Genomic DNA, 43517 nt, shown 5'->3' with positions numbered 1-43517 from the left:
TTTCTTCAGCGCGCCGCAGCTTAAGCGCGATCCGTTAGACAGCTTGCGCCGGAGTGCCCTCACATGCGACCCTTCGGTATTCAATCAACGTCACATTGGACGGGTGCTGCGATCATCGTGTAATGTTCGCGGACGAAGACTTGCATCGTCACGCGGTCGAGAACCTCGACCAGGCCGATGCCCTCCTCTTTGGCCGGGTGACTTACGAAATGATGGAGGCCGCGTTTCGGCCGCCGGCGCGGACTGGAGCGAGGCCTGATTGGATGGAACGCTTCGCCCGGACGATCGACGCGGCAAAGAAGTACGTGGTGTCGAGCACCTTGGACCGGGTCGATTGGAACGCAGAGCTCGTGCGCGGGGATCTGGGGAAGGCCGTTCAGCAGCTCAAGCGGGCGCCGGGCAAGGGACTGTTCACGGGCGGCGTGAAGCTCCCTATGGCGTTGGCGGAGCTGGGATTGATCGATGAGTACGAGTTCGTGGTGCACCCCACGCTGGCAGGCCGAGGCCCGACGTTGTTCGCGGGGCTGTCGAAGCGCGTCGACTTGAAGCTCGTGAGCCGGCTGGAGTTCCGCTCGGGGGCGGTGGCGATGCGCTATGCGCCGAGAAGGTAGCCGTCCGTCGAGGCGGCTCAGAACGCGCGCCGCAGCTTGGTCGGGGCGTTAAGCCGGCCCAAGGAGCCCCATGAAGGCCGCACTCATTGATCGCTACGGAAGCAATGACGCCGTACGCGTGGCGGATATTGAAATCCCAGCCTTGGGCGCCACGGACTTGCTGGTTCGAGTGCACGCCGCAAGCGTGAATCCGGTGGACATCAAGACGCGTGATGGGAAGCTGAAGACGCTGTTGAAATACCGTTTTCCGCTGGTGCTGGGCAATGATCTCTCGGGCGTGGTTGTCGACGTAGGCTCACGGGTGACGCGCTTCAGGAAGGGTGACGCGGTCTATGCGCGCGTCGACACGCACCGCGTCGGAACGTTCGCGGAATTTGCGGCAGTCCGCGATGGCGCCGCCGCCCTCAAGCCCGCCAACGTGACGTTTGAAGAAGCCGCCTCCCTTCCGCTGGTTGCGCTGACGGCGTGGCAGGCATTGGTGGAGATCGGAAGGCTTGGCGCCGGCCGGCGCGTGTTGATTCACGCCGGCAGCGGTGGCGTTGGAAGCGTGGCCATCCAGTTGGCCCGTCATCTGGGCACAACCGTTTTTACCACCGTGGGGAAACGCAATGTGGAGCTGGTGAAGCGTCTGGGCGCGAGCGTCGCCATCGACTATCGCAGCGAACGTTTTGAAGACGTGGCCAAGGATTGTGACGTGGTGCTGGACAGCGCGGGTGGTGACACACTGCTGAAGTGCTTCGAGTGCGTGAAGCCTGGCGGTGTGGTGGTCAGCATCAACAGCAGCACCCCGTCTCCGGCGTTTGCACGAAGCTGGGGGCTCAATCCCATCATCGTTCTCGCGATCAGGGTGCTGTCCCGCAAACCCTTGGCTGCAGCGCGGCAGCACAAGGCCCGTTATGAGTGGTTCTTCGTGCATGCCGATGGAGACCAGCTGAAAGAAATCGCGGGGCTGGTGGAGAGCGGTGCCATCACTCCGTTGGTGGACAAGGTCTTTCGTCTCGCTGAGGTGCGTGATGCGCTCGCCTACTCCGAGTCCGGCCGGGCGACGGGAAAAGTGGTCATCAAAGTTGTGTAAGCGTTCCACGCCGCGGCTGCTCACCCTGGCTCAACCTGGCGCTCGTTGCCGTCTCGACGATCCTCGTGGCTATCGTCACCGAGGAGGGCTTCTTCAGAGGCCGGCTCATGGCCTCGCTGGAACGGGCCGGCCAGACACAGAGCGGAATATTGGTTTGGAGCAGCATGGCGTTCTCGATGTGGCACCTGTCGGCGGTTTCGCTCAACACGGGCTGACCCGCCGCAGGGGCCCGGTGTAGAGTCATGCGCACCGTCCACGTCGCCTTCCTGTGCGGGATCAACGTCGGCGGCAAGCACACCCTGCCGATGACCGCCCTGGCCGCCCTGTTCACCGAGTCGGGGTGCGCCGACGTGCGCACCTGGATCCAGAGCGGCAACGTCCTGTTCACCGCCGCGACGCCGCTCGCCCGCCGCGTCCCCGCCCTGATCGCAGCGGGCATCTCGAAGCGCTTCGGCTTCGAGGCGCCGGTCGTGACGCGGACGGCCCCCTAGCTCGACGCGGTCGCGAGGAGCAACCCGTTCCTGCGCAACGGTGCGGACCCGAGGACCTTGCACGTCGTCTTCCTGGCGGAGCGTCCCGGCCGTTCGCGGGCGGCACTTCTGGATCCCGATCGCTCGCGGCCGGATCGATTCGTCCTGCGCGGCGGCGAGATCTATCTCTTGTGCCCGAACGGACTGGCGCGTAGCAGGCTGACGGCGCAGTATTTCGACTCGACGCTCAAGACCACGAGCACCTTCCGCAACTGGAACACCCTCCTGAAAACGCTCGAGCTGGCCCGCCTGCCGGCGCGGTCCGGGTGAATCTCTCTCAGTCCTCCGTTTCGATCTGGCCGCGGATCTCACCGCCCGTGTGCTTGGTGGAGTGGACGTTGGCATAGGTCACGTTCTTGTCGATGGCGCGCAGCAGCTCGGCAAACTCGCCCGTCGTCAGCCCCTGCCCCGACGGCCCGACGATGTCGGCGCCGGTCACGGTGCGGCTCACGCTCCCCGCCCGCGGTCCTGGACAGAGAGGCGTCCCCTCCGGCCCGTTCCCCAGGTTCGAGCAGAGGAAGACGGCGATGCCGCCGTTCACCCCCCGCTGTCCCAGGTGGATGTGCGACTGCTGGACGTCCCCCTCGAGATCTTCGTACGAGAGGGTGTAGCTGAGGGCGGTCCCGTCCTCCGAGATCGTGGCGCGGAAGCTCCCCCGGCCCGTCGAGGAGACGGAGGGGGGCTCTTCGAACCCTTTCAAGGTAGCTTTCAGGGTCCGGGCATTGTCGTCCGCCGACACCAGCGCACCGACCGTCCCCACAACCAGCAGACCCGCAAGCAGCCGTACGATTCCCACACGCGTCATGTGCCGCCTCCTTTCCGCTCGGATGAGCGATGAAATGGTGTCCGCCGCCAGCTTGAATCCCCTCCCCGCCCCGGATCGGTGACGAAAGTCACCTTGTCGCGACCGGGACGCGGACGATGTATCCTGCGCGATGGTTCCGGAGGCCGAAGATGAACATCACGATTCAGGAAGCGGGGGTCGAGGAGGCCGAGCTCGTCTTCGAGTGGGTCCTGCGCCTGCTGCGCGAGCTCGGCGACGAGGCGGACGATCTCGGGGCGCTCGACCGGGCGCGGGTCACCCGCGCGTGGCGCGATGCCGGCCCGCGAGCCGTCACGCTCGTCGCCCGGACCGGCGAGGGGGAGATCGCCGGGATCTCCACCGTCGTCGAGTCCTTCGCCATCTACGCCAACGGAGCGTACGGCGTGATCAACGAGATGTACGTGGCGCCGCCGTATCGATCGAAGGGCGTCGGCGGCCGGCTGATCGCCTCCGTGAAAGAGCTGGCCAGGCGACGCGGCTGGGGCCGGATCGACGTGACCGCGCCCGAGTCCCCCGCCTGGGATCGGACCCGCCGGTTCTACGAGTCCCAGGGGTTCGTCTTCACCGGCCCGAAGCTGAAGTTCGTGCTCGACCGCGTGTAACATGAAGAACCTCCACCACGGCCCCAGGTTCGAGTGCCGCTCGGATCCCCATCCGATCGCCGGAGGACTGCGTCTCGTCCTGATCGCCGCAGCGCTGTTTCCGTTTGCCGCGCGACCCGGCCCCGCATCAGCCGCCGCCTGCACGCCGGATTTCAAGGAGGCCGACAGCCTCATGCAGTCGATGGTCTCGGCCACCCCGCTGCCAGGGGCCGGACTCTGGCTCTTTGACGCGGGCGGCGTCACGATTCATCAGCGGATGTTCGGCAACTACACCCCCGATTCTCTGCTTCTGGTCGCCTCTTCGACCAAATGGTTTTCGGCGGCGGTGATCATGGGCCTCGTGGACGACGGCACCCTTCGGCTCGATGACAAGGTCAGCGTCTATCTCCCCTACTTCACCGGGGCCAAGGCCGACATGACCCTGCGCCAGTTGTTTTCGCACACCTCAGGCCTCGACAACCGGACCGACGCCCCCTGCGTGAACGATTCCACGACGACGCTCGATCTCTGCGCACAGCAGATCGCCCAGACCGTCGCGATGATCGGCCCCCCGGGCAGCTTCTTCTGTTATGGCAACAACTCGATCCAGGTGGGCGGACGGATGGCGGAGGTGGCGAGCGGGAAAAGCTGGAGCCAGCTCTTCACTGACAAGATCCGCACGCCGCTTGGACTCACTTCGACGTTCTATTTCGGCGGACAGAACCCGCCCATCGCAGGCGGGCTGATCACCACGATGAATGAGTATGGGAAATTCCTGCGCATGATCCTGGACGACGGGATGTATGGCGCCACCCGCGTCCTGTCCTCCGCGGCGATCGCGGAGATGCAGAGGGACCAGACAGCGCAGGCGGCCTTCTTCTGCTCGCCGGCGCCCCCGTACGTCCGTTACGGGATCGGCGAATGGCGTGATGTCCACTACGGGATGCCGGACGGCAGCCAGATTTCCTGCCCGGGCAAGTTCGGCTTCTATCCCTGGATCGACAAGAAGCGTGAGGTCGCCGGCATCTTCGAGATTTATGACTCCGCGGGGGCGGCGGCCGACAACCTGCTCATCGTCGCCTACCAGGTGCAGCAGGTCATCCGCGACCGGCTCGATGCCGCGGCCGGCGCGGACAGCGACGGCGACGGAATCCCGGACTGCCTCGACGACTGCCCGGCGGTGATCAACCCCTCGCAAGCGGACAGCGACGGCGACGGGATCGGCGACGCCTGCGACTGCGCGCCGGCGGACGGCCGCGCCTGGGGAGTCCCCGACGAGCCCGATATGCTGATCTTCTCCCCCGGCGGACAGTACGCGGAGTGGCAGCTGCCGCCCCACCCCGGCAGCTACGTCCTCGACGACCGTTACGATCTCATCCGGTCGGCCAGCGCTTCGGATTTCACGTCCGGCGCCTCCTGTGCGGGGAGCAACATCGCGCCGCAGATCGACCTGATCTACAGTCTCGATCTGGCCGCGCCCTCCGGCCCCGGCCAATGTCTCTTCTATCTCGTCCGGGCGGAGAACACCTGCGGCTCCGGCCCCGCCGGCCACCGCAGCGACGGCGGGATCGTCCCGGCGCGAAGCTGCCCTTAGCTGCAAAAACATCCGGGGTGGCGATGCCGCCGTGACTTCGATCGCAAGGCGCCGGCGGCCGGCTGAAGTTCGTGCTCGACTAGCGGCGGGACCGTCGCTCCATCCGCCAGTATTCCAGCGCACCGACCAGGGCCATCCAGAAGAGGATCCCGCCTCTCCACCACCACGAGTGGACCTGGGCCAGCAGGAAAGGATGAACCCGAAGAACGCCGCGATCAACGACACCACGATCGCGCCCGTCCAGAGGAGCAGGCGCATCGACGGCACTTCCGCGTCCACTATTTCGTCGAATTCCATCCAGACGAACATCAACCCTCCGGCCGCCAGGCCCGCGAAGCGCAGGGTCAGGTAGTGGCGCGCCCCTCGGGCGCCCCGCTCCTGCAGCCAGGAATCGCAGTGGGCGGCCAGTCGCGGGTCGGACGTCATGCGACGGATCGCCCCGACCTGGAGAATCGAACACGCGGTCAGATCCAGCATCTCAGACCGTCCGCTCGGACCGTCCGGATTTCGCCTGGGGGTGCGGGGTGAGGCGTGAGGTTACTCGGGCTTCATCCCCAGCTTGGTGATCATGTCCTTCTGTTTCTCGGTCCAGCCGTTGACGGCGGGATCACCGTGTTGCGCCAGGAGCTGCTTCTCGTCGTACATCTTCTTGGTGGTGTGGAAGTACTTGATGTTGGACTGGTGGCCGGAGGCGTCCCACTCGCGGGCCAGCTCCTTGTCGTGGTACTTGAACACGACGTTGTCCGCGTAGCTGATCGTGTTGCCCCATTCGTCCATCGCGGGGACCGTGTGCGCGGGCTTGCCGGATTGGTCCCGTTTCAGGACGGCCTTCTCTTCGAGGATGCCCGGGATATTCACCGTGTATTCCGTCTTGTCGGCCGATTCCTTGAACTCGATCGAGACGATCTTGGCAGGCCCGACCGTCGCGGGGAAGCCCTCGGAGAACATGAACTGGAGCATCTGCGAATAGGCCTCGCGCTGCTCCGGCGTCGTGCTCTTGTCGAAGTAGACCGTCGCGTAGGTCTTGGAATGGTCGGGATTGATCAGATCGCCCACAGCGACCGCTTTCAGGCCATCCAGCTTCACCTTCCCGACGTGCCCTCGTTTGATGTAGGCGAAGTCGGCGGCATTGCACTGATGGTGAGTGGGATGGGCGTTCGATCTGCAGGGGCAGGCATAAGCGGGACACTCACACATCGTGAACCCGATGCCCTCGACCTCGAAATCAGGAACCGCGGGCGCGGCCGCCTTCGCCTTGTCCGCCGCGGTCGCGAGGGTTGCCGAAAGGACGAGGACTCCGAACACTTTTCCTGTGGACATGGCCGCTTCTCCCCCCCAAGTGGTTTCGTTCGAGGATTCTAGAGAAAACGCTGGGCGGGGTCAACGCGCGCGGTTCTGCCTCCTGGCCGAGTGTCAACCACGATAAAAAATCTTTCACTTTTCGCTTGCAATCTGATTTGATGTACTCCATACTTACACTATGCATTTCGCCGCTGCTTCGCGCGCATTGCATGGTTCCTGCTACCCGCCTTTCGAGCTGCCACGCGCCGGTCTCGCGCGCACCCAGCCGGCGAGAGTCGCCGTCCTCCAGCGCTTCGCTTGCAGGGAGGATGCGCCGGCCTATGGCGCCCCGACCGGTCGCGACCATGCCGGTGACGACGCGGCCTGTGGCGACCCGTCCGCTGACACCCCGTCCCCCACAGGCGCGAGCGCCTACGCGATCGAGCGGTCGCTACGCCAGGCGGACGCCCTGGCTCTGTCCCTGCGGGCCGGGCTCGACCGCATCGCGATCCCGCTGGCCCGTGCGGCGGCCGCGTTCGTGCAGCGGCACGCCTGGTCCGATTTCGGATTCGCCCGGCTGGAGGATCACGCCCGCGAGCGCTTCGGCCGCTCGGGGCGGTGGCAGAAGGACTTCGCCTCGCTGGGCCGCGCGCTCCAGTCTCTCCCTGCCCTGGCCGACGCCCTGACCGGAGACGATGGTGGCCGCCCCGTTGGGCGCGTCGCAGCGCTTCTCGTCGCCCGGATCGCCTCGGCCGATTCGCTGGCCGCCTGGGTGGCGCAGGCGCGGAGCGTTCCGATCCGCGCGCTGCGCGAATCGGTCCGTGCGGCGCGCATGGCCCGCTCGGAGTGGCCGCCGGACTTTGACCACTCCTCCGGCGATGCGGAGCAGCGGTCCGCGGACGATCCACACTCCCCTTCGGACGATCTGAAGGCGCCCTCGGACAATCCAGCGAGCCCGCTTGATGCTGACCCAGACGATCTCTCCGACCGCTCCCTCGTCAGCATCCCGGTCCCGTCCCCCCTCCTGGCTGCGTTCGACGAGGTCGTCGATCTCTACCGCTGCGTCGAGGGACGCGAAGCGAGCGTGACCTCCTTCGTCGAGGCGCTGGTGGGAGAGGCCTGTTCCGCCGGCCTCCCCCCCGACGCCGACAGCCGCCCGATGAAGGTGTCCCCCGATCCGGCGGTGGTGGAGACCGCGCTGGCGCGCTCGACGGACAACTGGAGCCACCTCCCCGCGACGTCGCCCGCTTCGTGGTCCCTGGCGCTGGCCGGAGCCAGCCTGGCGCGCCTGCGCGACGTCGAGAGCGTCGCGGGGACCGGCGGCGCGGCCGAGCTCGACGGCCAGATCCGCGCCCTCCTGGCTCTCGAGGAGGACCTTGACGGCCGCCTGGCGAAGGTGCTCGCCGACATGGCCGAGCGCGGCGCCTGGTCGCGCCTCCGCTTCGCCGGCATCGGGCACTACGCCGAAGAGCGCCTCGGCGTCTCCCGCACCTCCGCCGAGGACCGCGTCCGCGCCGCCCGCTCCCTCCGGCAGTTCCCCCACCTGCGCGCCGCCTTCGAAGCCGGTCGAATCGGCTTCGAGGCCACTCTTCTCATATTGAGGATCCTCGGCCGCGGCCGTGTCTCCCCCGATATCGAGCGCGCCTGGGTCGCCCGCGCCGAAGAGGCCACCGTGAAGCGCCTCCGGGATGAAGCCCGGGCGCTCGCGCGCACGCGCTCCGTCCGTGCCGCCGGCGAGCCCACCCACCCGATGCCGCTGGACGACGCCGCGTGGCACGCGTCGCTGCGCCGCGAGCCGGGGACCGCCCGCGGGCGCGTCCAGTATTTCGGGATGGCCTCCGCCGAGCGCCCCGGCCCGGACGTTTTCCTCCGCCTCCGCCTGCCGCACGATCTCGCCGCTGACTTCCTCGGTGTCGTCGAGGCAGCCCGGCAGCGCCTGACGGCTCTGGCCGACTCGGTCCCCTGGGACGAGCCCTGGCCCGATCCCCACGCCGCGCCGTCCGTGCTCTCAGCCCGGACGTTTTCCGTCCGCTCCCGCCGCCTGCCGGCCTGGGTCGGCCTCCTGGCGCTTCTGGAAGACTTCGTCCTCACCTGGGACCCGCCGTACCGCGTCGCCCGCGCCTCGACCGGCGCCCGCGCGGGCGCCCCGAAGCGCCGCGGCGACCCGGTCTATTCCCGCGCTGGTTGGCGCTGCAGCGCCCCCGGCTGCACCTCGCGGAAGAACCTGGACGATCATCACGTCCTTTATCGCTCCCGGCGTGGCGGCAACGGGCTCGACAATCGCGTCTGCGCGTGCCGCTTCCACCACTACCTGGGAGAGCACGGGGAGCTGGCGACCTGCCGCGGCAAGGCGCCGCTTGGCATCCTGTGGAGGCTCTGGAAGAAGGATCTCGGAGTCTGGTACCGCAACGAGCGGCGGGTCGTCGCGCCAACAGGTGGATCGGCGGACGGATCGCCATCCCACGAGATACGACCCGATGCTACGACTGCCCCTTCGCGTCCTTGACGGCCTTGGTCAGGGCGGGGACGATCTCGAACAGGTCGCCGACCACTCCGACGCTCGCGACGCCGAAGATCGGGGCGTCGGGGTCCTTGTTGATGGCGATGATGTAGCCGGCCCCCTTCATCCCGACGATGTGCTGGATGGCCCCCGAGATGCCGCAGGCGATGTAGAGCTTCGGATTGACGGTGACGCCGGAGCTGCCGACCTGGTGCTCGTGCGGCAGCCAGCCCATGTCGGTGACCGGGCGCGAGGCGCCGACCTGGCCGCCGAGGGCGGCGGCGAGCTCCTTGATGACGCCGAACTTCTCGGGGGCGCCGACGCCGCGGCCGCCGGAGACGATCACCTGTGCCTGCGTCAGGTCGACGCCGCCGGCCTCGCTCTTCTTGATGCCGGCGAAGCGGGCGCGCAGCCCGGCGGCGTCCACTCCGGCGGAGATGGTGCGCACGGTCCCCTGGGTCGTCCCCGTGAACGCGGCGACGGCCCCTTTCTGCACCGTGGCCATCCTCGGCTTCGCGTCTCCGAGATCCAGGACCTGGATGAACTTGCCGTTGAACGCCTTGCGCGTGAACAGAGGCCGGCCCCCCTCGAAGGCGACCTGGGAGCATTCCGTGGCGATCGGCACGCCGATGCCGGCCGCGGCGAGCGGCGCGCAGTCCCAGCCGTTCGGGGTGTGGCTGGCGAGGACGATGTCCGGCGACTCCACCTTGATCACCGACTCGAGGATGCGGCCGTAGCCGTCGCCGGTGTAATCCTTGACGGCCTCCCCTTCGGCGTAGATGACCTCGGCCGCGCCGCGGGCCGCCAGCCCCTTCGCCAGGTCGCCGATGCCGTGTCCGATGAGGAGCGCCTTGACGTCGGCCGGGCCGCCGCCCCCCTCCCCCGCCAGGCGGTGGGCCAGAGCGAGGAGCTCGAACGTGGTCTCGCGGACCGCGCCCCCCTCGTGCTCGGCCAGGATCAGGATCCGGCAAGCCACTCAGCCACGCCCCACGCCGGCCGTCGACCGCGCCATGTCAGATGACCCCCGTCTTCTCGCGGATGCGCTTCACGAGCTCCTGCGCGACACGATCGGCCGCGCCGGAGAGGATCTCGGCCCCCTTCCCCTTGGGAGGCGGCGCCAGGCGGACCGTCTTGAAGCGGGCCGCCGACGCGGCGATCGCGGCCGGGTCCAGCTTGAGATCGGCGAGCGTGACCGTCCTGATCTCCTTCTTCTTGGCGGCCATGATCCCCTTGAGGCTGGCGTAGCGCGGCTCGTTGATCCCGGTCTGCACGGTGATGACCGCGGGCAGGGTCAGGTCGACGACCTGCACGCGGTTGTTCTCGAGCTCCCGCTCGGCGCGCGCCGTCCCCCCGTCGACAAGCTCGAGACGCATCGCCGCCGTGGCGCATGGACGTTCGAGGAGGCGCGCCACGAACGGACCGATCATCATGTAGTTGTCGTCGTCGGCCTGCAGCCCCGCCAGGATCAGCGAGAATCCTTCGTCCTTGATGGCCGCCACGATGGCGCGGGCGATCGACAGGGGGTCGGCGGCGTTCAGAGCGTCATCCTTGATGTGGATCGCGCGGTCGGCCCCGGTGGCGAGGCAGGTGCGCAGCGCCGCCGAGGCGCGCTCCGGGCCGGCGGTCAGGGCCACGACTTCGGTGACCTTGCCCGTGTCCTTGAAGCGCAGGAGCGCTTCGAGCGCGTACCGGTCGTAATCGTTGAGCCCGAACGTGAGGTTCCCCTCGTCCACCCACGTTCCGGCGCTGTTGATCCGGAAGGGAGAGTCGGTGTTCGGGACCTGCTTGATCAGGACCAGGCTCTTCATGAGTCCATCCGCCACCCCGCAGCGCCGCGTCGGGGCGCCTATCATAAACGAATTCCGGCGCCGGCTGTCGGGAGCCGGCGCCGGAGTGATGAGGGAGGCCCGAAAGGACGTGGCGCTGCGCGTCGTCCGTGGGCGGTAGGCGGGTCAGGGTTTGGTCTCGCCCGGCAGGATCGGGCCCTCCTTTCGATCGCTTCGCGACATGCGTCTGCGGAACTTCGTGGGTGGAGGGACGTGCTCTCGCGGACCATCGTAGATGAGGCGGTAGCGTCCGTAGTGAACGCGCTCGACGAAAATCTGGCTGGCGGCCAGGTTCCCCACGCAGTGCCGCACCAGGAAGCTGTGCACGCGGGACTGCGGCCAGTCGGGGTCGGAGAGCGCCTCGGCCAGATCGCGGGCGCTGAAGGGCTCGAAGAGTTTTCCGTTCGCGATCGCTTCCCTGATCCGATCGGGCAGATCCATACCGTGGCCCTGCCTTGTCTGCGGCGAGTGTCGTATGAATCAGCGGTGGTGCGCGACGCGGCGACGATCTGCGGCGATGCGAACGACACGACGGATGTCCGGCCACTGCGGGGGGTCTCTGCGGCTGAGTCCCCGGTCCCTCTCCTCATGCGGACCGCCGGGAATATACGTCGAGAGGTATCAAGACGCAATGCTATTTTGACATTTTATGCCGAGGCCGCCTGGAACGCGGCGAGACGCGCGCTGAGAGCCGGGACGCCGTGCGTGAAGGTCGCGTGCGCGTCGATGCCGAGCAGGCGGAACTCCTCCGCCGCGGTGCGCACGATCTGGCGCTGCGCTTCGGTGGCCAGGATCGTCTCCGCGGTGCGCGGGCGCCGGCGCGACACCATGAAGAAACCGCCCGGCGCGAGCGAGCGCGCCGCCTGGCGCGCGACGATGAGCCCGGTGGTCACCTGGCGATCGAGGAACAGCGACAGGGCGCGCTGGTGATCGCGGTAGCGCGCCTCGATCTCCTCGGGACCGAGGCCGGTGAGCGACGGGTCCGCGGGGAACAGGACGAACCTCTCCGCCGCCCCCGGATCGGCGGGCACGTGGAACACCGCGTCGACGCGATCGAGCCCGGCGAACACGTCGGCCATCGCGGCGGCCGACAGCGAGTCGATGCCGCGGATCTCCAGGCGGCCGTCGGCCTCGGGAGCGACCGGCAGGTTCCACCAGGACGAGTCGGAGGCGCCGCGGGACAGGCGCCGCCCGAGCCGCGCCATCATGCCGTCGTCGCCGGCCACGATCACCCGTCGCGATCCGGACTCCAGGCACCAGGCGGCGATCGATCCGACCCGATCGATCTCCGCGGTGTCGCGCGCCGTGGTGACGATGACGACCGTGCGCCCCGGGTGGCGCGGCCCCGATCCCCGCGTGGCCGAGGCGCGCGGCGCGCGCGGCAGGGTCGAGACGGCGATCTCCTGCCCGGTCCCGGTCAACCCTCTCTGGGCGGCGAACAGGACCGCCTGCGCGACGTCCCGCGCCTGCGGCGCCTGCACCGGGATGAGGCGCTCGAACCACGCCTTCACGGCGGGGTCGGCCAGCGGGTCCGCGGCGCCGTGCCGCTTGAACTGCTCGGCGTAGTTGCGCGCCACCCACTGGAACCGCGGCCCGTCGATGAGGCTGGGCTCGATGTCGGCGACGAACAGGCCGTACGGCCTGAGGGCGTCGGCCAGGAGCGCCGCGGTCCTGCGGAGCAGGATCTTCGGAACCGTGTATGGTATGCGGAAGACGTACGGCTGGTCGGCGTAGAAGGTGCTGACGTTGACCACGCCGCCGCGAGCGCCGCGCCGGCGCATGTCGAGGATCGCCCGCACCATGCCGAGCCAGGCGCCCGCGAAGTTCACCGCGAGCGTCTGGTGCCAGCGCGCGTCGCCGTCGAGCTCGATCTCCCCCAGGGTGGCGAACGCGCCGCCGATCCCGGCATTGTTCACCCACAGGTCGATGCCGCGCCCGGCCTCGCCCGAAGCCTCGCGCGCCGCCTCGAGAATCCGGGCGCGCTCTCCCGGGAAGGCGATGTCGGCCGCCACCGCGTGGGCGCGGCCGCCGAGCGCCGTGATGGCGCGCGCCGTCAGGTCGAGATCGGCGCGCCCGCGCCCTGCCACGACGACGCGCGCGCCCTCGCGCGCCAGCCGCATGGCGATCGCCTGCCCGAGGTTGCGCCCGCCGCCTGTGACGACCGCGGTCCGGCCGGCCAGGGCGCCCTCGTCCGCGACACCGGCGTTTCGTTCGTCGGGGAAGTAGATCATTCCGGCGATGGAGGCGCGGCTGTCGGCGGCGAGGTGGAGAGCCGTCCGCGCCGCGCGGGAGGCCGAGGCGTCGCCCGCGTCGCTGCCGGGGAAGATGGCGTTCACCCGGATCGGGCTTCGGGCGCTGGCCATCTCCGTGGCGGTGGAGGTCACGACCGCCTGGAGGCCGGCGCGCAGCACGCCGACCACCGAAGCGTCGTCGGCCGCCGCGCGGGCCAGCCGCGGACCCACGAGGATGATGCTTCCCTGCGACTGGCGCGCCCCGGCCTGGAGCGTCTTCTCTTCGTCGGGCGTCCACCCCCCCTTGACCCGCTGGATGCCGGTCCTCGACGCGACGCCCCGCGGCCGCTCGAGCAGCGCCAGGAACGGGCGGAACGAGAGGAACCGCTCGTCCGCCGCCGCGGCCCCCGTCGCGCCACTCGACCGCGCGCCCGCGGCCCGTTCCTCGGCCGCGCGGCGCATGCCCCGAAGCAGCATCGCCGCCTGGGCGCAGCGCAGGATCTCCGCCGGCTCGAAGGCGAAGCGCTCCTTGAGCGCGTCCTCCTCTTCCCGGGTCAAATCGGCGAACGCTCCAGGGGACACGATGTCCCCGGTCAGGGCCACCACGACGTCCAGGCCGGGGGCCGCGCGCTCCGCGCCGGCCGGCGGGGGGACCGAGCCGTCCTGAGGCGCGTCCGCGGGAGTCGTCAGCCGGTCGAACAGGGAGGCGACCGCGGCGTCGTCGTCCGTCTTCAGATCGATGGCCTGCACCCTGCCGAGGAGGGTGCGCTGCCCGTCGGTGTACTCCAGCGGGGCCCTGCCTGCGGCCAGGCTCGACAGGATGCGCGAGGCGTCGGGCGCGGCCAGGACCACGGCCGCTCCGCACGCGGCGAAGGCGAGGACCAGGGTCGCCGCCTGCTCCTCGGACGGATGTCCGATCAGAAGGACCTGGCGCCCCTCGAGGTCGGGCAGGCGGCCGCCCAGGAACGGCGGGGCCGCCTGCGGCGGGACCTTGTAGTCCACGCCGCCCGCCAGCTCGACGACCGTGCCGTTCGCCGAGTCGCGCAGCTCCCGCGAAGCGAGCGCCAGGATCGAGCGGGCCGCGTCGTCCTGGGTCAGGAAGCGCCGGGCGGGATGCATCTCCTCCGTCTTGCGGCGGATGTCGTCCCCGCGGACGTCGCGGCCCCACAGACCGCGCTCGAGCGCCCCCAGGGGGTAGACGATCGAATCGATGCGGCCCCCTTCGACCGGCCCCAGGTTCAGGGCGATGACGCGGATGCCCTCGCGCGCCAGCTCCCAGGCGCTGACGCGCGCGTGCTCGAGCTTCCAGGCCTGCGCGCCGGTGTACGGCGTGCGGAACGGGTAGGGACGCAGGATCTGCCGGTGCGGAGACGTGAAGTAGGTGCCGATGTTCAGGATGGTCCCCTGGATCCCCCTGTCGCGCATGAGCCGCGCCGCCAGTCGCGTCGTGGTCATGGTGTGCAGGTGGACGTTGAAGGCGTAGCGGAAGCTCTTCGCCGGGATGCGCACGAGCGCGCGCACCTCCCCCGAGACGCCGGCGTTGTTGATGAGGATGTCGAGCCGGCCGAAGCGCGTCGCGACGGCGTCGAACAGGCCCGCGATCACGGCCGGATCGCTGACGTCCCCGATCGCCTCGACCACCTCGCCTCCGAGGGCCTCGATCTCGCACCGCGTCGCGCGCACGGTCTCGCCGGTGCGCCCGACGATGGCCAGCCGCGCCCCGGCGCGCGCGAAGGCCATGGCGGCGTTGTAGCCGATGCCGCCCGGGCCGGTCCCCTTGCCGGCCCCCGTGACCAGGACCACCTTGTCCCGGAACTGGTCCGGGTCGAACATCTGGAAGGACCCGGGTGGCATGGCGCCGCCTCCTTCCTGCTTCGCCTTGCCTTCGATCTCCTGGCGCCCCTCCGTCCACGGCGACACGTCCGTCACCTCCCCTCGTCGGCTGAGAGCGTTCGCGGCCGCGGCGGCGGCAGGGGGGCCGGCTCCCGGCGATCCAGGAACCTCCTGATGCCCCGCCTGCCGTGCCGCTCATCCACGACGAGGGACGCGAACAGGCGCGCTTCCCTGTCGCATCCCGCCTCGAACCCATGCCGCAATCCATGCAGGACCGCCTCGACGGCGCGCACCGCGGGCACGCCGCGACCGATGCCCGGATCGAGCGCCTGCTTCAAGAGATGCCGCAGCCGCACGTCCCCATCGAGGAGCTGGTCCGGGAGATCCACCGGACGCCGCCACGCCTGGCGCGCGCGCAGCCGCCCCTCGCGGGCCGCGGCCAGCGGACGATCCGCGCCGCGCGCGTGCTCGCCGGCCAGGGCGCAGGCGCGCTGCAGGGCGTTCCCCTCGACCACCTCCTCGAAGAGCCCGAGGGCGCGGGCCTCGTCGACGTCGTAGTGCCGGCCGTTCAGGATCATCTCCAGGGCCCCCCCGAGTCCGCGCTCGATCCCGAGACGGTCGATGAGGAGGCGCGTCAGGCGCTGCGTGCCCGCGAACCCGGGGATGATGCCGAGCTCGATCTCCGGCTGCCCGACGCGGACGCGAGACGAGCGCACCGCGATGCGGTAGTGGGCGCAGGAGAGCAGCTCGTGGCCCCCGCCGAGGGCGACGCCGTTGACGACCGCGATGACCGGTCGCGGGAACGACTCGATCGCATCGAAGATGCGCTGGGCGTCCCGGGCGATGGTGAGGGCCGCGCCGGCGTCCTGCACCTCGTCGTAGAGCTGCCGCAGGTCCTGGCCGGCCAGGAAGGCGACGCTCCCCTCTCCCGTCAGGACGACCGCGCAGACGCGGCGGTCCCCCGCCAGGCGACGGAAGGCGTCGCCGATCTGGTAGACCGCGTCGCGCGCCAGAGTCGGCGGCCTGCCGGCCTCGCCGCGCAGGGTGACGCGCGCCAGGTGCTCCGGCCGGCCCGGCAGGGCGTCGAGGCGAACGGTGACGTACTTCTCGTCGAAGAAGATCGCCCCGTTCCTCTCGTCGATCTCGCGCTCCGTCGTCAGGCCCCGGCCGGGGGCCGTCAGGTGGACGACGAAGGGACCGCCCGCCGCGTTCTCGTGCATGGCCTGAAACGCCGCCGGGGCTTCGCGTGCCTCGACCACCCGCGGCGGGCGGAGCGGCAGGAGCCCCTGGCCAATCCAGTCGATCACCTCGCGTCCCTGCTGCGGGTTTCCCATGTGGGTGCCGAGGATCTCGAAGGTCGGAAAGAGGATCCGCCGCTGGCGCATCCAGACCTGCGGGGCGTACAGGGTGTAGGCGCGGGCGCACGACTCGGCGTACACCACGGCCCCGGTGAACGGCCGCACCATGAACAGGTCGGCCGCCAGCGTGTCCTCGGATCCGCGCGCCACGACCAGGTCCGGCTGGCCGCGCGTCTCTCCGGGGGAGCGCAGCAGACGACCGACCGCGGTCGCCAGGGGCTTCAGGGTGAACGTCTCATAGTGCTCGTAGCGCTTCCGGTCGCGATCGGAGTCGGGCATCCGGTCCGGCCACTCGAACCGCGATCCGCGCCGCAGCGACTCCAGGCTGATCGTTCCGAGCAGGCGCGGGCCGACCGAGGGCTCGTGGTGGATGAAGGCGCTCTGCGCGTCGCTGTGGGTCAGGGCGACGACGCGCGCCTTCCGATCGAGCGCCGCCTGGATCGCCGCGAGACCGAGCGGGTCCTCGACCCGGGCCGCCGTCGCACGGGCGATCGGCGCGGCCGCTCCGGCGCCGTAGTGGACCAGGACCCCCATCCCCGGCCTGAGGCCGGCGCGCTCGAGCATCTCCCCCGGCGGCGTGGTCGAGACCGGACTCGAGGCGCCGCTCGGGAAATCCGGCCGGTCCTGCCCCTTGCCGAGGAACCGCAGGCAGTAGCCGCCGAAGGCGCCGAAGAAGACGAGGCGGCCGCCCGGAGCGAGCATCTGGACCAGGCGACCGAACGCGTCCCGGCCGGTGAACGATACGACGGCGTCGGCCAGCGCCCCGTCGTTGGCGGCACGGAGCGCCTCCAGCAGAGGCGTCCCGCTCCGCTCCCAGTCGCTCCAGCCGGTCGGGTCGTCCGGGACCGGTTTCCAGAGATCCTTCACCCGTGCCTCGTTGCGGTCGAGGAACCCCGAGGCCCCCGCCTCGAGAGCCTGCCGGCCGCGGGCGGGACTGCCGACGATGCCGGTGACGCGCGCCCCGAGCATCGTCCCGATGTCGACGGCGTGCGCCCCGGTGCCGCCGGTCGCCCCTTCGACCAAAAGCCTCTGGCCGGGATGCAGCTGGAGCTTGCGGGTCAGCGCGCGATAGACGGTGACCAGGTTCAGCATGAACGACGCCGCCTGCTCGAGCGTCAGCCCCTTCGGCACCGGCAGGAGCTGCGTCGCCTGCAGGCGGTCGAACGGGCGCAGGGTCCCCCCGGGCGTCTCGAACCCCTGAATCTCGAAGCCGGCGTGCATGGCGTCCTCCGAGACCTTCGGATCGAGCGCCCGGTAGGTCGCGGGGAAGGTGATCGCCAGCTGTCCGGGGGAGAACAGCCCCTGCCGCTCGACCTCCCGCCCGCACAGCACGACGCGGCAGACGGCGCCGCTGCCGAGCACGTGGTAGGGCTGACGGTGCCACTCGAACGGCGAGGTCGGGTCGGCCAGAAGCGCGTGCAGGACGTTGTGCGTCGAGCCTCCGAACAGGTTCTGGACGATGACCTCGTTCGGCTCCGGATCGCGCGGCGCCGGCTCGACGACCAGCCGGAGAGCCTCCTTCGGCTCGCCGTGCACCGGCCGGCCGTGGGCGTCGCGCACCATCGCCCAGGCCTCCTGGGCGAGCGGCAGCGGATCGACGCCGGGCCTGAAGTCGGTCCGGCCGAGGGCGTAGATCTCCCCGGGGGCTGCCTCGAACGGCCTGCAGGCGGGCGACTCGCCGCCGGCCGCGGCGTCCTGTGCCGGCGCGGGGGCCGCGACGTCGAGCCTGCCGGCCGCCGCGATGTCGTCCACGTCCAGCTCGCGCCGCCTGGCCACCGACAGGAGGACGTCGATCAGGACCCCCATCCGGTCGACGGTGGCGACGCTTCCCAGGTGCATCGTCCGTCCCTGCCGCAGGAGCGGCGGGAACAGGGCCTGGAGCGTCTCACGGTCCCCCGCGGCGAGCCCCTGTCGCAGGCGCTCGTCCCGCAGGCGACCCAGGATCGACCCCAGCAGGTCGCGGTCGAGAGCGGCGGCGTACTTCAGGAAGCGACGCAGGATCTTGCCGCTCTTGGTGGTCGGCAGACCGGGCACATAGAAGATGAAATCGCTGGACGGCGCCACGTGGCTCCCCTTGGCCTCGGACACCGCCTCGCGCAGCTGGTTGTCGAGCAGGCCCGTGGCGTGCTGTCCCGCGCGCAGCGTGACGAACAGGACCGGGTTGTCCCCTTTGATCTCCGCCGGGATGCCGATGGCGGCCACGTTGGCCACCGCCGCGTGCGCGCGCACGGCCCCTTCGATCTCCTGCGTGCCGACGCGGTGGCCGCTGACGTTCAGGACCTCGTCGTCCCGGCCGAGAAAGGTCAGGGCGCCGTCCGGCCTCGCGACCGCCGCGTCGCCGGTGTTGTGCCAGCCGGGCACGTCGGCGTGGTAGATCTCACGGAAGCGGGGATCGGCGCGCCAGTCGCCGCCTCCGCCGGGGCCGTCCGCCGGCCGGGCCCAGGTCCCGCGGGCGATGCCGGGGTTGTGGCGCACGAAGACGGTCCCCTTCTCGCCCGGCTCCGCCGGCCGCGGCGGAACCGGGTTCCCGTCGTCGTCGCGGATCACGAACACGCCGAGGTCGGCCCACGGAAGGGGGCGCGCCGAGGCGTCGGGCGACTGCGCGAACGCGGCGGGGTCGGCCCCGGTCTCCGGGCCGCCGTCCTCGGTGCGCCACCAGCAGTTCTGCATCGGGCCGATGTGCGCCTCCCACCAGGCCTGCACGGCGGCGTCGAGCGGCTCGGCGCAGGAGCAGGAGGTGTACCGCCGCTCCTCGCGCGCCGCGTCGCGGGCGAGATCGCGCACCCGATCCCGGAGTGGGTCGAGGAGATCCTCGACCGGCCGGGCTTCCGCCCGGGCGATCGCCTCCTCGAAGATCGCCGGCCAGTCGGCGGGATTCCCTTTCCAGAGGGACTGATGGGCGTCGATGACACCCCGAGACAGGCTCGCGAGGGCGACCCGCCGGCGGCTGCCGGCGTGGCCGGGCTGCAGGCCCCGACCGTGCCGTTCGATCTCGTTCCGCAGGGCGGCCAGCGTCGCGTCGCCGCTTCGGTGCCGCAGGCTCGACAGGTCGTGCGCGCGGATGTGCCCGGGGTCGTCCCCCATCGAGGCGCGGATGCCGGTCACGCCGGTTTTAAGGAAGTGGACGCGATACCGCTCGATGGCCGACCACAACCGGTCTTCGACCGGGACGAATCCCGCCAGGACGCTGGTCATGCCGTAGGTCAGGGGCCCCCAGCAGGCGAACGACTGCCCGGTGATCCAGCCCGGGTCCGCGACGGTCAGGATCCGCTGATCGCGGCCCAGGCCGAACAGGACGCGCAGCAGGAACGGCAGCCGCGCCAGGTAGCCGCCGTGCGTATGGACTACCCCCTTCGGCTTGCCGGTGCTTCCGGAGGTGAACATCACGAACAGCGGGTCCTCGGCGCCCATCGGCTCGGCCTGGGAGGAGGCGGCGCCGGCGCGCTCCAGGAATTCCTCGTAGGAGAGGTCGCGCCCGGCGACCCAGTCCGCCTCGTTCCGGGTCTCGAGACCGCGCAGGACCACGACCGTGCGGACCGCGCTCGGGACCTGTTCGAGACCGGCCGCGAACTCGCGCAGGGCCGACTGAAGTCGGGACGGAAGGGCCTCCTCCTCCGCGAGGATCTCCCCCGACTCGATCGCCGCCTGCCGATCGAGACGGGCCGCCGCCCGGTCGAGACGTTCGATGAACCTCGGGGCCGCCGCGTCGCCCGCACCGCCGGAGAGGAGCAGGGCCTCGAGATCCGCGCCGGCCTTCGCGGCGTCGATCGCCGCCGGCAGGGCGTCGCCTGCCGGTTCGCCCTCGCCATGCCTCGGGCCGGCAGCGGACGCCTGGCGCGCCAGGAGCTCCCGGGCCAGGAGGGCGCGCGCCTTGCTCTTCTCGACCGTGATCGTGTCGGCCAGGACCTCGCGGAACCGGGCCAGGACGGCGCCGTCCGGATCGGCGCCATGGCGCGCCAGGGCCGCGCCGGCCAGCGCGGCCGCCCGATCGACCGGCACGAAATCCCGCAGGGCCGGATCGACGTAGTCGCGCTTGTACTGGACGACCTCCCCCTTGCGGAAGGCGCCGTCGACGGTGACGAGGACGCGTGCCCCCATCAGGTGCAGCCGGTCGCTCAGCTCCTGACGGGCGAAGCCGGCGAAGACCGGGTGGTAGACCGCGCCGATGCGCGCCGCCGCGAGCTGCACGGCGTAGGTCTCGATGGTGTTCGGCATGTAGAGGACGAGGCTGTCCCCCTTGCGCAGGCCGAGGGCCCGCAGGGCGGCGGCGCAGCGCTGCACCTCGCGCAGAAGCCCGCCGTAGCTGATCGTCCGCTGCTCGAGTGGCCGGCGCTCCGAGTCGATGCGGTCCCCCTCCCAGATGAACGCGGGCTGCGCGCCGCGGCCGCGCTCCACCCAGCGATCGAGCGCCTCGGCGCTGGCGTTCAGCGTGCCGTCCCCGAACCAGCGCACGCACGGGAAGGCCGTGTCGTCATGCCCCTGCCGCGGCGGCTTCATCCAGTCGAGCTCCTGACGGGCGATCTCGATCCAGAACGCGTCGCGCGCCAGGCGGGCCGCGTGGCGCAGCAGGGCCCAGCCGGCGCGCTCCCGGAAGAGCGCCCGGTGGATCCCGAGAGGCTCTCCCGCCGACGGGAACTCCGGCTCGCGCTTCTCCCGGAACGCCCGGGCCCCCTCGGCGAAGTCGGGGTGGCGGAACAGGGCCGTGGCGAACAGGTACTCGCACGCCAGGGCGAGGCCGCGCGGCATCGACCGGAACTCGTCCGCCAGCCACGCCGCCTCGACCTCGGACCGGCCGAGCGCGTCGCGCAGGTAGCCCAGCCGCTCCCGGCCGGACGGCGAGCCTTCCGCGGCCTCGCGGGCCATCGCCTCATAGTCCAGCTGCAGGAGCAGGTCGCAGGCCCAGATGGACGCCGGGCTGCGCCGTGCGACCTGGGCCAGGGTCTCCCGCGCCCAGTCGCGCTCCAGGGTGTCGTCGGCCCCCCTGGCGGCGCGCTCCAGGGACGCCCGAACGTCGGGCGGGGCGGTTCGTTCGAAGTGACGGCGGGCGAAACGGACCCGCGCGTCGTCCGCCGTCCGGGCCGGACGCTGGGTCCAGCGGCCCTGCCGGGCCGGGACTCCGCCGGCGATGCGCGCGTGCAGGAAGACGGCACCGGCCGATCCGTTGACCCGCTTGCCGTTCTCGCCGCGGGCCGCACGGCCCAGCGATTCGAGCAGCGCGTCGATGTCCTCGGGAGCCACCAGGGCCTCGGCGAAGCCCCAGCGCAGGGCCTCTTCGCCGGTGAACGAGTCGGCGGTCCAGAAGAAGTAGCGAGCCAGGGCGGGACCGAGCCGCCGCTTCAGCTCGTACGTGGCCCCGATGTCGGGCAGGAAGCCGATGCGCGACTCCGGCATGGCGAACCGGGTCCGGGGTGTCGCGACCAGGTAGCCGCCGAACGCCAGCCCGAGCCCCCCGCCCATCGTGACGCCGTCCGCGACGACGACGAGCGGCACCGCCAGCTTCGCCAGACGCAGGTCCAGGGCGTACTCGCGCGCCAGGAAGTGGTCGGCCTGGGGCGTCCCGGCCTCGATCGAGCGCAGGAGCTCCTTGATGTCGGCGCCGGCGCAGAAATGGTCCCCTTCTCCCCTCAGGACCACCATCCGGACCGATGGGTCCCCCTCGATCCGATCGAGCTCGGCGTGCAGCGCCTCGATCATCTCCAGGGTGAGGGCGTTCCGGGCGGACGGGCGCGCGAGGGTCAGCGTGGCGACACCCTTCTCGACCCGGTGGCCGATGGCCATCAGTCCCGTCCTGTCCACCGATCCGATGCGCTGGCCTTCGAGCACGCGCCACCTCAGAAATACGCCGGGCTCGCTGACGAGCCCCGAACAAAGCCCCGCCCTGCTCCGGGGACCAAGGGGTGACGGCCCTTTATGACGCCAACTCTCTGACTGGAAGGAGTGAGGGAGAGGAGTCTGGTCCCGGAACCGGGCTCAGACTACGGATACGAAGGGTACGGAGGATCGTGCCGAACGGTGGAACAAATTCATTCGTGGCTCCCGCCCAACCAAGATGATCATCCAGATACAATCAGAGCGCGCCGCTGTCAACGAGGATCTGGAGTTTCCTTCGTCTTTTCGGGGCTTCTTCGCACAGGGTGGAACACGAACCGACCGGTCGGACGGCTGCGCATGAGCGCAGCCCTGCGGTTCGCTCGGCCCTCGGTGGATCAGCCTACCGGCGCCGTGGGTCGGCCCCCGATCCGATCGAAAGGCTGTCCTCGCCGGGGCAGCCCCCGGAGCACGACGCCGGCTCGCTCGGCAGCGGCACAGACTCGGTGCCGTAGCCGCTCGACCCGTGACCATCGCGGTACTGGACGAGATAGAAGAAGGCCTTGCCGCGATCAGGCGTCGCGACGGCGACGCTGCCGGTCGACCCGGAGATCTCCGCCCACGAGGTCGCCGTCGTCAGCCGCGCCAGGACGCGCACCGCGCCGAGCGTGATCCGTCCGCCGTCCACCTCGAGGCTCCCGACGTCTCCCGAGATCAGGTCGTACCCCAGCGCCCCTGCCACCGCGTTCCAGTAGAGGCGGGCCGTCTCCTGAGTCGCGGCCGGCTCGACGCCGACCTGCAGCGGCTCGGGCCCCTCCCCCAGGTCGTGCGGCACCCTGACGATCGCCAGCGCCGATCTCGAGTTCCCCGCGGCATCCGTGGCCGTGAAGGTGATGTCGTAGGTCCGGCCCGATCCGCTCCCCGATCGCTCGGCGCGCAGGAGGATCTCGGCGTCCGGCGTCCCCGCCTCCGCCCCGGCGATGTCCCCCGTGGTCCTGCCGTCTCCATCCCCGGGCGCGTCGTCCGGCTCGCTCGCGGTCACCGACACGAGGCGTGCCGTGGCCGACGGGTCGCAGCGGTCGCTCACCTGCCAGGCCGGGCGCACGGAGACGAGCCGGTGGTTCGGCGGCCACAGGACGTCGATGTCGACCGCCAGCGTGAGCGTCGGCGGAAGGCTGTCGCGCACCAGGACGACCGTCTGCGCCGTGCCGACCGCCCCTTCCGAATCGGTGACCCTCAGTCCAATCGAGTGGGCCCCGAGCGCCAGGACGAGACTCAGCGTGGGGCCGGTCCCGAGCGCAATCTCGGACGGCAGGCCGGGGTCCTCGACCCATTGATAGGTGGAGATGCCCCCCGCACCAGCCGGGAGATCGGGGTCGGTCGACCCGGTGCCGTCGAGTAAGATCGTGGATCCGGCCGGCCCGTCGCACTCGACCAGGGCCGGCGCCGCAATCGCGGCCACCGGCGGAGCGTTCGGGGACGGGAACACCATGCGCGATTCCGCCTGGAACAGGAATTCCGTTTCCGCCGAAACCGGCACCGTCGTGCCGTCCGTGACAGTGACGGCAAGCCGGTAGCGGGTCCCCGGGACGAGAGTGGAGATATCGACGGCCGCGGGCAACCCCGGCCCGAAGGGGACCAGGAGGATCGGCTCGGGGTCCTCCACGGCGAAACGGACGCTGTCCTCATCGAGCTCGAGCACGGTCAGGTCGAACCCGCCCGTCGCCGCGCTCGATGTGCGAAGGCAGACCGAGAGTGGAAGCGGTAGATCGGCAATGAAGAGGATCGGGGTGAACACCCCGGGCTGGCTGCACCTCCCGAGGCCGAGGAGGAAGTCTCCGAAGCCGTCGCCGCACTGGAGAGCGGCATCCAGGTCGAAGAGGATCGGCGAGCCCACGGAGCGGAACAGGTAGCCGATGCCCCGGCCCGGAACGCCGTCCGGGAGGAATCCGGACGCGCAGGCGGCGTCGAGCCCTTGGTCCTCGATCCGGATCTCCTTCGGTGTCGCGAGGATCTCGATCCGGCCGCCCAGCGGGTCCCCCTGCGGATCCGAGACGCGCAGGTCGACCTCGAGCGTCTCGCCTCCGTCCTCGCGGACGCCCGCGAGAACGAGGGTCGGCTGGCAGGCGTCGCCGGAGCCATCCCGGTTGCCGTCCGCCTGGTCCGGATTGGCCGTGGCGGGACAGTTGTCGATTCCGCAGGTGTCGAGGGGGCGGCCGGGATCGCCGACGCCGTCGCCGTCCCGGTCGGTGCAGGCGTCGCAGAGATCCCCCAGCCCGTCGCCGTCGGCGTCCTCCTGCGCGGGATTGGCCGCGGCCGGACAGTTGTCCGGGGCGCAGAGGCTCGCCGGGAACCCCGGGTCGCCGAAGCCGTCCAGGTCGCGGTCGGTGCAGGCATCACAGGTGTCCCCCGTTCCGTCGTGGTCGGCGTCCGCCTGCGAAGGGTTGAACGCCAGCGGGCAGTCGTCGCAGGCGTCGCCCGGCCCGTCGCCATCCGAATCGGTCTGCGACGGGTTCGCCGCCTGCGGACAGTTGTCGGTCGGGCAGGTGTTCCCCGGGTATCCCGGATCGCCGGCGCCGTCGCCGTCCCGATCGACGCAGGAATCGCAGGCGTCCCCGATCCCGTCCCGATCGGAATCTTCCTGGTACGGATCGGGCACGCCCGGGCAGCCGTCGCACGCGTCCCCCACGCCGTCCTGGTCGGCGTCTTCCTGGCCGGGGTTGGGAGCCGTGGGACAATTGTCATCCCTGTCCTCCAGTCCGTCTTGATCCCGGTCGATCGGAGTGCGATTGAGCAGGACGACGATCGAGTTGCCGACCTGCGCCACGATGTCCGGCGCGCCGTCGCCGTTCAAATCGGCGGCGGCGACGTCCTCGGGCACCTCCTTGATCAGGAAGCGCGCCGCAGGAGCGAAGGTGCCGTCCCCGTGCCCCATCAGGACGGACGCATCCCCCGTCGACTCGGAGGCGACCAGGTCGAGACGGCCGTCCAGGTCGAAATCGGCGGTGGCGAGGTAGATGGGGGCGCCGGGGGTCGGCACATGCGGGGTGGTCGCGAAGCTCCCGTCCCCGAGGCCGAGGAAGATCGACACATCTCCTGGCGAGCCGCCCCCGCCGAGGCCGCCGCGATTGTTCGCGGCGAGATCGTCATGTCCGTCGGCATTGAAATCGCCCGCGACCACCTCGAACACCCCTTCGCCGGATTCCAGAACGGGACCCGGATCGAAATGGCCGTCACCGCGTCCGAGGAGGATGTAGACCTTGCCGTCGACACCGTCGACCTGGGATTCCTCGCTGGTGATCGCCAGGTCGCCCCGTCCATCGCGGTTGAAATCGGCGATCACCGACATCGTCGGGAAGGGGACGGCATTGGTCCGCACCTCGGGGAAGAACGACCCGTCCCCCCTCCCCAGGAGGACCGAGACGTCCCTCGGGAGGCGGGGCGGGAAGTTCCGTCCCTGATTCACGGTCACGATATCGGGAATGCCGTTGCCGTCCAGGTCCCCCACGGACAGCTGGCTCGGATTGAAGCCTATGGCGTAGCGCCTCTCCGGAAAGTGGCCGCCGTCCCCGCGTCCCAGCAGCAGCGAGATCTCGCTGGTGTCCCAGTTCCCGACCGCCAGATCGACCGCCCCGTCGAGATTGAAGTCCGCCGCGCGCAGGGGCGCGCGGACCGGTCCCGTCGCGATGTGGATCTCCGGGCCGAACGTCCCGTCGCCGCGGCCGTCGAGGACGGAGAGATCGCCGTACAAATCGTAGGTTGGGCTCCCGTTCGACACGATGAGGTCCTGGCGGCCGTCCCCATTGAAATCGGTCAGGGCGGTCTCCCAGTGACCCAGGGACTCGAGCGGGCGGGCGGGAACTCCGAACGTGCCGTTCCCGTTCCCTGCCAGGAGAGCCACGGCATCCGCGGAGGCCCGGCACACCACCAGGTCGGTCCGGCCATCGCCGCCGAGATCGCCCGGCGCCAGGCAGGTGGGGCCGTTCCCGGCCAGCGAGACCACCCTGAGGCCGAACGTCCCGTTGCCGTTTCCCGGGAAGAAGGAGATCCTGTCCGGCGTCCTTCCCGCGACCAGGACATCGGTGTAGAGGTCGTGATCGAAGTCGCCGATCGCCAGGTCGGTGGTCGATCCCCCCGTCGGGAGGCTGCTCTCGACGAACGTCCCGCCGCCCCGGTTCAGGAAGATCCTGGCGAAGCTCCCTCCCCCGATGGCGGCCACGTCGGGCAGCCCATCGCGGTCGAGATCCCCAACGGCCGCCAGGCGGGCGACGTCGGACGGCGCCCCGACACGCGCCTCCGCGTCGAACGAGCCGTCGCCGCGGCCCCGCAGGAGCGCCAGAGGTCCCTGGACACCGGCCCCGTCCGGCGTGCTGTTCGCGACCAGAAGGTCCTGGTGCCCGTCCGCGTCGAAATCGGCCGTCACGATCGCCAGCGGCTCGTGCCCGGCGCGATACCGCGTCTCGGCGCCGAACGTGCCGTCGCCGTGGCCGGGCAGGAACGACACCGCTCCCCCCTCCTCGGGGCACCCGGGTCCCGCCGCGTAGCACCCGTCGAGGATCGTCAGATCCGGATGTCCGTCTTCGTTGAAGTCGGCGACCGCGACCGCCCGCTGGAACAATCCCGCGGGCAGCACGACTTCCGCAGCGAACGTGCCGTCGCCGTTCCCGAGCAGCAGGGAGACCTCCGGCGGGTGGCTCCCGTCCTCCGGGTCGCTGACGATCAGAAGGTCGGGCCGCGCGTCGTGGTTGAGGTCGGCCGCCGTGAGGGACAGGGCGCCCGGCAGCGCGGGGAAGATCCGTGGCGGGCCCACGGTCCCGTCTCCCCGCCCGAGGAAGACCGTGACTCCCGCGTCGCTGAAGCTCGCCGCCGCCAGGTCGAGGTGCCCGTCCAAGTCGAAATCCGCCACCACCGCGTCCGAGGGGACCGGCACCGTCAGGACGGGGTCCGGGAAGACCGGCTGCGCTACGACGGGCATCCAGGCCCAGGCCGACAGGAGGATCCCCGTGAGCACCGGATGGCGCGAGTGCATGTTCTCCCCCCGGACGGACTGGAGCAGACAGGCGTTCGTGCGCACGACTACGGGACGTTCAGTGCAAGGTGCAGCGGGAATATACCCCGGTTCGGCGGGGGGTCAAGACCTATGAGGGGGACGCGGGATCTAGCGCGCGGCCGGCGAGAGGGACCGGTCGGGAACCGCGTCCGCGGGCTCTTCGGCCCCTTCCGGCCGCCGCCGCCCGTTCGGGCCGATCCAGCGGTACACCCACGGCAGGAGCGCATAGGCCGGCACCGCCAGCAGGAAGGTCAGGAAGAAGAACGTCGGGTAGCCCCAGATGTCGGCGACCCGGCCGCCGATGGGGGCGAGGAGGGGACGCGGAAGGGCGTACAGGGCGGTCAATAGAGCGTACTGGGTGGCGGCCTGGCGCTTGTCGCAGATGCGCATCAGGAACGACAGGAACGCGGCGGTGGCGAGCCCGCCGCCGAACGACTCGGCCATCGAGACCGCGTAGAGATACGGGCGCCCGAGGCTGAACTGGGCGACCGCCGCGTAGCCGAGGTTCGGCAGGGCCTGGCTGATGCCGAGGAACCACAGCCCGTGGAAGATGCCGAAGCGGGAGGTGAACAGGCCGCCCAGGATGGCGCCGAAGATTCCGAGGGCCATGCCGGCGTTCGTCGAGATGGTGCCGATCTCGGCCGGGGTCATGCCGCGGTCGATCCAGAACGGCTTGATCATCGGGCCGACCGCGACGAAGTCCATCCGGTAGAGCAGGACGAAGGCGAAGATGGCGACCGATCCGGGGCGGCTGAGGAACGCCAGGAATCCTTTGGCCCACTCGCGCGGGGGCTGGTGGACGACCTCGACGGTCGGCGCCATGAGCGCCGCGATCGCCATGACCACGAAGGCGAGCGCCAGACCGAGGAAGACCCAGGTCCAGCCGAGGGGGGCGACCAGGTACATGGTGACGCCGCCGCACAGGAGCACGCCGACGCGGTACACCCCGGCGCGGATGCTGTTGATCGCCCCCTCTTCCCCCTTGGCCGCGATGCCGACGGCGAAGGCGTCGATGGCGACGTCCTGCGTGGCGGAGGAAACCGTGAAGGCGATCAGGAGCATCCACAGGATGAGGTCGGGGTTCGACGGATCGAGGAGCGGCACGCTGAACATGGCGACCGCCATGGCGAGGCAGCAGATGGTGACCCAGGTGCGGCGCTCGCCGAAGCGATCCAGGAGCGGGGCCCACAGCACCTTGATCGTCCACGGCAGGGTGAGCGCGCCCATCATGCCGATCTCGCGCAGCGACACGCCGTTCTGGCGGAAGTAGACCGGCAGGACGTCGAGGACGACGCCGAACGGCATCCCCTGGGCGAAGTAGAAGACCGAGATCCACAGCAGCTTCTTGCGAAGAGTCATCCGCTCCTCACGGCCGGCCAGAAGGCGCGATTTCAATATGGTGACCGGCCGACGGAAGTCAAGGGTGCTACTAATAATGATACGGGGGCCCGGCCGGCAAGCCCAGCGTCAGGAGCGTGTCCTCAGGAGAGGTATCCCCAGGTCTGCAGGAGGTCGCCTTCACGGATCCATCGCTCGCCGATGTCGGTGCGGTAGAACATGTTGGGGATCATGATGTTCTTCACCCGGTTGTAGGCCTCGCGGCGGGCATCGTCCATCGTCGATCCCGATCCGGTGACCACGATGGCGTAGCCGGAGTTTCCGGCCAGGCGCCAGTCGCCGTCGACGAGGCGCACGTCGCCCGGGTGCAGGCCCTCGGCCATCGGCTTCTTGAACAGGACGACGGCGTCCTCCGAGAACTTGCGGAAGGCGTCGGGGTCGATGAACGGGAAGGGCGGCACGGCGATGACGACGCAGATCTGGAAGCCGCGGCTGGTGCGCAGGTTGAACGGCTCGCCGCGCGCCACGGCGGGAAGGAAATCGCCCCATTTGGACAGGACGCCCTCGATCTGCAGATTGATGGTCGGGTAGCCGAAGCGGCAGGTCAGCTCGAGCGGGTAGATGCCGCGCGAGTTCACGATGCAGTTGATGTCGATGTAGCCGGCGTAGCCGGCCGCGGCCAGGCGGTCCTTCATCTTGGCCAGCGTCTGGTTGAACAGCTGGCTGGAGCCGAACCAGAAGCCGGCGGTCCCCATCTCGCCGGTCTGCGGGCCGATCTCGTCGTTGAACATCCGCTTGTGCTCGAAGTTGATGAACACCGGCATGATGAAGTCGGTGCCGTTGAAGAAGGCGCCGACCGCCACCTCGACCCCGTTGGCGAACTTCTGCAGCTGGAACACCTTGATCTTCGAGGCCCAGCCCTTCTTGTAATGCTCGAGCATCGACAGGACGTCGAGGCCGTCCTCCTCCTGGCCGACGAACGACAGCACCTTCTCGTTCTGGGCGCGGCCGCTCGGCTTCACGACGTAGCGGCCGGGGTTCTCCTTGACGAAGGCGATGGCGTCGTCGAAGGAGGTGAATTCCCAGCGCGGCAGGGTCGTCATGCCGGACGCCTTCATCTCCTCCTGGCCGAAGTCGCGGTCCATCTCCAGCCGGTCGGTGTAGGAGTTGCCCCCGATGACCGCCTTCCCCTCCTTGCGCAGCTTCTCGACCAGGGAGCCGAACTCGCAGTCGTCGAACACGATGACGTCGGCCCAGTCCTTGTAGTCCTCCCAGCGATCGACCTTCTCGACGAACCCGTCGCCGACATCGCGGTCGGCCTTCGACATGATGTGGTACTTCACCTCGAAGCCTTCCTTCTGGATCTGCCAGGCAAGATCGTGGATGAGGGCGAACTTCGAGATGAAGAGGAAGCGGGTGGGAGGCTTCGGCGCCTCTTTGGGTGCCTCCTTCGGCGCCTCTTTCGCCTCGGGGGCCGTGACGTCCTTCGGCGTCTCGACCGCGACGGACGTCTCCGCGGTCTTCTCGCCATCGTTCTTCCGGTTGTTGTCCTTCACGCTCGCCATCTTACGCCGACCAAGTTAGCGTCCGGGAGCGATCTTGGCAAGAATTTCAGGCCGATTCGATCCGGGCGCGCAGGCGGAAGAGGCAGACGATGGCGGCGATCATGACGGCGGTGAGCGCGGCGAAGAGGAGCGCATAGCCGCCGTGCGGCATCAGGGCTCCACCGGCGAGCGGACCGAGGAAGAAGCCGAGGGAGAAGGCGTAGCTGTGGGATCCCGTGGCGTACACGCGCTCGTCCCGGTCCATGCCGCGGTTCAGGAGGGCGACGGCGGGGACGTAGATCAGGACCTCCACCAGGCCGGACAGGAAGAACACGACCCAGAGAGGGAGAGCCCCGACCATCGGCAGGAAGAGGGCGCAGAGCGCCGCGGAGTAGAGCAGCCCGCCGAGGATGAGCCGGGTGTCCCCGATGCGGTCGGCGATCTGGCCGGTCACGCGGGGCAGGATGATGCTCGGCAGGCCGGCGATGGCGAACAGGAAGCCGATGCCGATCCGCTTGACGTGGAGATCGTCCGCGAGCAGCGGCATGAACGCCTCGAAGGCGCCGTAGAAGAACGACAGGGCGAAGGTCGCCACCGCCGACCCCAGGACGGCGGGATACTTGAGAATGCGGAGGATCCCCGCGAGGCTCGTGCGCACGCCGGGGCGGCCGGTCTCGGGCAGCGCGACGAAGCCGACGAGCAGGGCCACGCCCGACAGGACGGCGTACGCCAGGAACGGAAACCGGACGCTGCCGACGCCGCCGAGAGCGGGGCCGACGACGAACCCGAGCGACCAGGATCCGGTGATCCATGCGAGCGACCGTCCCATCGAGGCGTCGGGCGTGAGGTCCGCCGCGATCGTCAGGGCCCCGACCCAGATGGCGCTGGCCCCGAGCCCCTGCGCGAAGCGCGCGACCACCAGCCAGAGGTACGTCGGCGCCACCACGAAGCCGAGCGACGCCACGGTGAGGCAGCCGAGCCCGATCAGGACGAGGACCCGGCGGCCGTAGCGGCTGGCGAGCGTGCTGAACGGGATGCCGACGAGGAGCCCGACGGCGGCATAGAGCCCGACCAGGAAGCCGATCTGCGCCTCGCCCGCGCCGGCGGTGCGCGCCAGGAACGGCAGCGTCGGCGCGACCATGCCGTAGCCGACCGCCTCGACGAACATGGTGAGGGCCAGCGCGATCGCCGACGCCGCCCCGCCGAGGACCGGGACGCCGGCCGGCGCCGCGATGGCGGGAGGAGGCGATCCCGGCTCGCTCGCCACGGGCATCCTGCCGTCCAAAGACATGGAGTCCCCCGTGAACGCTCAGGAGCCTGTCCGAGTATGGGGCCGGCTCCTGGGATGTTGTCGGATTTACGCCTGGGGCAGCTCGGCGAACGACGCGTCGAGAGCGGCGACGAGCTCGTCGATCTGGGCCTCGCTCACCGTCAGGGGGGGCGCGAGGCGCAGGACGTTCCCCCACAGCCCCCCTTTGCCGACGAGAACGCCGCGGCGGCGTGTCCCCTCGAGGACGAGGGCCGTGGACCTCGGATCGGGCGACTTGTCTCCCTTGACGAGCTCGCACGCCTGCATCAGCCCCAGCCCCCGCACGTCGCCGATGACCGGGTAGCGGCGCTGCAGCCCGCGCAGCCCCGCCTGCAGCCGCTCCCCCAGGACGCGCGCGTTGTCGGCGAGCTTCTGCTTCTGGATCACGCGCAGCGTGGCGAGGGCCGCCGCCGACGTCACCGGGTTGCCGCCAAAGGTCGAGAAGGACAGGGGCTTGAGCGACGAGGCGATCGCGTCGGTCGTGGCGGTGCAGCCGATCGGCGACCCGTTCGCCATCCCCTTGGCGAAGGTCATCACGTCCGGCACGACGCCGTAATGCTCGATGCCGAACATCGTCCCGGTCCGCCCCCAGCCGGTCTGCACCTCGTCGGCGATGAACAGGCCGCCGGCGCGGCGCACGATGTCGGCGACGATCTGGAAGTATTCCTTCGGCGGCACGATGAACCCGCCCGAGCCGATGATCACCTCGGCCAGGATCCCGGCGACCCGCCCCGAGGTGGCCGTCTGGATGACTTCCTCGACGTCCCGGGCGCAGGCGACCTCGCACGACGGGTAGGTCAGCTTCAGCGGGCAGCGGTAGCAGTACGGGGCCACGGCGTGCACGAACCCCGGCGTCGGATTGCCGGCCTGCTTCCACGGCGCCTGCCCCGACGCGGCCATCGCCATCATCGACCGGCCGGAGTAGCCGTAGCGCAGGACGATCACGTCCTGGAGGCCGGTGTGGACGCGCGCCAGGAGGACCGCCGTCTCGTCCGCCTCGGTCCCCGAGTTGGTCAGGAACACCCGGTCGAGGTCCCCCGGGAGGATCCGCGCCAGCGCCTCCGCCAGGTCGGACAGCGGCGGGTTGGCGTAGAGCGTCGACGTGTGCACCAGGGTCTGCACCTGGCGCACGATCGCGTCCGTCACCTCGGGATGGCAGTGGCCCACGCTGACCGTGAGCACGCCGCCGAAGCAGTCGAGGTATTTCCGTCCGGCGTCGTCCCAGACGTGCATCCCCTCGCCGCGCACCAGCGTCAGCGGCTGCTCGTAGTAGGTCGTGGCGCAGGGGAACAGATAGCGGCGGTGTTTCTCGGCCGCGCTCGCGGCCACCGCTCCCGCCGCGGGCTTGATCCCGGTTTCACGATCCGGCATGAGTCCCTCGTGGCGGCCATTCTATCAAAGCGGCCGCCATGCTAGCATCCCAGCCCATACTGGAGGAGGACAGTCGATGCGCGAACAGTCGAATCCCGACGGCATCATGCCTCGCCGCAAGGCGGGAGTGGTTTCTTGCACCCTGGCGCTGGCCGGCCTGCTCTCTCTGGCCGCCGCCGCGACCGGCGGGCGCGGCGCGGTGCTCGCCGAGGTGCGCGATTTCACCGATCGGTTCAACGCCGCCTACCAATCGAACGACATGAAGGCCTACTGGCCCTTCTACGCCGACGACATGACGCAGTACTGGGAGGAGGGGCGCCTCGACATCAAGGAGTACAAGGAATACTGGGCCAAGCAGCTCGCGGACGGCACCAAGATCCTCGAGGTGAAGACCGCCGACCCCGTCTTCCACATCTCCCCGGAGAACGACGCCGCCGTGGCCGCCTACCGGATCTACACGAAGATGCTGCGCCCCGACGGCACGACCACCGCCAGCTGGCACCAGGAGACCGACGTCCTCTTCAAGCGCGACGGCCGCTGGCAGGTCGTGCACCTGCACGACTCGCCGGCGCCGGTGGAGAAGTGATGCTCTTCCAGCCACTCTTCAGCGCCGAGCCCCCGGCGGCTCGCCGGAGCGCGTGCCGGAGTCAGCGCCGGCTGGCGATGGGCGGAAGTGTGAAGACGCCCGCTGCGTTCCGGTTGCGACGGCCGTTACGGATGCACGGCATTCGTTGTCGCGAGGATCCGAGGTATCGTCCCTCATTCCCTTTGTAGTCGGGGTCCGCTTCACAACCGTACTTCAAATGGTACAACGGCCGCCGACCTCACACGTGGCTCCGGGGCGCGACCCCTGACGAGGTCTAGCATCGCCGCCGGCCAATGGTCCGCGCGCCCCGCTTCGAGCCACGACTGCGGTGGCCAAGGTCATCACCTTGTGCTTCGCCGATGACTGTCATCCGCGGTCAGCCTGGCGTCACACTCACAATCAAGATCCACTTCCTCGGTGACACCGGATTCTCGGATTCTCCCCATCGTCACACTCCGGCGCGCGATGTAGCCCTCCCTGCTTAACCGGCGCCCCCAAAGGGTCTCCCAGGCGTGCCCGTCTCTTCCGACGTCAGGACCGCCCACCATTTTGAGTCCCGTCAAGCTCCTCGCCCGCCCGGCCGTACAAACCACACCCCCAATTGCCGCCACCCATCCCTCATGAGAGCTGACGGCAACGTGGCGAAAAGCCCCACCAACTCTCGGTGGACCACTACACCAGATGCCAATCGATGGTCGATCAGTCGCCCACTTCCGCAGCAGGGATAGCGGTTATTTAGGCTCCAGCTTTGATTTAGGGTCGCAAGTCAACACCTCTGGGGCGTTAACCTCCACCTCACCGGGCAAACGTAGGCGCACGAAGGGTGCCTCTAAGCTGTCACAGTTGCACGAAGCATCGCACTCCGCTGGCAATAGGCTGTACCGGAAGATCGTCTCAAATGTCGCCGGCCGGTGTTGCTCGAACTCCCAAGTCTTGACATTATCGATCGCCACCCGCGCCAACATCGGTTGTCCGTCCACAACATCTATTGATGACGCTCGTCTTCCGTCCGTCACAATGCGCAATTGAATGACCCCTTCAATATGAGCCTTTTGGGGCACTTCAGGATAGAAGGGCACTTGAGCGCTGGTGACTTGAGGCAACCGCTTCCTTTTCTCCGTCGCCAACATTGTCGATACGAGCGCCAGGACAACAAGGCTCACGGTCATGATACCTCGTGTCGATAACTCCCACCCTTGTGTTCTGTCAGTTCTCATGGCGCAATTTCCTTAAGCTTGACGTCTCCTATGTTCCCTTGCTTGTCATAAAAATAAGCTCTGCGACTGTAAGCTCCCACGACCATATTGATGATGGGTGAGGGTTGAGCGACGTCGATATCGTGTTGCGACGGGAACTGGTCGAAGTGTTCCTTGCTGTCGCCCTCTGGATGAACGTATACCATACCTTCGATGGACCTCAACTGCTTCTGTATGCTTGGATCGGCTGGAGTAAAGTCTGTCTCTGCAACGTCGGATCCTGGGGGAGAGTAGGGCCCGGGAACGCAGATGGAAACCACCACTTTCTCCGAAGCGTCTCTGCCCCACACCAAGGTCTCTTCGTGGTGCCTACCCTTCGTATCTTTTCCGGAGGGCGAATTGCTCGCTTTGACCAAGCCCGGAATGGCCTTTCTCACCTCTGGCGGCACTCGAGCCATCTGGTCCGCCAGGCTTCGTCGCGCGCCTATGGGGTCTTGGGCCCGCGCATCAACATCGAGACTCTGCAGCAGGGGGCCAGCATCACCGACGAGCAGTACATCCGCGAGCAGCGAATCCCCGAGAAGTCCATTCGCCGCGGAGTGTTCATGCGCAACCTGACGTCGGACGAGTTCCTGGCGCAGGTTCACAACAATCTCGGGGTTGTCCACTCGGAGAGAAAGAACTTCGAGAAGGCGGCCATCGAGTACGGACGGGCGCTCGACCTGGACCCGCGGCTGCCGGCGGCTTGGTACAACTACGGCAACGATCTGCTTCGAGCCGGCGAGTGCCGCCGAGCCGCCCGGTTCTTCTCGAAATCGCTCCGCCTCTACCCGACCGATGTGTGGGCGCTCAACAACCGCGGGCTGGCGTACCTCAAGCTGGGTAGGCGCAAGAGGGCGCTGCAGGACTTCCAGGAGGCACTCACGTTCGAGCCCGGGTTCGAGCAGGCGAGGAAGAATCTCGAGGGAATGCACTCACGGCGCTAGAGTTCACGGCAGCGTCGGCTTCTCGATCCCGCGCACGTCGCCGCTGAGCGACTCGAGGAAGGCGACCAGGTCGGCCCGGTCCTGGTCGGTCAGGTTCAGCGGCTTGATCTCCTTGGACAGCCACTGGTTCTTGAATCCGCCCCGGTCGTAGAACCTCACCACGTCCAGGAGCGTCGCCTCGCTGCCGTCGTGCATGTAGGGGCCGCTCTGGGTGACGTTGCGCAGCGTCGGGGTCTTGAAGGCCCCCTTGTCGAACTCCTTCTTGGTCACGCCGAAGCGGCCCCAGTCGGGATTCGGCTTCTCCATGCCGACGCCGAGGTTGTGGTACGACTCGTCGGTGAAGTTGAATCCGGCGTGGCAGGTGACGCAGTTGGCCTTCTGGGCGTCGTTGAACAGCGTCATGCCGCGCACCGCCGATTCGCTCAGCATGGACTTCTCGCCCGCCTGATAGCGATCGAACGGGGAGTTGCCGGCGAGGACCGTGCGCTCGTACGTTGCGATCGCCTGCGCGACGCGGCCCTCCGTGATGTCGGGTGTGGAGAAGGCGGCCTGGAACGCCGGAGCGTACCCGGCGAGGGCCTTGAGATTCGAGATCATCTCGGGGAGCGTGTGTCCCATCTCGATCGGGTTCTGGATCGGGCCGAGCGCCTGCGCTTCGAGGTCGGCGGCGCGGCCGTCCCAGAACTGCTCCTGGCTGAACAACCGGTTGATGACGGTCGGCGCGTTGCGCGAGCCGGCCTGGCGCCCGATGCCCAGCGACGTGGGGCGGGCGTCGGAGAATCCCCTGTCGGGGTCGTGGCAGGTGGCGCACGACACGGTTCCGTCCTTGCTCAGGCGGGCGTCGAAATAGAGCTTCCGGCCCAGGTCGATCTTGGCCTCGGAGATCGGGTTGTTCTCGGGGACGTAGGCGGCCGCGGCCTGCAGGCCGAGCGGCAGGGTCGTCGTGTACTCGCCCGAGGTGAAGCTCTCTCCCTGCGGTACGGGGGGCTTCGCGGGTTCCTTCGGAGTCCTGGAGCAGCCGATCGCCAGAAGCGCCGCCAGCGTCCCGACCTTCCACCCGAGTTTCATGCCAGGCCCTCCTTTCCGATCCCGCCGGCCTCGACGGGGCCGCGCGGCGATGAAGGGGCGGAGCATAGCACGGGCCTTCAGGCGGGGCCGACCTCGATGCGGGCGTCGTTGAAGCAGGCCCCGCCGGACACGGCGGACACGTCGTCGGGCACCAGGGCGGTGCCGACGCGTCCGTTCAGCGTGTGCCGGTTCCAGATCCCCTTCGGCAGGAAGACGACGCCCGGCCGCACGTCGGGATTGATCCGCAGGCGGACGCGCACCTCTCCCAGGGGATTGTGCGCGCGGACCGCCTGGCCGTCGGCGAGGCGGCGGGCGGCGGCGTCCTGCGGGTGCATCTCGAGCCTGACGTCCCGGTGGTTGAACTCGCCGAGCGTCGAGGAGATGGTCTTGTCGGTCGCGGGCGAGATGAGCGCCAGCGGGTAGCGCTCGCTTCCGGGATCGTCGCGGACCACGTACGGATCCTCCCCCAGGGCCGCCGGCCAGAGGTCGGCCTTCCGCCCGGGCGTTCGCGGGAAGGCGGTCTTGAACTGGATCGGCAGCGGCCCGGGAAAGTCGAACGGCAGGAAGCGATCGCGTCGCAGCGCCGCGAGCCTCTCGGCGCCGGTCGCGGCGGCCGGTTCCCCGTCGGACCCGCCGGCCTGCGTCTTGAGCGGCCCGCCGGTCTCCCTGAGCGGCCCGCCGATGGCCGCCAGCGCCTCGCGCAGGAGCGCGTCGCCGACCGGCCGCCGGCCGTCGACCCCCAGGCGATCCAGGATCAGGCCGAAGACCTCCTCGTTGGGCCTCGCCTCGCCGACCGGCTCGATGAGGGGGTCCCCCAGCATCACGCCGTAGGTGCCGTACGACGTCGACAGCTCGGTGTGCTCGAGGAAGGTCGTGGCCGGCAGCAGGATGTCGGCGTAGAGCGCGGTGTCGGTGGTCACCTGGTCGAACACCACCGTGAACAGGTCGTCGCGCAGCAGGCCCTGGCGGATGCGGTTCTGATCGGGGACCGTGACCAGCGGGTTGCAGTTGTAGACGAACAGCGCCTTGACCGGCGGGCGGGTCTCTTCCAGGAGGACGCGCCCGAGCCGGTTCATGTTGATGATGCGCGTCTTCGCCTCGGGCACGCCGGCGAGGCGATCGTCGTCGACCTGGTAGGCCGGGGAGGATGTCAGGGCGTAACCTCCGCCCGGCCGGCCGAACTTCCCCGCGATCGCAGGCAGGGCGAGAACGGCGGCGACCGCCGGCTCGCCGTTGCGATTGCGCTCGAGCCCCCAGCCGCAGCGGATCAGCGCCGGGTCTGCCGCGGCGTAGGCCTCGGCGATCGTCGCGATGTCCCGCGCCTCGACGCGCGCCACGGAGGCGGCCCGTTCGAGCGTCCAGGCGCGCGCCCGTTCGAGGAGCTTCTCCCATCCGGTCGTGTGCCTCTCCAGGAACGTCCGATCGACCGCGCCGATCCTCTCCAGGTGGCCGATCATCGCCAGGGCGACGGCGCCGTCGGTCCCCGGGAAGACCGGCAGGTGCAGGTCGACGTACTGGCCCGACATCGTCAGGCGCGGATCGATCAGGGCGACCCGGCCGCCCGCCTCGCGGGCCGCCTTCAGGTACGGCATGAGATGGATGTTGCTGTGTTTCGGGTTGGCGCCCCAGATGATGATGAAGCGGGATTTCGCGAAGTCCGTGAAGTCGACGCTCGCCATCTTGCCGTACAGGGCGTCGGAGGCGGCCGCGGTCGGCGCGGCGCACACGGTGCGCGCCAGGCGCGACGCGCCGATCGAGCGGAACAGCCGCTCGTCGGACATCCCCTGGGTCAGGAGGCCGTTCGACCCGCCGTAGAAGAACGGCAGGATCGCCTCGCCGCCGTGCTCCTTCAGGATGGCCTTGAAGGTCGAGGCGATGGCGGCCGTCGCCTCGTCCCACGAGACGCGCTCGAAGCGCCCCTCCCCTTTCGCCCCCACGCGGCGCATCGGGTAGAGCAGGCGGTCCTTGCCGTAGACGCGCTGCGGAAAGTCGCGCACCTTGGCGCAGATGAAGCCGTCGGTGAGCGGGTTGACGCGGCTGCCGGTGATCGCGGCCACGCGACCGTTCTCGAGTGTCACCTCGAGGCTGCAGCGGTCGGGGCAGTCGAGCGGGCAGACGGAATGATGGGCCGACATGCCCGAAATCTTAGCACAGCGCCCGCTTCGGGCCGGTCAGGGGCGGTCCGAGTCTTGGGACAGGCTCCTAGCGGGCGGCGGGGGCGGGCTCCTGCCGGGCGGCCGCCCCTTCGAGCCCGAGCTGCCACATGAGGAACGACCAGGTGTCGGTCGCCTCGTCGATCTGCTTGGTCAAAGGCTTGCCGATGCCGTGCCCGGCCTTGGTCTCGGTGCGCAGCAGGATCGGGCGGCCGGAGGAGGTCGACTTCTGAAGGAGCGCCGCCATCTTCCGGGCGTGCATCGGGTCCACGCGACTGTCGCTCTCGGCGGTCGTCAGAAGGACGGCCGGGTAGGCGGTCTTCTCCCTGACCCTGTGGTACGGCGAGTAGGCGTACAGGAAGCGGAACTGCGCCGCGTCCTCGGCCGACCCGTACTCCGGGACCCAGAGCTTGGCGATCTGGAAGTTGTGGTAGCGCACCATGTCGAGGAGCGGCACGGCGCACACCACGGCCCTGAACAGCTCCGGCTTCTGGGTCAGCGCGGCGCCGACCAGGAGCCCGCCGTTGCTGCCGCCATAGATTCCCAGCCGGTCCGCCCCGGTGTACTTCTTCGCGATCAACCACTGGGCCGCGGCCAGGTAGTCGTCGAAGACATTCTGCTTGCGATCGAGCATGCCGGCCCGGTGCCACTCCTCGCCGTACTCGCCGCCGCCGCGCAGGTTGGCCACCGCGTACACGCCGCCGCGCTCGAGCCACAGGACGAGGGCGCGCGAGAAGGACGGCGTCATGCTGATGTTGAAGCCGCCGTAGCCATACAGGACCACGGCGTTCCGGCCGTCCCGGCGGAGCCCCTTGCGGTGCACCAGGAACATCGAGATCTTCGTGCCGTCCTTCGACGGGTAGAAGACCTGCTCGACCTCGAAGGCCTTCAGGTCGAGATCCGCCTTCACCCCTTCCCACGGGGTCGCGGCGCCGGTCTTGAGATCGATTCGGAAGACCGACGGCGGCACGGTGAAGGAATCGAATTCGAAGAACGCCTCCTCGCCGTTGTGCTGCGCCCCCACCCCTTCGATCGATCCGAGGGTCGGCAGCGCGATGTCCTTGAGCTTCTTGCCGTCGGCCGCGCCGTGCACGGCCAGGCGCGACGAGGCGTCCTTGAGATAGAGCGCCACGATCCGTCCCGAGGCGTAGTGCGCCTCCGACAGGACCGCGTCGCTTTCCGGGATCAGGAGCCGCCAGTTCTCGCGCTGCGGCCGCTTCGGGTCGACGGCGAACAGGCGGTAGCGCGGCGCCTCCCAGTTCGTCAGGAGATAGAGCGTGCCCTCCACGACCTCCCCCTGGAAGAGGGCGTCGATCCCCTCGGCCACCGGGACGATGGGCGAGCCCTCCTGCCTCAGGTCCTTGACGTACAGGTCCGATCGCGACCAGCCCTCGAGCACCCAGAGCGTCATCCAGGCGCCGTCCGGCGAGACGTTCAGCTCGATGATCTCCTCCGGCCGCCGCGTCTCGCCGAAGACCTTGGGGTCTTTCGTCCAGTCGCTCCCGAGGCGGTGGAAGAAGACGTGGCGGTTGTAGTTCTCCTGGCCGGGCGGCACCTCGCCGGCCGCCGGATAGCGGGTGTAGTAGAAGCCGCTGTTGTCGGGTAGCCACCCCAGGGCGCAGTAGCGCGTGTTCGGGATGACGTCGCCCAGCTCCCTGCCCGTCGCCACCTCGATGATGCGCAGGGTGCTCTTCTCGTCGCCGCTCGTCGACACCCCGTAGGCCAGGAGCCTGCCGTCCTCGGTCGGGTACCACCAGTCGATCGCCGCGGTCCCGTCGGCGCTCAGCCCGTTCGGATCGAGGAGGACGCGGTCCTTTCCCTTCACGCTGTCCCGGACGTAGAGAATCGGCTGGTTCTGGCTCCCTTCGCGGCGCGTGTAGAAGTAGCGGCCGCTTCGGGGCACGGGGGAGGTCAGCGTGCCGATCGACAGGAGGCTGGTCAGGCGGTTGCGCACGGCTTCGCGTCCCGGCCGGGCGTCGAGAAACGAGCGTGTGTAGGCGTTCTGCGCCTCGACCCAGAGGCGCACCTCCTCGCCCCGGCCGTCCTCCAGCCAGCGGTACGGATCGGCGACCCGGGTCCCGTGGATTTCGTCGACGATGTCCTCGGCGCGGGTCACGGGAGCCTCAGCCTTTCCCGCGGCCCATGCGGCCGCCGGCAGAAGGGACAGCGCCACCATCGTCGTCCACAATCGGCAGACCATCCCTCCACGCTCGCGACACGGCGCGGCCTCCGCGGAATTCATCGGGTCACCTCAAAGGGAAGAGCCCGGCCCGATTTCGGCCAGGATGCCGTCCTCGATCCACGCCTGAATCGTCCTTCCGGCTCTCTCGGTGGCCTGCGCGGCGCTGCGGCCGGCCGCGAGCACCTGGCAGATCCGCCCGAGCGTTTCCCCCTGGAGGGCCAGCTCCAGGGCATGCGCCTCCTCCTCGTCGAGGCCGGCATGGTACACGACCAGGTCCTTGCGCCAGACGCGGGCCGCGGTCCTCCTGCGGACCGGGTGAGGGAGAGTGATGCGGCCTGAGGCGGCTGCGTCCGTCCCGGCCCCGGCTTCGTCCAGGGCGCGCCAGTAGCGCACGACGTCGTGATCGAAGCGCAGGAGCGCGAAGGCGGGGATGAACCGGAAGCGCGCTTCGCCGGCGCTCTCCTGCGGCAGACGCGCGAGCGCCGAGCGCGACAGCGGCGGCGCGTCGGCGGCGTCGAAGAGATCGGCGCGGGTCCATTCGAGGCGGGCCAGGTCGGCCAGGAATGGGAAGCCGGCTGCGGGTTCGTGATTCTTGATGAACTCCGGGAGCCTGCGGCCGAGGTGCCGCAGCGACGGGTGCTCGGACGGATGGCGCAGGACGTAGTCTGTCACCAGGTTATGGAAGCGCTCCGGCCCGAGGGCGGCGCGCACCTTGGGAAAATCCTCCGCCAGGCAGTCCAGCAGCCGGAAGAAATACATGTTGGCATAGATGTCGAGGCGCTCGATCGCCGGCAGGCCCTCGTCCCCCGCGAACAGGGCGTCGACCGATGCCCGGTCGATGGAGCCGCGGCCGGACGGATCGTCGATCACGGCGCGCACCCCTTCCGGCGCGGTGATCAGGGCCCAGAAGAGCTCCTGCGTCGCCTTGAGATCGAGCGGCCCGTCCGCCTTCACGCCATCCCCCGTCCCGTCTTCACGGGCTCCGGCCGAAGGGCCTCTTCCTGGATCGCCCTGGCGCGCGCCGATTCCTGCTCGAGCCGCTCGAACTCCGGGATCTTGTCGTCCCATTCGACCAGCGTCGCCACGGGGCCGAACCGGCGCACCGCGTCCCGGTACAGGTCCCACACCTCGTCGATCACCGGATGGTCGTGCGTGTCGAGCAGGAAGGTCCCCTTGTTCGAATGACCGGCGAGATGAAACTGCCGGATCGCCCCCTTCGGGACCCCCTGGAGGTAGGCGCGCGGGTCGAAGCGGTGGTTCTTCGAGCTCACATAGATGTTGTTGATGTCCAGGAGGATCCCGCAGCCGGACCGCCGGGCGACCTCCGCCAGGAACTCCCATTCGGGCATCGCCGAGTGGGCATAGGCGACGTAGCTCGAGACGTTCTCGAGAACGATCGGGCGGCCGAGCCGCTCCTGCACGCGCAGCACGCGCCCGACCACGTGATCGAGCGCCTGCACGGTGTACGGCAGGGGGAGGAGGTCGTGCGCCTGACGGCCCCCGATGCCCGTCCAGCAGAGATGGTCGGAGACCCACGCCGGCTCGAACCGCTTCGCCAGCGCGTCGAGCCTGTCCAGGTACGCCTCGTCGAGGGGATCGGCGCTGCCGATCGAGAGCGAGACGCCGTGCAGGACGATCGGATAGCGCTCGCGCACCCGCGTCAGGACGTCGAGCGGCCGGCCGCCTTCCACCATGAAGTTTTCGGAGATGGCCTCGAACCAGTCGACGCGTGTCGGGCCCTCGAGGATGCGGTCGAAATGATCGCGCCTCAGGCCGACGCCGTGACCCAGTGAATCCGGATGGCCCATGGGATGGTGGGTAGGGACCGGGGGCCCCGGGCCGTCACACGGCCCGGGAGCGCCCCCGGACTGTCTGAAACCGGCCTGCGCGGCAGGCCGGCGTCCTGAACTACCCCTTGCTCTCGGGCTTCTCTTCCTTGACGACCGTGCCGCCCTTGTCCGTGCACTCCTTCTCGCTCTTCACCTTGACCCAGCCCTTGCCCTTGCACTCGTTCTTGCCGGCGCAGGCGTGGCTGCCGTCGGCGGCACCGCACTCTCCGTGTCCCTTGCAGGAATTGGCGCCGGCGCACTTCACGCTCTTGCCGGCGTCCTTCTTCCCCTCTTCCCCTGCGAACTGGTAGCCACCCGCGAGCATGCCAACGACGGACGCGGCTACGACGAAACCCAGGGCCTTCTTGGCGTTCATTCGTCTGACCTCCATGCTGAGATGCCCACACCTCCGCCGGACCACCATGATGCGACGGGAGGGTTCGAGAGTATACACAAGGGTCCGGGGGCTGACAAACCCGCGGCACGAATCGATGCATAGTGGTGCTCAGAGTGTGGAAAGAGGTGGGAGCCGTGTGACGGCGCCGCGCGATGGGCGGCGTCAGTAAGCGCGTAAGAGTGCGTGACGCTGCTCGTTCGGCAGGGAAGGACAGACCAGCTTCCTGCGGTAGTGCTCCATCACCTCCTGACCTGCCTGGACACGAGCGGGATGCAGCCGTTCCGCCAGCACCTGTGGCCAGCCCCAGGGCCGGTTGGTGAGCCGGAGCCGCATCGCCGTGGTGCCGTCTCTGGGATGGCGCTCCGAGCGGGCCTGCACCAGGTTGCGCCACACCACGAACAGGGCGAGTCGCTCGACCAGGCCGTTGTAGCTGCGGCCGAAGGCGATGGTCTCGCGC

29 protein-coding genes and 1 pseudogene are annotated in these 43517 nt (G+C 69.5%); 9 read left to right on the top strand and 21 right to left on the bottom strand.

Features of this window, described 5'->3' with window-relative positions:
- Window positions 1-122 precede the first annotated feature (122 nt).
- From VGV60_13980 to VGV60_13970, 3 genes and pseudogenes are all read left to right on the top strand, one after another.
- On the top strand, window positions 123-611 hold the full coding sequence (locus tag VGV60_13980; GenBank protein HEV8702378.1) for a dihydrofolate reductase family protein: 489 nt from the start codon (window positions 123-125) through the stop codon (window positions 609-611).
- 70 nt (window positions 612-681) lie between these two features.
- Entirely contained in the window at window positions 682-1686 is a 1005-nt protein-coding gene (locus VGV60_13975; GenBank protein HEV8702377.1) for an NADP-dependent oxidoreductase, read from the top strand.
- Window positions 1687-1928: 242 nt separating this feature from the next.
- Window positions 1929-2486: pseudogene (locus tag VGV60_13970) on the top strand (DUF1697 domain-containing protein).
- 7 nt (window positions 2487-2493) lie between these two features.
- Here VGV60_13970 and VGV60_13965 read toward each other — a convergent pair.
- Window positions 2494-3021: a CHRD domain-containing protein gene (locus VGV60_13965; protein HEV8702376.1), complete on the bottom strand. Its 528-nt coding sequence runs from the start codon at window positions 3019-3021 to the stop codon at window positions 2494-2496.
- A gap of 149 nt (window positions 3022-3170) precedes the next feature.
- On the opposite strand from VGV60_13965, the gene VGV60_13960 reads away from it, so the two are divergent.
- From VGV60_13960 to VGV60_13950, 3 genes are all read left to right on the top strand, one after another.
- Window positions 3171-3641 carry a GNAT family N-acetyltransferase gene (locus tag VGV60_13960; GenBank protein ID HEV8702375.1) on the top strand — a complete coding sequence of 157 codons (471 nt, stop codon included), beginning with the start codon at window positions 3171-3173 and terminating at the stop codon, window positions 3639-3641.
- A 1-nt stretch (window position 3642) separates the two neighbouring features.
- The gene (locus tag VGV60_13955) at window positions 3643-5214 is read left to right on the top strand and encodes a serine hydrolase domain-containing protein (protein HEV8702374.1); all 1572 of its coding nucleotides are present in this window, start codon (window positions 3643-3645) and stop codon (window positions 5212-5214) included.
- Between the two features lie 193 nt (window positions 5215-5407).
- On the top strand, window positions 5408-5566 hold the full coding sequence (locus VGV60_13950; GenBank protein HEV8702373.1) for a hypothetical protein: 159 nt from the start codon (window positions 5408-5410) through the stop codon (window positions 5564-5566).
- A gap of 185 nt (window positions 5567-5751) precedes the next feature.
- Here VGV60_13950 and VGV60_13945 read toward each other — a convergent pair whose 3' ends face one another.
- Window positions 5752-6534 carry a DUF1326 domain-containing protein gene (locus VGV60_13945; GenBank protein HEV8702372.1) on the bottom strand — a complete coding sequence of 261 codons (783 nt, stop codon included), beginning with the start codon at window positions 6532-6534 and terminating at the stop codon, window positions 5752-5754.
- 187 nt (window positions 6535-6721) lie between these two features.
- Here VGV60_13945 and VGV60_13940 point away from each other — a divergent pair, with 187 nt between their 5' ends.
- Window positions 6722-9001 (top strand): HNH endonuclease signature motif containing protein, encoded by a 2280-nt coding sequence (locus VGV60_13940; GenBank protein HEV8702371.1) that lies wholly within the window; start codon window positions 6722-6724, stop codon window positions 8999-9001.
- Here the strand turns inward: VGV60_13940 and VGV60_13935 are convergent.
- The 10 genes from VGV60_13935 to VGV60_13890 form a co-directional block, all read right to left on the bottom strand.
- Window positions 8976-9971: an electron transfer flavoprotein subunit alpha/FixB family protein gene (locus tag VGV60_13935; GenBank protein ID HEV8702370.1), complete on the bottom strand. Its 996-nt coding sequence runs from the start codon at window positions 9969-9971 to the stop codon at window positions 8976-8978. The two genes, VGV60_13940 and VGV60_13935, sit on opposite strands and share 26 nt — an antisense overlap.
- A gap of 37 nt (window positions 9972-10008) precedes the next feature.
- Window positions 10009-10803, bottom strand: coding sequence for an electron transfer flavoprotein subunit beta/FixA family protein (locus VGV60_13930; GenBank protein ID HEV8702369.1), 795 nt, complete (start codon window positions 10801-10803; stop codon window positions 10009-10011).
- Between the two features lie 144 nt (window positions 10804-10947).
- Window positions 10948-11262, bottom strand: coding sequence for a hypothetical protein (locus tag VGV60_13925; protein ID HEV8702368.1), 315 nt, complete (start codon window positions 11260-11262; stop codon window positions 10948-10950).
- 206 nt (window positions 11263-11468) lie between these two features.
- A complete protein-coding gene (locus tag VGV60_13920) occupies window positions 11469-14972 on the bottom strand; it encodes an SDR family NAD(P)-dependent oxidoreductase (GenBank protein ID HEV8702367.1) in 3504 nt (1167 codons plus the stop codon).
- A 5-nt stretch (window positions 14973-14977) separates the two neighbouring features.
- The gene (locus tag VGV60_13915; protein ID HEV8702366.1) at window positions 14978-22066 is read right to left on the bottom strand and encodes an enoyl-CoA hydratase/isomerase family protein; all 7089 of its coding nucleotides are present in this window, start codon (window positions 22064-22066) and stop codon (window positions 14978-14980) included.
- 388 nt (window positions 22067-22454) lie between these two features.
- Window positions 22455-27080 carry an FG-GAP-like repeat-containing protein gene (locus VGV60_13910; protein HEV8702365.1) on the bottom strand — a complete coding sequence of 1542 codons (4626 nt, stop codon included), beginning with the start codon at window positions 27078-27080 and terminating at the stop codon, window positions 22455-22457.
- 129 nt (window positions 27081-27209) lie between these two features.
- A complete protein-coding gene (locus VGV60_13905) occupies window positions 27210-28460 on the bottom strand; it encodes an MFS transporter (protein ID HEV8702364.1) in 1251 nt (416 codons plus the stop codon).
- 122 nt (window positions 28461-28582) lie between these two features.
- On the bottom strand, window positions 28583-30004 hold the full coding sequence (locus VGV60_13900) for a phosphoribosylglycinamide synthetase C domain-containing protein (GenBank protein ID HEV8702363.1): 1422 nt from the start codon (window positions 30002-30004) through the stop codon (window positions 28583-28585).
- Window positions 30005-30050: 46 nt separating this feature from the next.
- On the bottom strand, window positions 30051-31256 hold the full coding sequence (locus VGV60_13895; protein ID HEV8702362.1) for an MFS transporter: 1206 nt from the start codon (window positions 31254-31256) through the stop codon (window positions 30051-30053).
- 84 nt (window positions 31257-31340) lie between these two features.
- Entirely contained in the window at window positions 31341-32663 is a 1323-nt protein-coding gene (locus VGV60_13890) for an aspartate aminotransferase family protein (protein ID HEV8702361.1), read from the bottom strand.
- A gap of 76 nt (window positions 32664-32739) precedes the next feature.
- On the opposite strand from VGV60_13890, the gene VGV60_13885 reads away from it, so the two are divergent.
- Window positions 32740-33249 carry a nuclear transport factor 2 family protein gene (locus VGV60_13885; GenBank protein HEV8702360.1) on the top strand — a complete coding sequence of 170 codons (510 nt, stop codon included), beginning with the start codon at window positions 32740-32742 and terminating at the stop codon, window positions 33247-33249.
- Window positions 33250-33980: 731 nt separating this feature from the next.
- On the opposite strand, the gene VGV60_13880 is transcribed toward VGV60_13885, so the two are convergent.
- Window positions 33981-34418, bottom strand: a complete 438-nt coding sequence (locus VGV60_13880; GenBank protein ID HEV8702359.1) for a hypothetical protein — start codon at window positions 34416-34418, stop codon at window positions 33981-33983.
- A 44-nt stretch (window positions 34419-34462) separates the two neighbouring features.
- Window positions 34463-34903 (bottom strand): hypothetical protein, encoded by a 441-nt coding sequence (locus tag VGV60_13875; GenBank protein HEV8702358.1) that lies wholly within the window; start codon window positions 34901-34903, stop codon window positions 34463-34465.
- Window positions 34904-34939: 36 nt separating this feature from the next.
- On the opposite strand from VGV60_13875, the gene VGV60_13870 reads away from it, so the two are divergent.
- On the top strand, window positions 34940-35431 hold the full coding sequence (locus VGV60_13870) for a tetratricopeptide repeat protein (GenBank protein ID HEV8702357.1): 492 nt from the start codon (window positions 34940-34942) through the stop codon (window positions 35429-35431).
- Window positions 35432-35434: 3 nt separating this feature from the next.
- Here VGV60_13870 and VGV60_13865 read toward each other — a convergent pair whose 3' ends face one another.
- The 7 genes from VGV60_13865 to VGV60_13835 all read right to left on the bottom strand — a co-directional run.
- Window positions 35435-36499, bottom strand: a complete 1065-nt coding sequence (locus VGV60_13865; GenBank protein ID HEV8702356.1) for a cytochrome c peroxidase — start codon at window positions 36497-36499, stop codon at window positions 35435-35437.
- Between the two features lie 77 nt (window positions 36500-36576).
- On the bottom strand, window positions 36577-38634 hold the full coding sequence (locus tag VGV60_13860; protein HEV8702355.1) for a molybdopterin-dependent oxidoreductase: 2058 nt from the start codon (window positions 38632-38634) through the stop codon (window positions 36577-36579).
- A gap of 67 nt (window positions 38635-38701) precedes the next feature.
- The gene (locus tag VGV60_13855) at window positions 38702-40768 is read right to left on the bottom strand and encodes a prolyl oligopeptidase family serine peptidase (protein HEV8702354.1); all 2067 of its coding nucleotides are present in this window, start codon (window positions 40766-40768) and stop codon (window positions 38702-38704) included.
- 135 nt (window positions 40769-40903) lie between these two features.
- Window positions 40904-41788, bottom strand: a complete 885-nt coding sequence (locus VGV60_13850; GenBank protein HEV8702353.1) for a DNA-binding domain-containing protein — start codon at window positions 41786-41788, stop codon at window positions 40904-40906.
- Window positions 41785-42642 carry a DUF692 domain-containing protein gene (locus VGV60_13845; protein HEV8702352.1) on the bottom strand — a complete coding sequence of 286 codons (858 nt, stop codon included), beginning with the start codon at window positions 42640-42642 and terminating at the stop codon, window positions 41785-41787. Before VGV60_13845 ends, VGV60_13850 begins: the two co-directional genes overlap by 4 nt.
- 100 nt (window positions 42643-42742) lie before the next feature.
- Complete coding sequence (locus tag VGV60_13840; protein ID HEV8702351.1) at window positions 42743-43039, bottom strand: hypothetical protein; 297 nt, start codon at window positions 43037-43039, stop codon at window positions 42743-42745.
- A 183-nt stretch (window positions 43040-43222) separates the two neighbouring features.
- Window positions 43223-43517 (bottom strand): hypothetical protein (locus VGV60_13835; GenBank protein ID HEV8702350.1); only part of this gene is annotated, 295 nt, incomplete at its 5' end.

This window comes from Candidatus Polarisedimenticolia bacterium (genome assembly GCA_036001465.1).
Taxonomy (GTDB): Bacteria; Acidobacteriota; Polarisedimenticolia; order Gp22-AA2; family Gp22-AA2; genus Gp22-AA3.
The sequence above is the reverse complement of the archived record's forward strand: the minus strand, read 5'-3'. Positions and strand labels throughout refer to the sequence as shown.

What these genes read in the sequence shown, in the direction of transcription:
- VGV60_13895 (HEV8702362.1), bottom strand. Translation starts at nt 31,256, where the DNA reads ATGCCCGTGGCGAGCGAGCCGGGATCGCCTCCTCCCGCCATCGCGGCG.
- VGV60_13960 (HEV8702375.1), top strand. Translation starts at nt 3,171, where the DNA reads ATGAACATCACGATTCAGGAAGCGGGGGTCGAGGAGGCCGAGCTCGTC.
- VGV60_13900 (HEV8702363.1), bottom strand. Translation starts at nt 30,004, where the DNA reads ATGGCGAGCGTGAAGGACAACAACCGGAAGAACGATGGCGAGAAGACC.
- VGV60_13845 (HEV8702352.1), bottom strand. Translation starts at nt 42,642, where the DNA reads ATGGGCCATCCGGATTCACTGGGTCACGGCGTCGGCCTGAGGCGCGAT.
- VGV60_13890 (HEV8702361.1), bottom strand. Translation starts at nt 32,663, where the DNA reads ATGCCGGATCGTGAAACCGGGATCAAGCCCGCGGCGGGAGCGGTGGCC.
- VGV60_13955 (HEV8702374.1), top strand. Translation starts at nt 3,643, where the DNA reads ATGAAGAACCTCCACCACGGCCCCAGGTTCGAGTGCCGCTCGGATCCC.
- VGV60_13925 (HEV8702368.1), bottom strand. Translation starts at nt 11,262, where the DNA reads ATGGATCTGCCCGATCGGATCAGGGAAGCGATCGCGAACGGAAAACTC.
- VGV60_13950 (HEV8702373.1), top strand. Translation starts at nt 5,408, where the DNA reads ATGAACCCGAAGAACGCCGCGATCAACGACACCACGATCGCGCCCGTC.
- VGV60_13860 (HEV8702355.1), bottom strand. Translation starts at nt 38,634, where the DNA reads ATGTCGGCCCATCATTCCGTCTGCCCGCTCGACTGCCCCGACCGCTGC.
- VGV60_13965 (HEV8702376.1), bottom strand. Translation starts at nt 3,021, where the DNA reads ATGACGCGTGTGGGAATCGTACGGCTGCTTGCGGGTCTGCTGGTTGTG.
- VGV60_13885 (HEV8702360.1), top strand. Translation starts at nt 32,740, where the DNA reads ATGCGCGAACAGTCGAATCCCGACGGCATCATGCCTCGCCGCAAGGCG.
- VGV60_13875 (HEV8702358.1), bottom strand. Translation starts at nt 34,903, where the DNA reads ATGGCTCGAGTGCCGCCAGAGGTGAGAAAGGCCATTCCGGGCTTGGTC.
- VGV60_13980 (HEV8702378.1), top strand. Translation starts at nt 123, where the DNA reads ATGTTCGCGGACGAAGACTTGCATCGTCACGCGGTCGAGAACCTCGAC.
- VGV60_13840 (HEV8702351.1), bottom strand. Translation starts at nt 43,039, where the DNA reads ATGAACGCCAAGAAGGCCCTGGGTTTCGTCGTAGCCGCGTCCGTCGTT.
- VGV60_13905 (HEV8702364.1), bottom strand. Translation starts at nt 28,460, where the DNA reads ATGACTCTTCGCAAGAAGCTGCTGTGGATCTCGGTCTTCTACTTCGCC.
- VGV60_13930 (HEV8702369.1), bottom strand. Translation starts at nt 10,803, where the DNA reads ATGAAGAGCCTGGTCCTGATCAAGCAGGTCCCGAACACCGACTCTCCC.
- VGV60_13975 (HEV8702377.1), top strand. Translation starts at nt 682, where the DNA reads ATGAAGGCCGCACTCATTGATCGCTACGGAAGCAATGACGCCGTACGC.
- VGV60_13910 (HEV8702365.1), bottom strand. Translation starts at nt 27,080, where the DNA reads ATGCACTCGCGCCATCCGGTGCTCACGGGGATCCTCCTGTCGGCCTGG.
- VGV60_13880 (HEV8702359.1), bottom strand. Translation starts at nt 34,418, where the DNA reads ATGACCGTGAGCCTTGTTGTCCTGGCGCTCGTATCGACAATGTTGGCG.
- VGV60_13945 (HEV8702372.1), bottom strand. Translation starts at nt 6,534, where the DNA reads ATGTCCACAGGAAAAGTGTTCGGAGTCCTCGTCCTTTCGGCAACCCTC.
- VGV60_13865 (HEV8702356.1), bottom strand. Translation starts at nt 36,499, where the DNA reads ATGAAACTCGGGTGGAAGGTCGGGACGCTGGCGGCGCTTCTGGCGATC.